At 68.1% G+C, this 55,041-nt stretch carries 57 protein-coding genes (2 of these 57 cut by a window edge); 23 read left to right on the forward strand and 34 right to left on the reverse strand.

Annotated elements, in window-relative coordinates; genetic code table 11:
- The 3 genes in view from AB0J62_RS25940 to AB0J62_RS25950 are tightly spaced (at most 15 nt apart) and all read left to right on the forward strand, a layout consistent with a single transcriptional unit that may run on beyond the window.
- Window positions 1-256 carry the final stretch of a maleylacetate reductase gene (locus AB0J62_RS25940; RefSeq protein ID WP_363876214.1) on the forward strand. 830 nt of this gene lie to the left of the window's left edge, so only the last 256 of its 1,086 coding nucleotides appear in the window; its start codon lies beyond the left edge, outside the window; its stop codon occupies window positions 254-256.
- 15 nt (window positions 257-271) lie between these two features.
- Window positions 272-1,117 carry an intradiol ring-cleavage dioxygenase gene (locus AB0J62_RS25945; RefSeq protein ID WP_363876217.1) on the forward strand — a complete coding sequence of 282 codons (846 nt, stop codon included), beginning with the start codon at window positions 272-274 and terminating at the stop codon, window positions 1,115-1,117.
- Window positions 1,114-2,847: an FAD-dependent monooxygenase gene (locus AB0J62_RS25950; protein WP_363876220.1), complete on the forward strand. Its 1,734-nt coding sequence runs from the start codon at window positions 1,114-1,116 to the stop codon at window positions 2,845-2,847. The genes AB0J62_RS25945 and AB0J62_RS25950 overlap by 4 nt, the downstream gene beginning before the upstream one ends.
- A 27-nt stretch (window positions 2,848-2,874) precedes the next feature.
- Here the strand turns inward: AB0J62_RS25950 and AB0J62_RS25955 are convergent, their stop codons facing one another.
- From AB0J62_RS25955 to AB0J62_RS25965, 3 genes are all read right to left on the reverse strand, one after another.
- Window positions 2,875-3,060: a hypothetical protein gene (locus tag AB0J62_RS25955; protein WP_130442589.1), complete on the reverse strand. Its 186-nt coding sequence runs from the start codon at window positions 3,058-3,060 to the stop codon at window positions 2,875-2,877.
- A 138-nt stretch (window positions 3,061-3,198) separates the two neighbouring features.
- Window positions 3,199-4,356: an alpha-amylase family protein gene (locus AB0J62_RS25960; RefSeq protein WP_363876225.1), complete on the reverse strand. Its 1,158-nt coding sequence runs from the start codon at window positions 4,354-4,356 to the stop codon at window positions 3,199-3,201.
- On the reverse strand, window positions 4,346-5,350 hold the full coding sequence (locus AB0J62_RS25965) for an FUSC family protein (protein WP_363876228.1): 1,005 nt from the start codon (window positions 5,348-5,350) through the stop codon (window positions 4,346-4,348). The genes AB0J62_RS25960 and AB0J62_RS25965 overlap by 11 nt, the downstream gene beginning before the upstream one ends.
- Before the next feature lie 49 nt (window positions 5,351-5,399).
- Between AB0J62_RS25965 and AB0J62_RS25970 the strand changes: the two genes are divergently transcribed.
- Entirely contained in the window at window positions 5,400-5,822 is a 423-nt protein-coding gene (locus AB0J62_RS25970; RefSeq protein ID WP_363876231.1) for a MarR family transcriptional regulator, read from the forward strand.
- On the opposite strand, the gene AB0J62_RS25975 is transcribed toward AB0J62_RS25970, so the two are convergent.
- The gene (locus AB0J62_RS25975; protein ID WP_363877018.1) at window positions 5,804-6,430 is read right to left on the reverse strand and encodes a TrmH family RNA methyltransferase; all 627 of its coding nucleotides are present in this window, start codon (window positions 6,428-6,430) and stop codon (window positions 5,804-5,806) included. The two genes, AB0J62_RS25970 and AB0J62_RS25975, sit on opposite strands and share 19 nt — an antisense overlap.
- Window positions 6,431-6,490: 60 nt before the next feature.
- On the opposite strand from AB0J62_RS25975, the gene AB0J62_RS25980 reads away from it, so the two are divergent.
- Window positions 6,491-7,192, forward strand: coding sequence for a DedA family protein (locus AB0J62_RS25980; protein ID WP_363876234.1), 702 nt, complete (start codon window positions 6,491-6,493; stop codon window positions 7,190-7,192).
- 15 nt (window positions 7,193-7,207) lie between these two features.
- On the opposite strand, the gene AB0J62_RS25985 is transcribed toward AB0J62_RS25980, so the two are convergent.
- The 5 genes from AB0J62_RS25985 to AB0J62_RS26005 form a co-directional block, all read right to left on the reverse strand.
- Complete coding sequence (locus AB0J62_RS25985) at window positions 7,208-7,618, reverse strand: hypothetical protein (RefSeq protein WP_363876237.1); 411 nt, start codon at window positions 7,616-7,618, stop codon at window positions 7,208-7,210.
- Window positions 7,619-7,711: 93 nt separating this feature from the next.
- Complete coding sequence (locus AB0J62_RS25990; RefSeq protein WP_363876240.1) at window positions 7,712-10,693, reverse strand: BTAD domain-containing putative transcriptional regulator; 2,982 nt, start codon at window positions 10,691-10,693, stop codon at window positions 7,712-7,714.
- Window positions 10,694-10,911: 218 nt separating this feature from the next.
- The gene (locus tag AB0J62_RS25995) at window positions 10,912-11,742 is read right to left on the reverse strand and encodes a LemA family protein (protein ID WP_363876243.1); all 831 of its coding nucleotides are present in this window, start codon (window positions 11,740-11,742) and stop codon (window positions 10,912-10,914) included.
- 84 nt (window positions 11,743-11,826) lie between these two features.
- Window positions 11,827-12,372 carry an orotate phosphoribosyltransferase gene (gene pyrE, locus AB0J62_RS26000; protein ID WP_134110441.1) on the reverse strand — a complete coding sequence of 182 codons (546 nt, stop codon included), beginning with the start codon at window positions 12,370-12,372 and terminating at the stop codon, window positions 11,827-11,829.
- 28 nt (window positions 12,373-12,400) lie between these two features.
- Entirely contained in the window at window positions 12,401-13,042 is a 642-nt protein-coding gene (locus tag AB0J62_RS26005; RefSeq protein ID WP_363876247.1) for a class E sortase, read from the reverse strand.
- Between the two features lie 84 nt (window positions 13,043-13,126).
- On the opposite strand from AB0J62_RS26005, the gene tdh reads away from it, so the two are divergent.
- Both tdh and AB0J62_RS26015 read left to right on the forward strand, forming a co-directional pair.
- Window positions 13,127-14,176, forward strand: a complete 1,050-nt coding sequence (gene tdh, locus AB0J62_RS26010) for an L-threonine 3-dehydrogenase (protein ID WP_363876250.1) — start codon at window positions 13,127-13,129, stop codon at window positions 14,174-14,176.
- On the forward strand, window positions 14,176-15,360 hold the full coding sequence (locus AB0J62_RS26015) for a glycine C-acetyltransferase (RefSeq protein ID WP_363876253.1): 1,185 nt from the start codon (window positions 14,176-14,178) through the stop codon (window positions 15,358-15,360). The genes tdh and AB0J62_RS26015 overlap by 1 nt, the downstream gene beginning before the upstream one ends.
- Here the strand turns inward: AB0J62_RS26015 and AB0J62_RS26020 are convergent.
- Entirely contained in the window at window positions 15,329-16,198 is an 870-nt protein-coding gene (locus tag AB0J62_RS26020; RefSeq protein WP_363876256.1) for a hypothetical protein, read from the reverse strand. The genes AB0J62_RS26015 and AB0J62_RS26020 overlap by 32 nt on opposite strands.
- Window positions 16,199-16,352: 154 nt before the next feature.
- On the opposite strand from AB0J62_RS26020, the gene AB0J62_RS26025 reads away from it, so the two are divergent.
- Window positions 16,353-17,438: a winged helix DNA-binding domain-containing protein gene (locus AB0J62_RS26025; protein WP_363876259.1), complete on the forward strand. Its 1,086-nt coding sequence runs from the start codon at window positions 16,353-16,355 to the stop codon at window positions 17,436-17,438.
- A gap of 62 nt (window positions 17,439-17,500) precedes the next feature.
- Window positions 17,501-18,325, forward strand: a complete 825-nt coding sequence (locus AB0J62_RS26030; RefSeq protein WP_363876262.1) for an aldo/keto reductase — start codon at window positions 17,501-17,503, stop codon at window positions 18,323-18,325.
- Window positions 18,326-18,332: 7 nt separating this feature from the next.
- Here the strand turns inward: AB0J62_RS26030 and AB0J62_RS26035 are convergent, their stop codons facing one another.
- On the reverse strand, window positions 18,333-19,223 hold the full coding sequence (locus tag AB0J62_RS26035; protein ID WP_363876265.1) for a LysR substrate-binding domain-containing protein: 891 nt from the start codon (window positions 19,221-19,223) through the stop codon (window positions 18,333-18,335).
- Window positions 19,224-19,321: 98 nt separating this feature from the next.
- On the opposite strand from AB0J62_RS26035, the gene AB0J62_RS26040 reads away from it, so the two are divergent.
- Entirely contained in the window at window positions 19,322-19,573 is a 252-nt protein-coding gene (locus tag AB0J62_RS26040; RefSeq protein WP_363876268.1) for a hypothetical protein, read from the forward strand.
- Window positions 19,530-20,429 carry a LysR family transcriptional regulator gene (locus AB0J62_RS26045; protein WP_363876271.1) on the forward strand — a complete coding sequence of 300 codons (900 nt, stop codon included), beginning with the start codon at window positions 19,530-19,532 and terminating at the stop codon, window positions 20,427-20,429. Before AB0J62_RS26040 ends, AB0J62_RS26045 begins: the two co-directional genes overlap by 44 nt.
- A 9-nt stretch (window positions 20,430-20,438) precedes the next feature.
- On the opposite strand, the gene AB0J62_RS26050 is transcribed toward AB0J62_RS26045, so the two are convergent.
- Window positions 20,439-22,667 (reverse strand): N,N-dimethylformamidase beta subunit family domain-containing protein, encoded by a 2,229-nt coding sequence (locus AB0J62_RS26050; RefSeq protein ID WP_363876275.1) that lies wholly within the window; start codon window positions 22,665-22,667, stop codon window positions 20,439-20,441.
- 202 nt (window positions 22,668-22,869) lie between these two features.
- Window positions 22,870-23,541, reverse strand: coding sequence for an NAD(P)-binding oxidoreductase (locus AB0J62_RS26055; RefSeq protein WP_363876278.1), 672 nt, complete (start codon window positions 23,539-23,541; stop codon window positions 22,870-22,872).
- A gap of 81 nt (window positions 23,542-23,622) precedes the next feature.
- Between AB0J62_RS26055 and AB0J62_RS26060 the strand changes: the two genes are divergently transcribed.
- Window positions 23,623-24,267, forward strand: coding sequence for a TetR/AcrR family transcriptional regulator (locus AB0J62_RS26060; protein WP_363876281.1), 645 nt, complete (start codon window positions 23,623-23,625; stop codon window positions 24,265-24,267).
- Here the strand turns inward: AB0J62_RS26060 and AB0J62_RS26065 are convergent.
- Window positions 24,218-24,985 carry an SDR family oxidoreductase gene (locus AB0J62_RS26065; protein ID WP_363876284.1) on the reverse strand — a complete coding sequence of 256 codons (768 nt, stop codon included), beginning with the start codon at window positions 24,983-24,985 and terminating at the stop codon, window positions 24,218-24,220. The genes AB0J62_RS26060 and AB0J62_RS26065 overlap by 50 nt on opposite strands.
- 66 nt (window positions 24,986-25,051) lie before the next feature.
- On the opposite strand from AB0J62_RS26065, the gene AB0J62_RS26070 reads away from it, so the two are divergent.
- The 4 genes from AB0J62_RS26070 to AB0J62_RS26085 all read left to right on the forward strand — a co-directional run bounded on the left by AB0J62_RS26070 (window position 25,052) and on the right by AB0J62_RS26085 (window position 28,935).
- A complete protein-coding gene (locus AB0J62_RS26070; protein WP_363876287.1) occupies window positions 25,052-25,693 on the forward strand; it encodes a pyrimidine 5'-nucleotidase in 642 nt (213 codons plus the stop codon).
- A 94-nt stretch (window positions 25,694-25,787) separates the two neighbouring features.
- A complete protein-coding gene (locus AB0J62_RS26075; RefSeq protein ID WP_363876290.1) occupies window positions 25,788-26,486 on the forward strand; it encodes an FCD domain-containing protein in 699 nt (232 codons plus the stop codon).
- Window positions 26,483-26,911 (forward strand): GNAT family N-acetyltransferase, encoded by a 429-nt coding sequence (locus tag AB0J62_RS26080; RefSeq protein WP_363876293.1) that lies wholly within the window; start codon window positions 26,483-26,485, stop codon window positions 26,909-26,911. Before AB0J62_RS26075 ends, AB0J62_RS26080 begins: the two co-directional genes overlap by 4 nt.
- A 71-nt stretch (window positions 26,912-26,982) precedes the next feature.
- Window positions 26,983-28,935, forward strand: coding sequence for a glycosyl hydrolase family 28-related protein (locus AB0J62_RS26085; protein WP_363876296.1), 1,953 nt, complete (start codon window positions 26,983-26,985; stop codon window positions 28,933-28,935).
- A gap of 14 nt (window positions 28,936-28,949) precedes the next feature.
- Here the strand turns inward: AB0J62_RS26085 and AB0J62_RS26090 are convergent, their stop codons facing one another.
- Window positions 28,950-30,506 carry an MFS transporter gene (locus tag AB0J62_RS26090; protein ID WP_363876299.1) on the reverse strand — a complete coding sequence of 519 codons (1,557 nt, stop codon included), beginning with the start codon at window positions 30,504-30,506 and terminating at the stop codon, window positions 28,950-28,952.
- Between the two features lie 112 nt (window positions 30,507-30,618).
- On the opposite strand from AB0J62_RS26090, the gene AB0J62_RS26095 reads away from it, so the two are divergent.
- Together AB0J62_RS26095 and AB0J62_RS26100 are read left to right on the forward strand one after the other, a co-directional pair.
- On the forward strand, window positions 30,619-31,050 hold the full coding sequence (locus AB0J62_RS26095) for a MarR family transcriptional regulator (protein WP_363876302.1): 432 nt from the start codon (window positions 30,619-30,621) through the stop codon (window positions 31,048-31,050).
- A 30-nt stretch (window positions 31,051-31,080) separates the two neighbouring features.
- Entirely contained in the window at window positions 31,081-32,232 is a 1,152-nt protein-coding gene (locus tag AB0J62_RS26100; RefSeq protein ID WP_363876305.1) for a pyridoxal phosphate-dependent aminotransferase, read from the forward strand.
- Between the two features lie 122 nt (window positions 32,233-32,354).
- Here the strand turns inward: AB0J62_RS26100 and AB0J62_RS26105 are convergent, their stop codons facing one another.
- From AB0J62_RS26105 to AB0J62_RS26115, 3 genes are all read right to left on the reverse strand, one after another.
- Window positions 32,355-32,954: a hypothetical protein gene (locus tag AB0J62_RS26105; RefSeq protein WP_363876308.1), complete on the reverse strand. Its 600-nt coding sequence runs from the start codon at window positions 32,952-32,954 to the stop codon at window positions 32,355-32,357.
- An 88-nt stretch (window positions 32,955-33,042) separates the two neighbouring features.
- Window positions 33,043-33,393, reverse strand: a complete 351-nt coding sequence (locus AB0J62_RS26110; RefSeq protein WP_363876311.1) for an ArsC/Spx/MgsR family protein — start codon at window positions 33,391-33,393, stop codon at window positions 33,043-33,045.
- Window positions 33,393-33,857, reverse strand: coding sequence for a hypothetical protein (locus AB0J62_RS26115; RefSeq protein WP_363876314.1), 465 nt, complete (start codon window positions 33,855-33,857; stop codon window positions 33,393-33,395). The genes AB0J62_RS26110 and AB0J62_RS26115 overlap by 1 nt, the downstream gene beginning before the upstream one ends.
- A 45-nt stretch (window positions 33,858-33,902) precedes the next feature.
- Here AB0J62_RS26115 and AB0J62_RS26120 point away from each other — a divergent pair, with 45 nt between their 5' ends.
- Window positions 33,903-34,169 (forward strand): GNAT family N-acetyltransferase, encoded by a 267-nt coding sequence (locus AB0J62_RS26120; protein ID WP_363876317.1) that lies wholly within the window; start codon window positions 33,903-33,905, stop codon window positions 34,167-34,169.
- On the opposite strand, the gene AB0J62_RS26125 is transcribed toward AB0J62_RS26120, so the two are convergent.
- Window positions 34,145-34,741: a hypothetical protein gene (locus AB0J62_RS26125; protein WP_363876320.1), complete on the reverse strand. Its 597-nt coding sequence runs from the start codon at window positions 34,739-34,741 to the stop codon at window positions 34,145-34,147. The genes AB0J62_RS26120 and AB0J62_RS26125 overlap by 25 nt on opposite strands.
- A 65-nt stretch (window positions 34,742-34,806) precedes the next feature.
- Here AB0J62_RS26125 and AB0J62_RS26130 point away from each other — a divergent pair, with 65 nt between their 5' ends.
- Window positions 34,807-35,364: a dihydrofolate reductase family protein gene (locus tag AB0J62_RS26130; RefSeq protein ID WP_363876323.1), complete on the forward strand. Its 558-nt coding sequence runs from the start codon at window positions 34,807-34,809 to the stop codon at window positions 35,362-35,364.
- A 44-nt stretch (window positions 35,365-35,408) separates the two neighbouring features.
- On the opposite strand, the gene clpB is transcribed toward AB0J62_RS26130, so the two are convergent.
- The 6 genes from clpB to dnaK form a co-directional block, all read right to left on the reverse strand.
- Entirely contained in the window at window positions 35,409-37,985 is a 2,577-nt protein-coding gene (clpB, locus tag AB0J62_RS26135; protein WP_363876326.1) for an ATP-dependent chaperone ClpB, read from the reverse strand.
- Window positions 37,986-38,179: 194 nt separating this feature from the next.
- Window positions 38,180-38,716 (reverse strand): GNAT family N-acetyltransferase, encoded by a 537-nt coding sequence (locus AB0J62_RS26140; RefSeq protein WP_363876329.1) that lies wholly within the window; start codon window positions 38,714-38,716, stop codon window positions 38,180-38,182.
- Window positions 38,717-39,004: 288 nt separating this feature from the next.
- Window positions 39,005-39,460 carry a helix-turn-helix transcriptional regulator gene (locus tag AB0J62_RS26145; RefSeq protein ID WP_134110498.1) on the reverse strand — a complete coding sequence of 152 codons (456 nt, stop codon included), beginning with the start codon at window positions 39,458-39,460 and terminating at the stop codon, window positions 39,005-39,007.
- Window positions 39,460-40,632, reverse strand: a complete 1,173-nt coding sequence (gene dnaJ / locus AB0J62_RS26150) for a molecular chaperone DnaJ (protein WP_363876333.1) — start codon at window positions 40,630-40,632, stop codon at window positions 39,460-39,462. The genes AB0J62_RS26145 and dnaJ overlap by 1 nt, the downstream gene beginning before the upstream one ends.
- Window positions 40,633-40,659: 27 nt before the next feature.
- Entirely contained in the window at window positions 40,660-41,367 is a 708-nt protein-coding gene (gene grpE / locus AB0J62_RS26155; protein WP_134110503.1) for a nucleotide exchange factor GrpE, read from the reverse strand.
- On the reverse strand, window positions 41,364-43,223 hold the full coding sequence (gene dnaK, locus AB0J62_RS26160; protein WP_363876337.1) for a molecular chaperone DnaK: 1,860 nt from the start codon (window positions 43,221-43,223) through the stop codon (window positions 41,364-41,366). The genes grpE and dnaK overlap by 4 nt, the downstream gene beginning before the upstream one ends.
- A gap of 230 nt (window positions 43,224-43,453) precedes the next feature.
- Here dnaK and AB0J62_RS26165 point away from each other — a divergent pair, with 230 nt between their 5' ends.
- The 3 genes from AB0J62_RS26165 (at window position 43,454) to AB0J62_RS26175 (ending at window position 45,008) form a co-directional block, all read left to right on the forward strand.
- A complete protein-coding gene (locus tag AB0J62_RS26165; RefSeq protein ID WP_363876340.1) occupies window positions 43,454-43,924 on the forward strand; it encodes a GNAT family N-acetyltransferase in 471 nt (156 codons plus the stop codon).
- 209 nt (window positions 43,925-44,133) lie between these two features.
- Window positions 44,134-44,739: a type IV toxin-antitoxin system AbiEi family antitoxin domain-containing protein gene (locus AB0J62_RS26170; protein ID WP_363876343.1), complete on the forward strand. Its 606-nt coding sequence runs from the start codon at window positions 44,134-44,136 to the stop codon at window positions 44,737-44,739.
- Between the two features lie 29 nt (window positions 44,740-44,768).
- Entirely contained in the window at window positions 44,769-45,008 is a 240-nt protein-coding gene (locus tag AB0J62_RS26175; RefSeq protein WP_363876346.1) for a DUF559 domain-containing protein, read from the forward strand.
- A gap of 60 nt (window positions 45,009-45,068) precedes the next feature.
- On the opposite strand, the gene hutI is transcribed toward AB0J62_RS26175, so the two are convergent.
- The 9 genes from hutI to hutH form a co-directional block, all read right to left on the reverse strand.
- A complete protein-coding gene (gene hutI, locus AB0J62_RS26180) occupies window positions 45,069-46,232 on the reverse strand; it encodes an imidazolonepropionase (RefSeq protein WP_363876349.1) in 1,164 nt (387 codons plus the stop codon).
- Window positions 46,229-47,539: a formimidoylglutamate deiminase gene (locus tag AB0J62_RS26185; RefSeq protein WP_363876352.1), complete on the reverse strand. Its 1,311-nt coding sequence runs from the start codon at window positions 47,537-47,539 to the stop codon at window positions 46,229-46,231. Before AB0J62_RS26185 ends, hutI begins: the two co-directional genes overlap by 4 nt.
- Window positions 47,536-48,747 carry an allantoate amidohydrolase gene (locus AB0J62_RS26190; protein WP_363876355.1) on the reverse strand — a complete coding sequence of 404 codons (1,212 nt, stop codon included), beginning with the start codon at window positions 48,745-48,747 and terminating at the stop codon, window positions 47,536-47,538. The genes AB0J62_RS26185 and AB0J62_RS26190 overlap by 4 nt, the downstream gene beginning before the upstream one ends.
- The gene (locus AB0J62_RS26195) at window positions 48,744-49,667 is read right to left on the reverse strand and encodes an ABC transporter substrate-binding protein (protein ID WP_134110519.1); all 924 of its coding nucleotides are present in this window, start codon (window positions 49,665-49,667) and stop codon (window positions 48,744-48,746) included. The genes AB0J62_RS26190 and AB0J62_RS26195 overlap by 4 nt, the downstream gene beginning before the upstream one ends.
- Before the next feature lie 79 nt (window positions 49,668-49,746).
- Window positions 49,747-50,397 (reverse strand): ABC transporter permease, encoded by a 651-nt coding sequence (locus AB0J62_RS26200; protein WP_130442682.1) that lies wholly within the window; start codon window positions 50,395-50,397, stop codon window positions 49,747-49,749.
- Window position 50,398: 1 nt separating this feature from the next.
- Window positions 50,399-51,055 carry an ABC transporter permease gene (locus AB0J62_RS26205; RefSeq protein ID WP_363876361.1) on the reverse strand — a complete coding sequence of 219 codons (657 nt, stop codon included), beginning with the start codon at window positions 51,053-51,055 and terminating at the stop codon, window positions 50,399-50,401.
- A gap of 115 nt (window positions 51,056-51,170) precedes the next feature.
- A complete protein-coding gene (locus AB0J62_RS26210; RefSeq protein WP_363876364.1) occupies window positions 51,171-52,169 on the reverse strand; it encodes an ABC transporter ATP-binding protein in 999 nt (332 codons plus the stop codon).
- Window positions 52,170-52,303: 134 nt separating this feature from the next.
- Window positions 52,304-53,959, reverse strand: a complete 1,656-nt coding sequence (gene hutU / locus AB0J62_RS26215) for a urocanate hydratase (protein ID WP_363876367.1) — start codon at window positions 53,957-53,959, stop codon at window positions 52,304-52,306.
- Window positions 53,960-53,975: 16 nt separating this feature from the next.
- Window positions 53,976-55,041 carry the 3' portion of a histidine ammonia-lyase gene (hutH, locus tag AB0J62_RS26220; protein WP_363876370.1) on the reverse strand. Its footprint extends 476 nt past the window's final position, so only the last 1,066 of its 1,542 coding nucleotides appear in the window; its start codon lies beyond the right edge, outside the window — the gene reads right to left on this strand; it ends in the stop codon at window positions 53,976-53,978.

Raw genomic sequence — 55,041 nt, forward strand, 5'->3', positions numbered from 1 at the left:
CCGCGTCAACGCACCCGCAGTACCCCACTCAAAAGCACGACTGGAAGCTGCACTCGGCACCGCAGACCTGGCCGAGGGACTGTTCGACCTGTTCACGGCGGCGGACGTCCCGACCAGCCTGAAGGACCTAGGGCTGGCCGAGGACGAGGCGAGACAAGCAGCGAAGGCGTTCAAGCCCACTGACAACCCGATCCCCGTGACCGAGGACCTGGTGCGCGAGATCCTCACTCGCGCCTGGGCCGGTACGCGACCTTGACGAGCGAGGAGACCGATGGATCTGCAAGGCGATGACCTGACCGAGGCGGTGGTGGCCAGCTTCGACGGCAGCGCGAGCGACCGCTACAGGGACGTGATGAGCGCCCTCGTACGCCACTTGCACGCGTTCGCGCGGGAGGTGGAGCTGACCGAGGACGAGTACTTCACGGCGATCGACTTCCTCACCCGGACCGGTCAGATCTCCACCGGCACGCGGCAGGAGTTCGTGCTGCTGGCCGACGTACTCGGGCTGTCGATGCTCACTGTCGGACTCGGCAACCGCAAGCCACCGGAGGCCACGCAGTCCACCGTGTTCGGCCCGTTCTTCGTCGAGGGATCGCCCGAGGCACAACTCGGCGACGACATCGCGAACGGTGCCCCGGGACAGCCGTGCCTGGTGAGCGGCAAGGTCCTCAACACCAAGGGCGAGCCGATCGCCGGCGCGCTCGTCGAGACCTGGCAGGCCGATGAGGACGGGTTCTACGACGTACAGAAGAATCTCGACGGGCCGCAGAACCGGGCTCATCTCACGACCGATGCCGAAGGCAACTACCGGTTCTGGGCGGTGAAGCCGGTCGCCTACCCGATCCCGGACGACGGACCGGTCGGCGAACTGCTCCGGGCCGGCGGTCGCGGTCCGATGCGACCCGCGCACATCCATTTCATGGTTACCGCACCGGGATACGCACGCCTGATCACCCATGTCTTCGCGGCCGGCGACGAGTACCTCGACACGGACGCGGTCTTTGGAGTCAAGCAGTCCCTGATCGCCGGTTTCACCGAACATCAGGACGACGGCAAGACCTACTACTCCGTCGAGTACGACCTGGTGCTCGCGACTACCGAGGAGACGCAGCAGTGATCACGACAGACGTCCTCATCGTCGGCAGCGGCCCGGCCGGCGGCGCCGCCTCACTCTTCCTGTCCACGTACGGCGTCGACAACATCGTCCTGACCCGGTACGGCTGGACGGCGAACACACCCCGCGCGCACATCACAAACCAGCGCACGATCGAGCTCATGCGCGACATGGGCATCGAAGACCAGATCAACGAGAGCGGCACCGCCCACGACCTGATGGGGCAGACGGCGTTCTGCACCAGCCTCGCAGGCGAGGAGATCGGCCGGATCCGCACGTGGGGCACGCATCCGCGCCGGCTCGCCGACTACACCGAGGCGAGCCCGTGCCTGCCGTGCGATCTCCCGCAGACGCTGTTCGAGCCGATCCTCGTCAGCACGGCGGCCAGCCGCGGCGCACAGCTCCGCTTCAACACCGAGTACCTGTCGCTCGAGCAGGACGACGACGGAGTCACCGCGACGGTTCGCGATCGGCTCAGCGACACGACGTACCAGATCCGGGCGAAGTATCTGATCGGCGCCGACGGCGGGCGCAGCAAGGTTGCCCAGGACATCGATCTGCCGATGGCCGGCGCGATGGATATCGAGGGTTCGATGAACATCGTCTTCGAGGCCGACCTCAGCCGGTACGTCGCCCATCGCCCGAGCGTCCTGTACTGGGTCCTCCAGCCCGGCGCGCAGATCGGCGGCATCGGCGCCGGCCTGGTCCGCATGGTCCGCCCGTGGAACGAATGGCTGATCGTCTGGGGCTACGACATCTCCCAGCCCGCGCCGGTGGTCGACGAGGCGATGGCGACCGAGATCGTCCACAACCTGGTCGGCGACGACACCATCGACGTGAAGCTGAAGGGTACGTCGGTGTGGAGCGTCAATCACATGTACGCCGAGAAGGCTTCCAAGGGGCGCGTGTTCTGTATGGGTGACGCGATCCACCGGCACCCGCCGAGCAACGGTCTCGGCTCGAACACCTCGATCCAGGACGCGTACAACCTCGCGTGGAAGCTCGCACTGGTCGTGAAGGGCCAGGCCTCCCCCGACCTGCTGAAGACCTACGACGACGAGCGGGCACCGATCGCGAAGCAGATCGTTGACCGCGCCAACAAGAGCCGCAACCAGTTCGGGCAGATCTTCCGCGCCCTCGGGATGACCCCGGACGCGCCGGCCGGCCGGACGATCGAGTCGCGCAAGGACGACACACCCGAAGGCGCCGCGCAGCGCGAGGAACTGCGGCAAGCGATCGAGCTCAAGGACTACGAGTTCAACGCGCACGGTGTCGAGCTCGGCCAGCGCTACAAGTCGTCCGCCGTGCTCGACGACGGCACGCCCGAGCCGCCGTACGAGCGGGATCAGGAGCTGTACTACCACCCGACGACCTGGCCGGGCGCACGGGTCCCGCACTGCTGGCTGACCCGCGGTTCGGAGACCGTCAGCACGCTGGACGTGGTCGGCAAGGGCCGGTTCACGTTGCTCACCGGCATCGGCGGCGACGCGTGGGTGAAGGCGGCTCAGTCCGTGTCCGAGCACCTCGGCGTACCGATCGAGCCGTACGTGATCGGGCCCGGTCGTGAGCTGGACGACCTGTACGGCGACTGGGCGCGGGTGCGCGAGATCCCGGACGAGGGCTGCCTCCTCGTCCGTCCGGACGCACACATCGCCTACCGTTCGTTCGCACAGCCCGACGACCCGACGGATGCGCTACGGCAGGCCGTCAGCGCGCTGCTAGGCCGCGTCTGACGGCTTCTAGGGCGCGCCTGCCAGCTCCTACGCCGCGGACGACGCTTCGGAGCGGAGGATCTGGTCGAGGATCGCCGAGATCTCCGCGGTCTCGGCGTCCAGCAGGGTGATCAGCGCGACCCGGGACGTCTCCGTGCGCGCCTCCAGAGCCGCCGCGCTCAAGGCGCGCACGGTCCCCAACTCGTGTATCAGTTCGTCCCACAGAGCGTTCATCAACAAACCCCCATGATTCCCGTCGCAAACCCAGTACGACGTGCTTGATGCACGCCGAGCCCCCCGAGTTGGGGCTGACTTTGTGTCGAGAAGGCCTCACTTCTGTCAGCAGGTACAACGCGGCACCCCGGGCGCACGTTACGGATGTGTCAAGAATTTCCAGCTGTGCGGCGGAACGACGACCGCACCCTCCAGCGGGAACTCCGCGTCGGAGTCCGACACGTTGAGCAGGAGCAGCACCGATTCGTCGTCATGCTGGGCCCGCAACGCGATCGTCTGGTTGGTCACGTGCTCGACCTTCGTCCGAGCACGCGTGAGCCACGAGTGCCGTCGCCGCAGACCGATCAGCTCCTGGTGGAGGCGGTACGTCGGCCAGCCGTACGACGCCAACTCATCGGGCGTGTCCGGGAAAGCAGGGCGAATCGCATCGTCACCACCGACGCGGTCCTCCTTCAGCCCGCGGAACGCCTGCTCATCACCGGAGTAGATGCTCGGTACGCCGCCAACCGTGAACAGGATTGCGAGCGCATGACCGAGATGCCGCTCGTCCTCGAGACGGGTCGCGAGCCGTGTCACGTCGTGATTGCCGACGAATGTCTGCGGGACGAACGTGTCGAGCAGCGCGTTGTGCCGGCCCAACGCGTACGAGAGCTCGAAGAAGTTGCCGTCGTTCAGTGAGCTCCAGATCGCCTTCCACAGTTCGTACTGCGTGACCGAGTCGAGCCCGCTCTTCTCGACGTACTCGGCGTAGTCCCCGTGGATCACCTCGCCGAAGTACCAGGCATCGCGGTCTCGTGGCAGCACGGCTCGCCAGAACTCGGGCGGCACGGCGTACGCCGCGTCGAGGCGCCACGCGTTCACGCCGCGGTCGAGCCAATAACGAAGTACGTCGCCGACGTACTCCCCGACGGCAGGGTTGCTGTGGTCCAGGGCGACCAGGTGCTCGTGGCCCTCGAAGGTGGCGCCGTCGCTGCGGAACCACTCCGGGTGGACGAAGGAGCGGGCCACGTGGTTGAAGACACCGTCGAGGGCGATCCGCAGACCGCGATCATGCGCCTTGGCGACCAAGCGGTCGAAGTCGGCATCGTCACCGAGGCGAGGGTCGATGCGGAAGTGATCGATGGTGTCATAGCCGTGCGTCTCGGACGCGAAGATCGGACCGAGCAGGAGTCCGTTGCAGCCAAGCTCGATGGCATAGTCCAGCCAGTTCTCCAAGTGCGCCAGACGCGCGCCGGTGCGATCGGCCGTGAAACCGAGCGGGTAGATCTGCCACCAGATCGCGTGGTCAGCCCACATGTCTTCTCCTCAACAGCACAGTAGGAACGATCGCGATCAGGCAGCCGATCACGGTGTCGACAAGCCGGTACCCGACGGTCGAGAACTCCGGCGTACGGCCGAGGTCCATCAGCAGGACGACGAGCGGGGTCATGACGGTGGCATAAGCAGCGTAGTTGCGTTCCTTCAGCAACGGCCGCAATCCGGCCAGGACACTGACGACCGCCACGATCACCCATGGCGGTGGCACCCACAGGATGAGCCCGCCACCGAGCAGCACGCCGGCACAGGTCCCAGCGCAGCGTTGTGTTGCCCGAAGCAACGACCCGCCACGGCGACGTACGACGATCACCACAGCGAGTGCGATCCAGTACCCCTTGTCCTGGTGCCACAGCTGGCCTATCACTTCCGCAACAGCAAGCGCAGGAACCAACTGCACGGCGTACCGCCAGCCATCGAACTGCCGCACCTTCCCCCGCCACCGCCGCCACAACTGCCGGTACGTCGGCCGCGCGGCTTCCGGCTCGCTTGACGAGAACGCGAACCCCAGCACGATCGCCCACGCCACCCCGAGCGCGAACCAGCGAGCCACCTCCCACGGATCCGCCGCGCCCAATCCGGTCGCCATCACGAGAAACGTGACGAACCGCGCCGTCGCGTCCGCCATCCACCGGCTGAAGCCACCCACAACAGCAGCCACCGCCGCCAGCCCGACCACGCCGGCCGCACCACCCCATCCCCGCCCACCCAGCCAAACCCCCACCAGCGCGCCGACCGTCACAACCGCCCCAAGGCCACTTTGTGCACCGGCCAACCACAAGAACCGCCCGCGAACGGTTGGTGGGCGCCCAAGGTGCGGCATGGCCAGGGCGCCGAGCGCCGCGAAGGAGGCGTGGGCGAGGTGGTTGGTGGTGACGCCGTAGGTGATCGGAACAGCCATCGCGAGAGCCGCGGTAACCAACTGGGCCGGGACGACAGGCGTGTCCCGCGACCAGCGGATGAGGTGGACGCTCATAGTAAGCTGAGCTTAGCATTATTAAGCGTCACCACTGAGAGGATAGTAAGTGGAAGCTTATGAGACCGCAGTGGCGCTGAGGCGGACCAGCACTCGGCTGGCGCTGCGGCTGCGGGCTGAGCGGACCGGTGACGGGCTCGGGAGTACGGGCGTTGCCGTGCTGGGGCAGCTGCATCGGCGGGGAGCGTTGACGGCGAGCGAGATCGCGGCGGCCGAGCGGGTGCAGCCGCAGTCGTTGACGCGGGTGCTCGCGAGTCTCGAGGAGCAGGACCTCATCAAGCGGGAGCAGGACGCCCAGGACCGCCGGCGGCACACGATCGAACTGACCGACGACGGGCGGCAACTGCTCCGCGAACATATGAAGAGCTCCGACGACTGGCTGGCCGAAGCCATCGAAACCCGGCTCAACCCGACCGAGCGGGCGGTACTTCAGCTGGCAGCCGGGATCCTCGATCAGCTGCTCGACGGCTGACCGAAAGTGTGGCGGCGGATCCACGCGTGCATGGCGATCGCGGCGGCAGCGCTGGCGTTGATGCTCCGGGTCGAGCCGAATTGCGCGATCGAGAGGACGGCGGTGCAGATCGCGTGGGCATCGTCGGTCAGCCCGGGGCCCTCTTGACCGAAGAGCAGGACGCATTCGCGCGGTAGGTCGTAGGTCTCCAGCGGGACCGAGCCGGGCAGGTTGTCGATGCCGATGACTGGCAGTGCGTGCGCGGCGGCGTAGCCGGCCAGGTCGGCGAGCGTCGGCTGATGGCGGACGTGTTGGTAGCGGTCGGTGACCATCGCGCCGCGGCGGTTCCATTTCCGGTTGCCGACGATGTGCACCTCGGCCGCGAGGAAAGCGTTCGCTGTCCGCACGACCGAGCCGATGTTCAGGTCGTGCTGCCAGTTCTCGATCGCGACGTGGAACGGGTTCCGCTGCCGGTCCAGGTCTTCGACGATCGCCTCGAGCTTCCAGTACCGGTACTTGTCGACCACGTTGCGTCGATCACCCTCGGCGAGCAGCTCCGGGTCCAGCCGCGGGTCGTCCGGCCAATCACCCACCCACGGGCCGACGCCGACCTCGCTCGGCCCGACCATGTCCGCTCCCCGGAGGTCGCTGCTCAGCTCATGCACAGGTCGGGACGCTACCCTGTCCGCGTGCTTCCTCTTGTCGCGATGCTGATGCCGAACTGGATGGACCCGGAGTACCTCCTGAACTGGATGGGTAACTGGGCCCTCTGGGGCACGCTGATTGTGGTGTTCATCGAGTGCGGGGTGTTGTTCCCGATCCTGCCCGGTGACTCACTGCTGTTCGCGGTCGGCCTGTTCATCGCGCGCGGCACGATCGACGTGCCGCTGTGGCTGGCCTGCGTGCTGCTGACCGCGTCGGCATTCCTCGGCAACGTGTCCGGCTACTACATCGGCCGGTTCCTGGGGACGTCGCTGTTCCGCAATCCGAACGCCCGGTTCCTGAAACCGAAATACATCGAGCAGACGCACGACTTCTTCGAGCGGTACGGCCCGCGCGCGCTGGTGATGGCCCGCTTCGTGCCGATCGTCCGCACGTTCATCACGATCGTCGCCGGCGCCGGCCGGATGGACCCCCGCAAGTTCTTCCTCTGGACCGGAGTCGGCGCGCTGATCTGGGCACCCGGCATCACATTGCTCGGCCACGCACTCGGCAACGTCCGGTTCATCCACGACCACCTCGAGTCAGCCCTGATCCTGCTGGTGCTGGTCTCACTGATCCCTATGGTCGTCGAGTACTTCCTCGCCAAGCGCCGCAACCGCAACAACAACTCCGACGGCCCGGGCGCCGCGAAGCACGCCGCGCCGAAGCACGCCGTACCCAACGACTGAACGAACGACTGAACGTCAGTGCCCGAAGGGGAAGTGCGGGTCGGACCAGACGAAGTCGGTGCTGAGTAGCGACAGGTCGGCGACTTCGACCGGGCCGAGCAGCAGGGGCCCGAGCACCTGACCGGAGCCGAGTGAGCAGGCCACCCGGATCCGGTCTGCCGCCTGGTACCAGACCAGCGCCCCCCGTGGCGCCGCCCCTTCATGGAGCAGGTCGTGGTGGTTGAGCCAACCGACCGCATCGGCCGCATCGTGCCAACCGCTGTCGTGCGCATAGCCGAACGCCATCCGCTGGAACTTCAGCGGCCAGTCCTTCCAGGCCGCCGATCCGAGACGTTCCAGCTGCCAGTTCAGCGCCGCCTCGTTGTCCCGCGGGTTTGCCACCCGCGGGACGTTCGGGCGCTCCACGGCTACCTCCCCCCAGGCCATAGGTTCTCTCCCCCGATTCCCCCGAAAACCTCGGCCTGTGCCGTGGCATGGTCAGATCCTGTCCGACCGCGATACAGCCGCCGTACATTCGGCTCAGCCGGCCGCAACCCCTGTTTCAGACGCTGAGAGCAGCCGGCGACAGGCAGTTGCCGCGGCGTCGTTGCCCGCCTGCTGCCACACGCGCGCGGCGCGCTCGAGGGTACGGCGGGCGTTGTCGAGGCTGCCCGTGGACAGGTACAGCTCGCCGAGGTGCTGCGCCGCCTGGCCCTCGACACTGCGATCGCCCAGCCGGTGGCCGATGTCGATCGCGTCCAGCAGCGTCTTCCGCGCCGCGGCAACCTCACCGCGCTCCATCAACGCCTGTCCGAGGAGCGCCCGGGTGTACGCCGCACAGTGGTCGTCGCCCATCCCGTCGAAGATCGCCAGCGCCTTGCGCAGCTGCCGTACCGCCTCCTCATGCCGCCCTTGAGTGACGCGGAGCGCTGCAATGCGGCGTCGTACCTTGGCCTCCCGATGCGCGTCGGCCCGGCGTACCGCGATCAGGAACGCCTGCGCCAGAAGGCTCCTCGCGACATCGAGGTCGCCGCGGACCAGGTACACGTTCGCCGCCGCGGTGCGGGCCAGGGCCTCGGCGTTCCCGTTGCCGTCCTCGACGAACGCCTCGATCGCCTTCTCGTACTGCGCCAGGCCCTCGTCGCGCTGCCCGCGTTCGCGCAGCCACGTGCCGAGTCCGACGGCCACCACGCCCTCGCCGAGCCGGTCGCCCACCTCGGCGAACGCCTCCGCGGCCGCGTCGAAGTGCCGCCGCGCGTTGTCCCAGTCGTCCTGGTACACGGCGAGCTGCCCGAGGTTGCGGTGCATGATCGCCTCGCCGTGCCGGTCGCCGCACTCGATCGCACTGAGGAGACCCTGCTGGTGCGAGCTGTTCCAGTCGTCGAACCCGGCCCGTAGGTCCAGGTACGGCCCCCAGGCGGCCGCGATCCGCCACGCGTGGTCGTGCAACCCGTTCTGCGCCGCTGCCCGGATCGCCGGCACGAACGTACTGCGTTCGCTGTCCAGCCACGCGATCGCGTCCGCCTCGGTGAACGGTGACGGGTCCGGCGCCGTCAACGGCCCGGTGTGCTCGAGAACGCCGAAGTACTCGAACGACAAGGCGTCGTTCGCGCGGCGGATCTTGTTCAGGATCGCTTCGACCACAGTCTCGACGTCGCGGACCGCCTGCGCCTTCTGCTCGTCGTCACCGACGCCGAGCGCGTGCAGCCGCAGCAGGTCGTGGACGCGATAACGCGCCGTACCGCGGTGGTCCACCGAGCTGATCCGGACCAGATTGACCTCGATCAGCCGGTCCAGACTCCGCCGTACGGCGGCCGGCGACGCGACCGCCTCCAACGCACGGGCGGAGAAGACCCCGACCGCGAAGTGGCCGATCAGCCTGTACAGCCGGGCCTCTTCCGGACTGAGAGCGCCGTAGCTCAGGTCCGCACTGGTCCGTACGGCGAGCTCGCCGATGCTCAGCTCGTCCAGCCGCGACGTCTCGTCCCGCAACCGTCGCGCCAGCTCCCGCGCGCTCAGATCGGGCCGCTGCGCCAGTCGGCTGCCGACGATCCGGATCGCGAGCGGCAGGTTCGCGCACGCGGTCAAGATCTCCTCGGCTTCCGGCGACGACGCGTCGATCCGCCCGGACCCGGCCACCGACGACAGCAGTACTGCGGCCTCGCGGTCGTCGAACGTGTCGAGCGGGATGCTGTCTGCCCCGGCCAGATCCATCAGCCGGTTGCGACTCGTCACTACTACTGCCGACGCACCGGTACCGGGCATCAGCGGCGTGATCTGACCGGCCGCGGCGACGTCGTCGAGGATGATCAGCACCCGGCGGCTTGCCAGCTCGGACCGCAGCATCGCGGACCGGCGCTCCGGATCGGTCGGGATCGCGAAGTCCGGCAGGTTGAGGCTGAGCAGCAGATCGGTGAGTGCGGCGGCCGGATCGCGGGGCTGTGTCGCGCCGTGCATGTCCAGGTAGATCTGCCCGTCAGGGAAGTACTCCCGGACCAGATGGCCGAGCCGAACGGCCAGTGAGGTCTTCCCAGTCCCCGGTGCGCCCGAGATGACTGCGATCGGCGGCCGCACCGGGTCACGACCACAGACCAGATCCCGGAGCTGCTCCAGATGACTCTGCCGGCCACTGAAGTCAGGCAGGTCGAGCGGGAGCTGGCTCGGCGGCCGGACCGGGTCGGTCAGCTCAGGCGCGGCCATCGGTCCGGGCTGTGCAGCCGGCCCGGGACGGTCCGCAGTACGGTCCGCGGGGATGCCCGGGTTGGGCCAGTTGGCCGAGCGGCCGTTCACCGCGCGTGCACCGGCGGCCTCCAGCTCCGGACCGGGCTTGATGTCGAGCTCCTCGGCGAGCGTCTGCACCGCCTTCTGGTACGCCGCGCGCGCCTCACCGACCCGGCCGGCCGCGACGAGCGCGTCGACCAGGCGCCGCCAGAGCTGCTCGTCGTACGGATCGTCCGTGAGACGGGCACTGAGCAGCACAGCCGCCCCGCTCGCGTCGCCGTACTCGAGCCGCAGGTCCAAGAGGTTGTCGACGAGGCCGCGGTGCTGCGCCTCCAGGCGGGCGATCGAGCCCTCCCACGCCGCGGGCATCGGCAGATCGTCTAGCGGACGGCCGCGCCAGAGCGAGTACGCACGGGACAGGACCTGCATGGCCTGCCGGCCGTCACCGGCGTCTCGCAGGTGGCCGCCCTCGGCCAGCAGCGACTCGAACAGGCTCGCATCGAGCTCGTCGACGCCCACCTCGATGCTGTAGCCCGCAGCCGAGGTGTCGATCGGCGCGGGCAGCCCGGCGTCTTGCAGCACGCCACGCAGGGCGCGGACATACGTCCGGATGTTCGCAGTGGCCGAGCGCGGCGGACTGCTCTCCCAGAGCGCGTCAGCAATCAGATCGGTCGAGACGAACCGGTTCGGGTGCAGGAGCAGGGTCGCCAGCAGTTGACGCGGTTTGGCGGCCTTCAGCGGCTGGCCCTGGACGTGAACGAGGCGCAGAGGTCCGAGGATCCCGTACCTCAGACTGTCCACTCGTCCGACCTCTCCACTCTTGAATCGGCCTATCGTGTCATCCGGTCGCACCCTGCGGAAGCCCGATGTACGCCGGATGTATCTCGCTGCGGCACTGTTGACACAGGTACCGGGGGGAGGGCAGGCCCGGGCGTGGCGACTTGACCGCCGTCACACCGGGTCTGGCACTGGGAGAGAGAGTCCGGGGTCGGGGGTCCTGGGCTACGGGGAACCGGTGCCTACTGGCCACCGGTGAATGGCGGCTGACCGTCCTGCGGAGCGGGGGAACCCGCAGACGGCCCGCCCACCGGTGGCTCTCCCTGTCCCTGGCCCTGGCCCTGGTACGGCGGCTGGGCCGGCGGCTGCTGGTATCCGCCCGGGATCGGCTGCGGCGGCGACTGGTAGTTGCCCTGGTCACCCGGCATCTGCGGGTGGATCTGCCCCGACGACGGCGCGCCCGGCTGCATCTGCGGCGGCGCCTGCTCGCCCGCGACCGACCCGATCGTGCCGAACGAGACCTGCGGTACGGCGCGGACCTGCTCGTCCTTGACCTCGAAGTACCCGGCCTTCTCGAACTTGAAGCCGCCCGCGATCAGGTTCGACGGGAACGCCTCGATCCGGGTGTTGTAGTCGCCGACGTTCGCGTTGTAGAAGCGGCGGCCGGCGGCGATCCGGTCCTCGGTGTCGGTCAGCTCGCGCTGGAGACCGAGGAAGTTCTGGTTCGACTGCAGCTGCGGGTAGGCCTCGACCGAGATCATCATCTGACGCAGTGCGCCGGACAGCTGACCCTCCGCCGCGGCCCGCTGCTCCGGGGTCGCGCCCTGCACGTTCACCGCCTGGGTACGCAGCCGGGCGACCTCCTCGAACACGTGCCGCTCGTGCGCGGCGTATGCCCGGACGGTCTCGACCAGGTTCGGGATCAGGTCGTAGCGGCGGTGCAGCTCGACGTCGATCTGCCGCCAGGATTCCTGGATCAGGTTCCGTTGCTTGACGAACCGGTTGTACGACGTGATCAGCATGATCGCCAGAATGACGAGCACCGCGACGATCACGATGATGACCCAAACCATGGCAAGCTCCCGAGTGTTGGCAGTGCTGCCTGCGACTCTACGGGTAGCCGGGTCCGCCAGGTGGTTACTGCACGCGGGGATGCATCAGCTCAGACCCAGGTCCTCGAGTCCGAACACGGACCGGTACTCCAGGCCCTCCGCCTCGACCCGCTCCTGGGCGCCGGTCGACCGATCCACGATCACCGCGACCGCGACGACCTCGGCACCTGCCTCGCGCAACGCCTCGACCGCGGTCAGCACCGATCCGCCGGTCGTCGAGGTGTCCTCGACGGCGAGCACCCGCCGGCCCTTCACGTCCGGCCCTTCGATCCGTCGCTGCAGACCGTGCGTCTTCTCTGCCTTCCGTACGACGAACGCGTCGAGCGTCCTACCCTGCTGAGCAGCGGCGTGCAGCATCGACATCGCCACCGGGTCGGCGCCGAGCGTGAGGCCGCCGACAGCGTCGTACTCCAGGTCCTTGGTCAACTCGAGCATCGCCGGGCCGATCAGCGGCGCCGCGGCCGCGTCCAGAGTGATCCGCCGCAGGTCGACGTAGTAGTCGGCTTCCTTCCCCGACGCCAACGTCACGCGCCCATGCACGATCGCCTTGCTTTTGACCTGCTCCAGCAGTCCGTCCCGGTCGTAGCTCATGGGCCTTGAGCTTAGAACACGCGTGAACTCACGACTTCTTCTGCACCTTGACCAGGTGGCCGAAGGCAACTGAGCGGTCCGGGGAGTGGAAGAGGTCCTGGCAGGTGGTGAGGGTGATGATCGAGGTGGTCGGGGCGTCGCGTTTGCCGGGGACCGGGTCGAGGACCCAGATGTCGGTCGGTTTGACGGTCAGGTCGCGGGGCGAGCCGTCGAGTTCGTAGGTGTAGACGGCGTCCTGCGTTTCGACGACGACCTGGTCGCCCTTCTGGAGTTCTAGCAGCTTGCGGAACGGCGAACCGTGCGTGACGCGATGCCCCGCGATCGCGAAGTTGCCGGGCTGGCCCGGCAGCTGGGTGTGTGGATAGTGCCCGATCCCGCGCGCCAGGTCGTCCGCGTCGACACCCTCGACGACCGGCTTCTCCCAGTCGGCGCCGAACCGCGGGATCCGCAACAGCACAAACGCCTTCCCGGTCGACGGCGATGCGGTCGACGGCTTCACGGTCTTCCCAGCCGCGGGCGCCTTCCACTGGTTGCGCAGCGAATCCTCGGCCTTGCCCATCTGATGGTTCGAGCTGATACCGGTCCCGAAGTACTGCCACCCCACCCACCCGAGCAGCCCGACCCCCGCGACGAGGAACACGATCCCGAGTCCCCTGACTACTCCCCGCATGCAGACAAGTATGCAGTTCGGCTGCAAAGGCTGTGTACGACGTGTCGATGGACGGCGATGGTTGCCCGGGACGACGATGTGGGCATGAAGGCGCTCGTGAAGGCTGAGGCCAAGCCCGGTCTGTGGTTGCAGGATGTTCCGGAGCCGAAGATCGAGGCCGACGAGGTCCTGATCAAGGTCCTCCGCACGGGCTTGTGCGGCACCGATCTGCACATCCAGAACTGGGACCCGTGGGCGCAGAAGAACGTGCCGGTGCCGATGGTCACCGGGCACGAATTCTGCGGTGAGGTGGTCGAGATCGGCGTCGGTGTCCGCGATGTCGCGGTCGGCGACCTGGTCAGCGGCGAAGGTCACCTGGTCTGCGGCCGCTGCCGCAACTGCCGGGCCGGCCGGCGCCACCTCTGCATCAAGACGCGCGGGCTGGGCGTCCACGTGCCGGGCGCGTTCGCGGAGTACGTCGCTCTGCCGGCGACGAACGCGTGGGTGCACAAGGATCCGGTCGACCTCGATGTCGCCGCGATCTTCGACCCGTTCGGCAACGCCGTACACACGGCCCTGTCGTTCCCGCTGGTCGGCGAGGACGTGCTGATCACCGGCGCGGGCCCGATCGGCGTCATGGCCGCCGCGGTCGCGCTGCACGCCGGCGCACGGAACGTGGTGATCACCGACCTCTCGGAGTACCGCCTCGACCTCGCGCGGAAGATCGGCGTCACCCGCGCGGTGAACGTCGGCGAGGAGACGATCGCGCAGGCGCAGCAGAGCCTCGGGATGCGCGAGGGATTCGACGTCGGGATGGAGATGTCCGGTCAGCCGGCCGCACTGCGCGACATGCTCGCGAACATGACGCACGGCGGGAAGGTCGCGATGCTCGGCCTGCCGTCGGACGAGATCGCGATCGACTGGGGCACGGTCGTGCTCAACATGCTGACGATCAAGGGCATCTACGGCCGGGAGATGTTCGAGACCTGGTACTCGATGTCGGTAATGCTCGAGCGGGGGCTGGACCTGACGCCGGTGATCACCCACCGGTTCGGGTACGGCGACTTCGAGCGCGCCTTCGACGTGGCGCGCGCAGGGCAGTGCGGCAAGGTGATCATGGACTGGACGGCTGAATCTCTGGAGGAGAAGCACTGATGTTCGGACGGATGCGGGACGACCTGACGGCGACCATCGGCGAGATCCGGGACGCCGGGCTGTACAAGTCCGAGCGAGTGATCACCTCACCGCAGCAGTCGCTGATCTCGGTTGCGTCAGGCAACGAAGTACTGAACTTCTGTGCGAACAACTACCTCGGGCTGTCCGACCACCCGGAGGTTGTCGCAGCGGCCAAGGAGGCCCTCGACCGATGGGGTTTCGGGCTCTCCTCGGTGCGCTTCATCTGCGGCACCCAACAGATCCACAAGGATCTGGAAGGTGCCCTGAGCAAGTTCCTCGGCACTGAGGACACCATCCTGTACAGCTCCTGCTTCGACGCGAACGGCGGACTCTTCGAGACCCTGCTAGGCGCCGAGGACGCGATCATCTCCGACGAGCTCAACCACGCCAGCATCATCGATGGCGTCCGGCTCTCGAAGGCCAAGCGCTACCGGTACAAGAACCGCGACATGGCCGATCTCGAGGCCCAGCTCAAGGATGCCGCCGACGCGCGGTACCGGCTGATCGCGACCGACGGCGTGTTCTCGATGGACGGGTACGTCGCCCCGCTCGACGAGATCTGCGACCTGGCGGAGCGGTACGACGCGCTCGTGATGGTCGACGACTCGCACGCGGTCGGCTTCGTCGGCCCGGACGGCGCCGGGACGCCGTCGTTGTTCGGCGTGAAGGACCGGGTCGACATCGTCACCGGCACGCTGGGCAAGGCCCTCGGCGGCGCGTCCGGCGGTTACGTCTCCGCCCGCCGCGAGATCGTCGAGCTCCTCCGGCAGCGCTCCCGCCCCTACCTGTTCTCGAACTCCCTCGCACCGTCGGTCACCGCCGCTTCTCTGAAGGCCTTGGAACTCATCGGCACCTCCAGCGCCCTGCGCGACAAACTGGCCGCCAACACCCAACTCTTCCGGACCAAGATGACCGAGGCGGGATTCGACGTCCTCCCTGGAGACCACCCGATCTCTCCCGTCATGATCGGCGACGCCGCCGAAGCCGGCCGGCTGGCCGACAAGCTCCTCGACCTCGGCGTCTACGTCATCGGCTTCTCCTACCCGGTCGTCCCGCAGGGCAAGGCCCGCATCCGGGTCCAACTCTCGGCGGCGCACTCCACCGCGGACGTCGAACGCGCCATCGCCGCCTTCATCGAGGCCCGGGCGGCCCTGGCGGGGTAGCCGCCTCCGGGCGCGGCTGTCCGAGGGCTTGTTCGAGCCGCGCGGCGACCGCGTCCAGGTCCGGTGGCATCGTGATCGGCGTGGCGGAGGCCAGCAGGTTCTCGATGTCGCCGCGGGCTGCCCGGACGGCGTCCCGAAGGGTGCGGGCCCGGGTGCCGGCGGCTTGATCGGGCGCCGACTGTTCGAGTGCGGTGAGCTTGTCCTCGGCCGTCACGACCCGGCTGGACTCGACGTTCCACGCGCCGGCGGCTTGGGCCGTCGAAGGCTGCCGGCGGAGCTCGGGGACAAGCACGCGGGCGAACCACGCCACCTCTGCCTCACCGGACGCGAGGTCGTCGCGCCAGGCCTGACGACGCCGCGACCTGACTATCAGCGGAATCCCCACCGCGAGCGCAACCGCGATCATCCCCAGCACCCACCACAGCCAGGTAGGCCCCCCGCCTGTCTCGGCCGAGGTGGGCTGTGTCGAGGAGGTGGTCGCCGCCGACGGCACGGCCGACGCTGTCCGGGTCGCCGTCGTGGTCTCGGTCTGCGTGGCCTTCCTCGTCTCTGTGGCCCTGGTCGTCTCGGTCTCGGTGGCCCTGCTCGTCTCTGTCTTCGTCGCCCTGGTGGTCTCCGTCTCCGTCTGCGTCTTGGTCGTTCTGGAAGTCTCCGGCTCGGTTGGCGCGGACGTCGTTGCAGCCGGTTTCTCCGGGCGTTCGGGCGTACGAGTCGCACTCGGGAGTGTTGCGGTCACCGAGGCCGGCGTACGCGTCGACGAGCCGGACGGCCGTTCGCCGGACCCGCCACAGGACACGAGCAGGAACGCCGCCAGCACCAGACCAACCGCTCGCGTCATCAGTGGCCACCCATCCCCTCCGGCTCGGTGGTGCGCGGCTTCCGCTTTCATGACGAAGATCCCACCTCCGGCGCAGGGCCCGACTCATCCCGGCGGGGCGATATGCGGACGGCCCACTGTCCGACTTGTCGGTCCACACAGGCAGGATGTGGACATGTCGGTTCTGAGCGCGAAGGCGATCAATCGGGCGACGTTGGCGCGGCAGGTGTTGCTCGAGCGGGACAGTGTGCCCGCGGCGGATGTGATCGGGCAGTTGGTGGGGATGCAGGGGCAGGAGCCCAAGCATCCGTACGTCGGGTTGTGGTCGCGGATCACCGGGTTCGAGGAAGCTGAGCTGGATCGGGCAGTCAATGACCGCACAGTCGTCCGGGCGACGATGTTTCGGGGCACGCTGCATCTCGTGACAGCGGCCGACTTCCTGCGGTTTCGGTCCACGGTGAGTCCAGTGCTAGAGGCTGGGTTGAAGGTGCTGGGCGATCGTGGCGCGGGCCTGGAGCCGGACAAGGTCGTCGCGGCGGCGGAGAAGTTGCTGGCGAAGGAACCGTTGACCTTCACCGAGGTGCGGGACGCGTTGCAGAAGCAGTTCCCGGAAGTGAACGAGCGGGCGCTCGGGTTCTGCACGCGGATGCTCGTGCCGCTGGTGATGTATCCGGCGGACGTGCGGTGGTCCTGGACGGCGAACTCGCGGTTCACGCCGGCCGAGGAGTGGATCGGGAAGAAGCTGCACAAACGCGCCGAGCCTCTCGAACTGGTGACGCGCTACCTCCGAGCCTTCGGACCGGCAACGCCCGCGGACTTCCAGACCTGGTCCGGATTGCAGAAGGCCAAGTCGTTGTTCGACGAGCTCGATCTGGAGACGTTCACCGACGAGGCCGGCAAGACGTTGTACGACGTACCGGACGGACCGCGTCCCGATGAGGACACCCCGGCGCCGGTGCGGTTCCTGCCAGAGTTCGACAACGTGCTGCTCTCGCACGCGAAACGGGAGCGGATCATCGCCGACGAGCACAAGCCGCGCGTCTTCACGAAGAACCTTCGCGTCAAGGCGACGTACCTCGTCGACGGGCTGGTCGCCGGGCTCTGGACGGCCGAGAAGAAGCGTGGTGTGGCAACTCTCACGCTCACGCCGTTCGGCAAGCTGCTGAAGAAGACGCAGGCCGAGTTGGAGCGTGAGGGCGGCGCACTGATCCGTTTTCTGGAGCCGGATGCCAAGACCCATGAAGTGGTTACTGCCGGTTAATGAGGTTGTTGTCACACGTCGGATGACTGGGCCAGAAACCCTTTGCCGGGTGGAATGGGCAGATGAGCACAGTCCCCTCCATCACTCTGGACAACGGCGTCGAGATCCCGCAGCTGGGCCTGGGGGTCTGGCAGGTCGAGGACGAGATCGTCGCCGACGTGGTGACCACGGCGTTCGAGACCGGCTACCGGCACATCGACACCGCCGCGGCGTACCGCAACGAAGCCGGTGTCGGGCGTGCCATCGCCGCGTCCGGCCTGCCCCGTGACGAACTGTTCATCACCACCAAGCTGCAGAACAGCGACCAGGGCTACGACTCCACGCTGGCCGCGTTCGACAAGAGCATCGACCAGCTCGGTCTCGAGTACGTCGACCTGTACCTGATCCACTGGCAGTGCCTGAAGAAGGACAAGTACGTCGACACCTGGAAGGCGTTCGAGCAGCTGTACGCCGACAAGCGGATCCGCGCGATCGGCGTCTCGAACTTCCACGAGCCCGCGCTACGACGGATCTTCGAGGAGACCACGATCCGCCCCGCGGTGAACCAGATCGAGCTGCACCCGGCGCTGCCGCAGGACGGGCTGCGCGCGTTCAACGCCGAGAACGACATCATCACCGAGGCGTGGAGCCCGCTGGCGTCCGGCGAGCTGATCGACAACGCGGCGCTGAAGACGATCGGCGCGAAGTACGGCAAGTCGGCGGCCCAGGTGATGATCCGCTGGCACCTGCAGCTCGGCAATGTGGTGATCCCGAAGTCCAGGACCGCAGCCCGGATCAAGGAGAACTTCGAGGTCTTCGACTTCCGCCTCGACAACGACGACATGGCAACGATCGCCGACCTCGAAACCGGCGTCCGCACCGGCGGCGACCCGGACGTCTTCGGCTAGACACCCCCTAAATCAGCTCGAGGAAGCGTTCCAGCACCGGCGAACGGTTGTCCGGTGACCAGGCTACGGACAGTGGCCACGGCGGCAGGTCGTCGGACAACTCGCGGTAGACCACGGCGTCCGGGTTGGTCGGTGGGGTCGGGCTGATCAGTAGGGAGACCCCGAGACCGGCCGCGACCAGCGCAACGATCGTCTGGACGTCGGCGGCCTGCTGGATTCGCGGGGTGAATCCGGCCGCCCGGCAGAACCCGATGATTGTGTCGTGCACGACGGGCCCACTCGGCCGCGAGTAGAACACGAACGGCTCGTCCGCGAGCTCCGCGAGCCGCAGCCGCTTCCGCCGAGCCAACCGATGCCGTGCCGGCAGCACCGCCACCAGCGAATCCTCGGCGACCACCCGGGACGCAAGTCCCGGCGACAACCGCACCGCCGCCGTCGCGTCGGCCGGCGCCGTCGGCCGCAGCAGCCCGACGTCGATGCGCCCGTCCCGCAGGGCCTCGGTCTGCCGAAGTGTCGTCCACGACTCCAGATCGAGCACAACCTCGGGATACGCCCGTCGGAACGCGCCGAGGATCCGGGGCAGCGGCTCGAAGGTTGCCGACTGCACGAATCGCAGCCGCAGCGTCCCGAGCTCACCGCGTTGCGTCCGCTGCGCCGCGCGGACCGCTTCTTCCGACCGGCGCAGCAGGTCCCTGGCCTCGGCCAGGAACGTCGCCCCGGCAGCCGTCAGCACGAACCGCCGCTTCACCCGGGCGAACAACTCCACGCCCAGATCGCGTTCCAGCGCCGCGATCTGCCGGCTGAGCGACGGCTGGGTCAGATGCAGCCGCGTCGCCGCACGCCCGACGTTCATCTCCTCGGCCACCACCACGAACGACCTGAGCTGCCGTAGTTCCATGACCCAATCATGCATCAGGAACATCAACTCCGCGCAGAAGTTTCATTGGACGTATCAATGCCGCGGTTCCTAGGGTCGAAGTGTCGAAAGGAACCGCCATGCAGTACATCCCGTTCTCGATGATCAAGTCGATCCACGAGCAGACCCACTCCGCCATGCCGGGCGCCCCGCTCCGGCCATATGTCCCGAAACGCCACCCGATCCGCGACGCCGTACGGCGCTGGCGGGAACGCCGTACGCCGGCTCCGCGGCCCGTCGAACTGACCCTGATCGCATCTCCGGCGGCCCCATGCGAAGCTGAGGTCCGTGATCGAGGTACGACGCCTACGGGTGTTGCGCGCGCTGGCTGACCACGGGACCGTGACCGCGGCGGCCGAGGTGCTGCATCTGACGCCCTCGGCCGTCTCGCAACAGCTGGCAGCCCTGGAGTCCGAGGTCGGCCAGGAACTGCTCGAACGCCGCGGCCGCCGGGTCGCGATCACCTCGGCCGGCCGCCTGCTCCTCGAACACACCGACACCATCCTCACCGAGGTCGAACGCGCCGAGGACGCGATGCGCCTGCACGCGAACGGCGCCAACGGAGAGGTCCGCATCGTCGCCTTCGCCACCGCGATCACGCTGCTCGTCGCACCGGCCCTCCCCCGGTTGCGGGAGACGACTCCCGGCCTCGATCTCGTCGTACGCGATGCCGAGGGCCACGAAGGCATCACCCACCTGCTCGACGGCGACGCCGACCTCGCGATCGCCGTCGAGCACCGCGGTTCACCCCGCCCCGACGACCGCCGCCTGGTCCGGATCCCCTTGTACGCCGAGCCTTTCGTCGCCGTCCTACCGCCGACGCACCCGGCCGCGGATCAGGACCGCATCGAGCTCGCGATGCTCGCGAACGACGACTGGGTGATGACCGCGCCGGGCAACCCGATCCGCGACGTCGTCGTCCTCGCCTGCGAGCAGGCCGGCTTCCAGCCGCGGATCGTCCACCAGTCCGACGACTTCCGTGCCGTCGCCGCCCTCGTCGCGGCAGGCGGCGGGGTCTCGCTCGTCCCGCGCCTCGCCGTACCGGAGCCGACGCTCGCACTGATCCGCCCGCTCCCCGACCCGGTGCCGACCCGCCGCGTGTACGCCGCCGTCCGCGCGAGCCGCGCCGACCACCCGCTCATCACCGCCACCCTCGACATCCTGACCGAGGTCGCCGAGAAGCTCTGACCACCTGTCTCAACGGTCGAGTGCGAGTCGCTGCTGAGGCACGGCCGCCCGCAGCTCGGCGGTGGCCGCGACGGTGGCGGGACCGGCCGGTGTCCGGATCGTCCCGCGGCCGACCCAGTTGGTGATGTTGGTGACCATGGTGGTCACCGCCCGCCGCGAGGCGACCGACGGCGTGGGGATTCGCAGGTTCGACGGGCAGCGGCGGAGCAGGAAACAGCTGTAGGTGAAGGTAGAGCCGTTGAACACCCGGGCACCTGACGGCGCGATGAAGACCGTCGCGTGCATCGGTGCCGACTTGCCGTCCAGCCGGCAGATAGCGCGGCCGCTCGCGGCGATGCCCAGCCCTGGATGCTTGTACAAACCCGGCCAGACATAGTCGACCTCGCCAGCCAGGAAGCCCGGCAGGACGGTTCCGGCCGCGACCCCCTGGAACAGCCAACCACGCCCGGTGGTGAGGCTGTTGCCGGCAACGCCGCACACGTACTCCGCACCGAGCAACGGCTGGGACGCGTAGGCATCACCGAGATAACGCCAGAGCGTCGAACTCCCGCCGGCGGTGTACCGATCGATGTCCCAGGCCCTTCGCGTGCTGTCCGTGAACGTGATCCGCCGGTACGCCGCGTTGGCGCCGAAGTTGCCCACGTTCACACCACGCTTGATCGCCTGACTGAGGGAAGCCCGCATCCGCAGCGAGTAGTACTCGTCATGCCCCGGCAGGAAGATCGTCCCGGCCCGTGCCACCAGTTGACCGCCGAACTGATCCAGGTCGTTGTCGGTCCAGTAGGTGACGTCGAATCCGCTGGCCTCCGCCCAGAACACGAGCCCGTACTCCAACCCCAGGAACTCACCGGACCCCTGGCCCTCCGCGTACGGACGGTTGAAGGTCAGCCGGCCAGAGCCTGTCGTAGCACTGCTGTAGAAGCTCCGGCCGCCGTACCAGTTGTACGCCTGCCACGTGGTGGTCGCCTGCTGGATGAGCAGCGCGTGCTTTCTTCCCGTGTCGTCGCGAACTGTCAACGGCACGTAGGACGCGTACCCTCCACCGCTGACCCGGATGAGATAGGTGCCGGGCACCCAGGCCGCAGTCACCGGAATGGTCAGCGTCTTGGTCCAGTTCGCCGCGGACGCCATCCGCAGCGGATGGCCGTTGGCGGTGCCACCGACGGTCGGTGCCGGCTGAACGACGGTCGGTACGCCGTCACGACGCCAGATCTCCCGCGCACCGAGACCCTGGTAATACCCCATCCGGTAAGCCACGACGCTGACCGGTCTGCCGGACGTGACCTTGAGGTCGACGGTGCTTCCGCACGTCGCGGAGACCTTGGTCAGGTAGGCCGCCAGCGGGCCGTTCAGGGATACCGGGATGACCCAGGCGGCGGTGCCCGCCTTGGCGTTCTCCACGGACGTCGCCGGCCAGACGGACGGGCAGCCCGCCGGCCTCACGGGGAACGAGCCGGCTGCGATCGTGGGCATCGGTGCGGGCGGCGCGATGAGCGCCAGGCTTCCCGTACCCGCCATCATCTGGGCACCGGTCGAGGCCGTGGCTGTCATCCCCAGCCTCATGACGCCGCCGTATTTGGACAGGACGACTCCGTAGATCGGAATCGCCAGTCGTGCGCCGGCGCCGACGGTGCGCCGGGAGCGCGGTCTCCAGGTCGCGTAGCCGCTGGAGATCGACAGCGTTCCGTTGATGCTCGTCAGCGCTCCTGACGCGCCGGTCGGCAGCTTCATCCGGACCGAGCTCAGGATGCCCGTCCGGCCCACAGTGCCGGCATAGGTGAGCGTTGTCTTCTGACCGGGGATCGGCTTGGTCGCATTGATGCGGACATTGGCCGGGCGGGTGAACGTTGCGCTGCCCGCGGACAGTACGTTTCCCGCGGTAGTCGTCGCCCTGAAACTCAGTGTCCACGGCCCACCGCTCGGCAGCAGCACGCCGTAGAACGGAATCGAGAAGCGGGCACCGACGGCAATGCCCAGGGTCTTGGTCGGTCGCCACTGCAGCACGCCCGGCGAGATCGTGCGGACCGTGGCGTTGGCCGAGGTGATCCGCCCACCTGAACCCTTCGGGATCGTGACCACGATGTAGCGCAGGGTTCCCGCTCGGGTCGCCGTGGCTCGGTAGCTCAAGGTCGTCGTGCCGTTCGATGCCACCGTCCCCGAGATCGCGACATCGGCCACGACCGCCATTGCCGGTCCGGCGGCGACCGTCATTGTTGCCGAGGCCAGCAGAACAGCCATGACGACTGACGTCGTCCTCCGCAGACGCAGGACACCGGTGACGTGCATGGTTCCTCCCCCCGCCGCAGCGGAGGCGTGAACGCCCCGTCGGTCATCCTCCGCCTGCACTCGCTCCGCCCACCCCTGACCGGTCCGCAAGTGCTCGGCTGATTCTCAGCATCACACAAGCTCAGCGATAGCTCCAGTGGCTGAAAGACCTTGTTTAGTTGGCAATGACAACGGTCTTTCGAAAGACTGCGGCGTTGTCGATCGCGCCGAGCAGGTACGCCGCGACGTCGGCTCGCGTCATCGAGAATCCGCCGCGCACGGTCCCTTCGGTGTTGCTGCGGACCGTCCCCTTCGCGGCGCCGTTGGTCAATCGCGCCGGACAGACGATGGTCCAATCCAGCTCGCTGGCACCGACGACGGCCTCCATCCGGCGAGCGTCAGCGAACGACTCCCGCAGGACCCGCTGCAGGATCGGCTTCACGACGTACTTCGTGATCGGGTCGTCGCCTGTGCTGTGAATGCCCGCCACACTCACCGCGAGGAACCGTCGTACCTCGCTTTCGCCCATCGCTTGCAGGATGCTCTGCGCGCCGTCGGTGAGGACCGTGCTGGAACCTGACGGGCGAGGACCGAGTGCGGAGAGCACGGCGTCGTGTCCTTCCAGGACCGGCGCGATCGCCTGCGGGTTCATCACGTCAGCGGTCACCACATCAACCAGTCCGCCGGTGACGCCGGCCCGCGCGGCGACCAGCCGGAGCTCGGGTAGTGCCACCTGGAGACTCGATCCTTCGCGGACGACCGCGGTGATTGCGTGCCCGGCCGCCACGCCTTGGCGCACCAACTCGGTCCCGATCCGGCCCGACGCTCCGAACACCACCAGCTTCATCGTCAACCCCTCCAGGTTAGTAAACACTCACTCACCATGGTTAGTGAACACTCACCAACCTGTCAAGATAGGCTGCCGCCCATGGGGACGAGAGACGACATCCTGGACGCGGCCGCGGAGGTGCTGCGGACGCAAGGATTCGCCCGGGCCACGACCAAGTCGATCGCCCAGGTCTCCGGGTACTCCGAAGCCGCGCTCTACAAGCATTTCGCGGACAAGGCCGCGATCCTGCTCGCCGTGATGCACGAGCGGATGCCCACGCTCCCCGGTTCACTCAAGGAGCTGATCGGCAGCCCGGGTTCGGCGACGGTCCACGCCAACCTGATCCGACTGGCCGGGATCGCCATCGACTTCTACATCGAGGGTTTCCCGATCCTGGTGTCGCTGTTCTCGTCCCAAGACCTTCTCACCGCGCATCGCCGGCGTCTGCAGGAATTGGACGCGGGGCCGCACAAAGCGCAGGAGGGTCTGGTCCGCTACCTGCAGGAAGAGCAGAAGCTCGGCCGCGTCCGTCGTACCGCGGATGTCGGTGCCGCCGCGGCACTCCTGTTCGGGGCGTGCTTCCAGCGCGGCTTCGAGGTCAACTTCTCCGGTGTCACGCCGTCCGTCGAGGAGCGCAACGCCTACGCCGGCGCGCTCGGCAGGACGATCTACGAATCCCTGCGCCCGAACCCGCTCAAGCGCGGCGTCGGCCGTCCAGGCCCACGGTCGAGACCCGCGCGATGAGCGCTCGCGGGATGAAGCGGGTCCCGGCGACGATCAGCTTGTAGCGGCGGCTCGGGATCGAGATCGCCTTGCCGCGCATCAGGTCCTTCCAGGCCTCGTCGACCAGATCGGCCGCGTCCAGCCACATGAACGACGGGATCAGCGACTTGTCCATCCCCATCCGCTCGTGGAACTCAGTGTGCACGAACCCCGGGCACAACGCCATCACGGCGACGCCCTTCGCGTGCAGTTCGAGCGCGAGGCCGGCCGAGAAGTTCGTCACCCAGGCCTTGTGCGCGCTGTACACGTTGCGCTGCAGGAATCCGGCCACCGACGACACGTTGATCACCGCACCGGAACCGCGCTCGATCATCGGCAGGACGGCCGCGTGCGTGAGCCGCAGTACGACGCGAACGAGCAGATCCAGCTGCTTCTCCTCGACGTCGACCGGGTTCGCCCAGAACGGCTTCTTCTGCCCGAAGCCGGCGTTGTTCACCAGCACCTCGATCGGACCGGTGCGGAACCGCTCCTCGACCCGGGCCAGATCGTCGGCGTCGGTCAGGTCGGCGGCCAGCACCTCGCACTCAACCCCGTGCAGCCGGGTGATGTCGGCGGCGACCTCCTTGAGCTTGGCCTCGTCCCGCGACACCAGCACCAGGTCGTAGCCCTCCAGCGCCAGCTTGCCCGCGAACGCACGGCCGATCCCGGTCGCCGGCCCGGTGACAAGCGCAGTCGGCATGTTCTCCGTCCTCCCTCACGGGGCACTGTGTACTACCACCCTCAGTCTGTCACCTACGCTGGTCGAGTGCTGGCGGACATCGACACGTGGGTTCTCGATCTCGACAACACCCTGTATCCCGCCCGCTCCGCGCTGGCCGAGCAGCTCACCCACGGCATCCTGTCGACGATCGCGCAGTACTACGGGACCGACCTCGCCGGCGCCCGCCGCATCCAGGCCGATCTGGTGGCGGAGTACGGCACCTCGCTGCGTGGCGCGATGGTGACCGGGACGATCGACCCGCACGAGTTCCTCGGCTTCGAGCGCCGCATCGACTACTCGGTGATCGGCCCGGATCCCTTGCTGGCGGAGGCGCTCACCTCGCTCCCCGGCCGCCGGTACGTGTACACGAACGGCTCGGCGTACCACGCCGAACAGGCACTCAGGCGCCTCGGCCTGATCGACTGCATCGACGGCGTCTTCGACATCCTCGCCGGCGACCTGATCCCCAAGCCGTACGCCGAGAGCCTGGACGCGTTCCTCAAGCTGTACGGCGTCGATCCGGCCCGCGCCGCGATGTTCGACGATCTCGAGGTGAACCTCGCGCTGCCGCACGAGCGCGGGATGACCACGGTGTGGGTGTCCGAGGGGGCGGCGTACGAGCAGGTGGCCGAACGCCGGTGGCGGACGACCGACCTCCGGACCTTCTTGGGCGCGCTTGACGTCTGATGAATCGCACGTCTGCTGCCGCGCGCCAGGCGGACGATCTTGGGATGTGACCGGAAATGGTCTGAGGACTTACGCTTCGGGGAGGAGGTGACGAATGGCTGCCACGGACAAGGCGCTGGCCGGTCTGCGTCAGATGATCGCGTCGGGCCAGCTCGGGCCGCGGGCGAAATTCCCGCCGGAGCCCGAGCTGTGCGACTACCTGGGGGTGTCCCGCAGTTCGTTGCGCGAGGCGGTGCGGTCGCTGGCCGCGCTCGGTGTGATCGAGTCCCGGCACGGATCTGGCACCTACGTCTCGGCGCTCGACCCGGCCTCGATCATCAGCCGGTTCTCGCTGTCGGTCGAGCTGATCCCGCTCGAGGGCGTGCTCGAACTGCTGGAGGTACGCCGGGTGCTCGAGTCGCATGCCACCGCCGCCGCGGCTGCTCGCCAGGACCCCGACCTAGCCGCCAAGCTGAGCGAGATCCTCGACCGGCTCGAGTCGACCACCGACGCGACCGAGATCCAGTTCCTCGACGCCGCGTTCCACGGCGCGATCTGCTCGGCCGGCGGCAACCCGACGGTCACCGCGCTCACCGACGTGATCCGCGGCCGCGGCGGCCATTACCGGATCTTCGAGCCCGGCGCCGACTTCAACGCGATCAAACTGACGAGCGACCGCGGCCACCGAGCCATCCTGTCCGCGATCGAAACCCGCGACCCGGCGGCCGCCGCCACCGCGGCCTCCGCGCACATCGCGCAGACCGAACTCTGGCTCCGCGCCCTCCGCCCCGAACCCCAGCCCGACCTGCCATGAGCTGGACGCTGCGCCCCGCCGAACCATCCGACCTCGAGGACCTGGTCGAGCTTAGGGCGGTCGTCATGCGCCCGGACCTCGAGCGCCTCGGCCGGTACGACGCGGATCGCGTCCGGCAACGGCTACGCGACGGGTTCTCGCCCGAGCACACCCAGATCATCGAGGTCGGCGGCGAGCTCGCCGGCTCGATCGCCGTGAGGCCGGCTGAGGATCGCCGGTGCCTGGAGCACTTCTACCTGGCCCCACAGCACCAGGGCCGGGGACTCGGTTCCGCAGTACTGCGGACCGTTCTGGATCGCACCGACGGGATCGTCTGGCTGAACGTCCTGCAGGGCAGCCCGGCGCGCAGGCTGTACGAGCGCCATGGCTTCGTCGTGGAGAGTGAGGACCCGGTCGACATCTTCATGGTCCGGAAATTTCTCTGACCTGTCGAGATCTTGCGCGCAGATCGTCGGGTGCATAACCTCCAGACAATTCGTCCGGAGGGGATCCGCCAATGTCCCGTTCACGCTTGCTCACGGTCGCCGGTGCGACCGCACTCCTCGGTGCCGTCCTCGTAGCTCAACCAGCCGCCGCGCACCCGGCGCCGCGGATCACGCGGGCCGGGCTCGATCCTGCCCTGGTCGCCGGCCGCGGCGCCGACGTACCGTTCGTCGAGCAGGAGGCGGAGAACGCCGTCTTCACCGGTGAGAAGATCGGCCCGGGGCGCGACGCGTACACGCTCCCGGCTGAGGCCTCGGGGCGGACCGCCGTACGGCTGCAGCCCAAGCAGTACGTCGAATTCACGCTGACCCACCCGGCGAACGCGCTGACGTTGCGGTACAGCATCCCGGACGCGCCGGGCGGTGGCGGGATCACCGCGCCGCTCGACGTCTCGGTCGACGGGAAGTACAAGCGGACGATGACGCTGACGTCGCAGTACGCCTGGCTCTACGGCATGTATCCGTTCTCCAACGACCCGAACGTCGACCCGATCCCGGGCTGGTGGAAGCCCGAGCCGGACCCTGTCGCCAAGCCCTTCCGGCCGAACCACTTCTACGACGAGCAGCGCGTGATGCTCGACCGCACGTATCCGGCCGGCGCGCGCGTCCGGTTCGCCGTACCTCGGGCGACTGCCGCAGCGTGGACCGTGCTCGACGTCGCCGACTTCGAGCTGGTTCGAGCGCCTCTCAAGCAGCCCGATCGCTCGTTGGACGTCCGGCTGTTCGGTGCGGACCCGACCGGTCGGCACGACGCGGCGTCGGCGATCGAGCGCACGATCGCCGCCGCTCAACGGATCGGCTGGTCGGTGTTCATCCCGGCCGGCACGTTCCAGGTCAATCGGCACATCGTCGTCGACAAGGTGACGATCCGCGGCGCCGGCAACTGGTGGACGATCATCAAGGGCAAGGTCCTTCCGCTGGCCGAGCCCGCGCCGGACAAGTCCGTGCACAGTGCGCCCGGGTTCTACGGCAAGTACGCCGCGGACGGCGGGAGCACCGGCGTACATCTGTCGGACTTCGCGATCGAGAGCGATGTCCGCGAGCGGATCGACACCGATCAGGTGAACGGGATCGGCGGTGCGATCGGCGGCGGTTCGACGATCGAGAACCTGTACCTGCACCACACCAAGGTCGGCATCTGGCTCGACGGGCCGATGGACGGGCTGCTGATCCGCAACAACATCGTCACCGATGCCGTTGCCGACGGCATGAACCTGCATCTTGGCGTGTCCAACGTTCGGGCGACCAACAACTTCGTGCGCAACAGCGGCGACGACGGGCTGGCGATGTGGTCGGAGTCGAACGCGGACGGTCTCGTGAACCACAACAACGTGTACGACCACAACACCGTCCAGACGCCGGTGCTTGCGAATGACATCGCGATCTACGGCGGGCGCGACAACGCGGTGACCGACAACCTGGTCGCGGACCCGATCCGCGAGGGCAGCACGCTGCATGCGGGTTCGCGGTTCAACGCGACGCCGTTCGAGGGCACGCTCACGTTCGCCCGCAACACCACCGTCCGTGGCGGTCCGCGGGATCTGAACTGGGACATCGGCCTCGGCGCGATCTGGCTGTACGCCTTGCAATCGACGATGTCCGGGACGATCGAGATCACCGACAGTTCGTTCCTGGATTCGACGTACAACGCGATGATGTTCGTCGTCGACTGGCCGGTTAAGGACGACTACGCGATCACGAACGTTGCCGTCCGCAACATCAAGGTCGACGGCACCGGGACCAACGTGGTGAACGCCCGGGTCGGCGGCTGGGCGACGTTCGAGAACGTCGACGCGCGCAACGTCGGCGCGCCGTTCGTCAACAACTGCGGGACGTTCCACTTCAACGGGCCGCCGGAGTTCGAGGTCCGCGACCTGGGTGGCAACGACGGCGGCTGGACCGGCGCGATGTGGTGCGAGGACCGCCCCGCCGTCGTACCACCCCCGCCGCCGTCACCCTGGAATTGAGGATCCTCAGCCCATCACAATCGTCCGGCGTCGGCGGGCTGACGCTCGCCGGGCCGGGGAGCCGGCGATTGTGATGGCCTGGGCACCCGGAACGCGAGCACCAGGACGATGGCGCCGACCAGGACGATGCCGGCACCGACCAGGGCCGCGACGTGCATCGCGTGGATGAACGCGTCGTTCGCGGCCTTCACCAACTCCGGGCGGTCGAGCGTTCCCGCCACGTGCCGGGTCGCCTCGGCCGACGTACCGGCGGCATCCGGGAGGCCGACGAGCGACGGCGCGATCCGGTGCTGGTACGTCGAGGAGACGATCGTGCCGAGAATGGCGACCCCGAGCACGCTGCCGACCTGGCGAAGGACGTTGTTGACGGCCGACCCGGCACCCATGCGATCGAGCGGAAGCGTCGCCAGTACTGCGGTCGTGGTCGGGGCGGTGGTCATACCGATGGACAGGCCCACGAGTGCGCCGACGACTCCGACCCACACCAGCGAGGTGTCGACGTCGTAGAGCAGGTTCATCGAGGAGCTCGCAGCCAGCACGAAGACCGCCGTACCCGAGACCTTGGCGACGCCGAACCGGGCCGCCAGCCTCGAACCCAACTGTGAACCGACGATGACACCGCTTGCTGCAGGCAACGACATCAGGCCGGCCGACAGCGCGCTCATCCCGCGGGCGCCCTGCAAGTAGAACGCGAGGTAGAAACTCTGGCCGGTCAGTAGAAGGAACACGACCGCCAAGGTGAAGTTGCCGGCCGCGAACCGGCGGTTGCGGAACAGGCGCGGATCGAAGCTCGGCTCCCGTTCCCGCCACTCGGAGAAGATGAATCCGGCGAGCAGGACGAGGCCGGCCGCGATACTCGCCCACACTTGCCAGCGGTTCCAGCCGCCCTGATGGCCGCCTTCGATCAATCCGTACGAGAGGCCGAGCAGACCGAGGGTCGACAGGCCGAGGCCGAGCGGGTCGAGGCGGCGGCGCTGTGGACTTCGTGGGTTCGGCAGGACGAGTGCGGCGCCGACCAGGCCGAACGCGACGATCGGCAGGTTGATGGTGAAGACCGAACCCCACCAGAAGTGGTCGATCAGCAGGCCGCCGAGCACCGGGCCGACGGCGACGCCGACACCGGCCGACGAGCCCCAGACCGCGATCGCGCCGGCCCGGCGCGCCGGTGGGAACGTCCAGCCGATGATCGCCATCGACGTCGGCATGATCAGCGCGCCGCCGAGGCCCATCGCGGCGCGAGCCAGGACGAGCGCGACCGGTCCGGTGGCCCAGGCGGCCCAGGCCGAGGCGCCGCCGAAGATCAGCAGACCGAGCATGAGGATGGTCCGGTGGCCGTAGCGGTCACCGAGTGCACCGGCCAGAAACAGCGCGGTGGCGAAGAGCAATGAGTAGATGCCGACGGCCCACTGGAGTTGGCCGGGCGTGGCGCCGAGGCCGTCGACGGGGTCGGCCAGGCGTTCGAGAGCGATACCGAGAACGGTCGAGTCGATCCAGATCAGGACAGCCGAGACGACCAGGATGGCGAGGATGCGGCGTTGCCGCCGCTCCGGGATGGGGTCGATGGAGGACACGAAATCTCCTATGATTGTCAGGACCCTGACGAGATCTCGATCATCCTCGATTGACAGGAACCTGTCAATCTCCTTTTCGTGTCCGCTCGCGGACCCGGGCAGAATGGGGAGCATGGACTCCTATGGCGACGACGGCTGCGTGACGTTCCTCGTCCGGCACGCCTGGCTGAGCATGCGCTCCGTGCTCGCCGAGGCGCTCGACGAGCACGGGCTGTCGGTGCAGCAGTACGGGACGCTGCTCTGCGTGCGGAAGGATCCGGGTCTGACCATCGCCGACGTCGGCCGGGTGGTCGGCACCACGCGGCAGTCGGCCAACGAGCTGATCACCGGGATGGAGCGGGCCGGACTGGTCGAGCGCAGGCCGAACCCGAAGGACCGGCGTACCCAGCAGATCCACCTGACCGACGCCGGAGCCCGCCGTCTCGACGAGGCGACCCCGGCGATCCGCAAGGTCGAGGACGAGCTCGAAGCCTCGTTCACCGCGGCCGACCGCTCAGCCGCGCGCGCCTGGCTTGCACACATGGTCACGGCCGTCGAAGGCTAGGGTCCGTCTCGGGGGACGTACCCTCAATGAATGCGCGCACACGCTGAGCGGTTGGACGGGCTGGGTACGACGATCTTCGCCGAGATGTCCGCGCTTGCGGTGGCGACCGGGTCGGTCAACCTCGGCCAGGGCTTCCCGGACCGCGACGGGCCCGACTCGTTGCTCGAGGACGCGATCGCGGCGATCCGCGCGGGCGCGAACCAGTACCCGCCGGCTCGCGGCGTACCGGCGCTGCGGCAGGCGATCGCGGATCATCAGAAGCGGTTCTACGACCTCGCGTACGACCCGGACACGCAGGTCCTGGTCACCACCGGCGCCACCGAGGCGGTCGCGGCGGCACTGCTCGCGTTCGTGGAGCCGGGCGATGAGGTGATCGCCCTCGAGCCGTACTACGACTCGTACGCCGCCGGCATCGCCTTCGCGGGCGGACGTCGCGTGCCGGTGACGCTGCGCGCACCGTCGTACCGGCTGGATCTGGACGAACTGCGGGCGGCGGTCACGCCGCGGACGAAGGTCCTGCTGATCAACTCCCCGCACAACCCGACCGGCACCGTCCTCACCGATCTCGAACTGCAAGGCATCTGCGACATCGCGATCGAGCACGACCTGGTGGTCATCACCGACGAGGTCTACGAACACCTGGTGTACGACGGGCTCCAACACCGACCGCTGGCGTCGTACGACGGCATGGCGGACCGGACCGTGTCGATCAGCAGCGCCGGCAAGACCTTCGCCGTCACCGGCTGGAAGATCGGCTGGGTGACCGGGTCGCCCGAGGTGGTCACCGCTGTCACGACCGCCAAGCAGTTCCTCACCTTCACGTCCGGCGCCCCGTTCCAGCCCGCCGTCGCCAATGCACTTGCCCTAGGCAACGACTACTTCGATGCCCTCCGCGCCGACCTCCAGTCCCGCCGCGACCTCCTCGCCACCGGCCTCGCCGATCTGGACTTCGAGGTCCACCGCCCCGCCGGCACCTACTTCATCACCACCGACATCCGCCCCCTCGGCCACACCGACGGCATCACCTTCTGCCGCATGCTCCCCGAAAAGACCGGCGTAGTAGCCATCCCCCACCAAGTCTTCTACGACAACCCCACCCCCGGCCGCCCCCTGGTCCGCTGGGCCTTCTGCAAACAACCCGAAGTACTCCAAGAGGCCCTCAACCGCCTCCAGAAACTCTGAGCTGGAACACATGTGACAACTGAGGAACTGCGTGACAGAATGTGATCAGCTCACGAGCGCTGCTCGATCGAGAAGTGAGGCTGGGAACCCCTCCGGAGGGTGGGACCCAGCCTTCGCGTTTTCTAGCGCACCTCGACATCGTGCCGGGTGAGAATCTCCTCGATCGCGAGCATCCAGCGAGGCTCTCCCAAGTTGGCAGCCGTCACCGCACCGGCCACCGCATCCGGTAGCCACAGCATCGGTTCCTCTTTAGGCCGAGCAAACCCGACCTTCAGGCTGCTCGGCACCAGGCCCTTGCGGCGGGCACTGTCGACCAGCCGGATGTCACGCCGGTCAGGTGCCGTCGAACGCGATTCCAGCCAGACGTCGCCGACCCCGAACACACCCAGTTCGTGCAGCAGCCGCTCCAAGCAGCACCGCCGAGCGCGTTCTTGCTTCGAGCCGAGCAGCGGCGAACCCACGACCACAACCGCGGCCAGGTCCACCCCCGCGATCAGTGCGGCGATCGCGTCGCGCCGCTTGCCAGACTCGTTCGCCCAATGCAGCCGCCCGCTGCGGCCCACGGTGAGCGCTCGGAGCTGCTCCCGCACGTCTTCGCAGGTGGAGGGATCGGCGACTGTCGCGGCCATCGTGTAGTAACCGCCGATGCCCTCGCGGGTGACCACGATCGACTCGTCTACCCATGCGGACAAGGCGAAGTCGGGGGAAGAGTCGCTGGGCATCCACGGATTGTGCAGCAATCCGCACGCATATACGTGGCGTCATCCACACGTGTCGTGGGGCATTGCGGGGCATTCCGGGGCAGATTGGTTAGGGGAGGAACTTGGCGAGGGATTCGGGGTCTCGGGCTATGGCGGTGGTGTTGTCGTCGGCGGTGATGATGGGGCGTTGGATGAGGATGGGGTGGGTGGTCATGGCCTCGATCCAGGTGGGGCGGTGGGCGGGGTCTCGGAGGACGGTGCGGAGGGGTTCGGCCTCGGGCTCGTTGGGGCGGATGAGGTCCCAGGGCTCCAGGTTGAGGCGGGTGAGGACGGCCTCGAGTTCTTCGGCGGTGGGTGGGTCGTCGAGGTAGCGGCGGACGGTGTAGGGGATGCCGGCCTCGTCGAAGGCTTCGGTGGCTGCTCGGCATTTGGAACAGGCGGGGTTGATCCAGATCTCCACTACGGCCTTCCGAACCAGAGTTTGGTGGGGCGTTGGAGCATCAGGATCAGCAGGGTGAGGTGGATGGCGAAGCCGAGGATGCCGGCGGGTAGGGACATTACGCCGCCGGCGACGCCTAGCGCCGCGACCGCGATCAGCATGTAGCGCGACCAGCGGCGGCGCTTGCGGAGGTACAGCGCCGGGACCAGGTAGATGAACGCGCAGATCATCGCGGCCGCGACCGCCACCGGGGCGTTGTCGCGGGAGCCGGTCAGTACTTCGGAGATCTGGTCGCCGGCCGACGTGAGCGTGAGGATCGCCAGCAGCAGGCACATCACACCCAGCCCGATCGCGATCACCGAGGCGATCGTCACCTGCTTGGGCGGAGTCAGCTGACCGCCGTACGTGTCCGGAGCCGCACCGAACAGACCGCTGTACGGTCCTGGCCGCTCCTCGCCCGGCACGTCGCCGCGCTGCTCACTCATCCGGTCCGCTGTTCCTTCCACGTACCCCCTCCCCGATCCTGCCAGATGACCCAAGGAGCGTCCGGGAACTGGCACTGGCTGACCATCGACACGATGTGGGTCGACGAGGCCAAGCGTGGCCTGGGTCTGGGCACCGCGCTGCTCCGGTCGATCGAGGATGAAGGCCGCCGCCGCGGGTGCCGATGGTCCGACGTCACGACCTTCGATTTCCAGGCGCCCGGCTTCTACCGGAACGCGGGGTACATCGAGTACGGCGTCAAGCACGACTACCCGCCCGGACACACGAACTACTTCTTCTGTAAAGACCTCTGACGCACGGTGATGTCGAGGTGCGGAAAGCGCAGGTACGGCGTGACCTCGGCGTACGGCAGGTCACACAGGAAGTGCACCGTCGTACCCGTGGAGCCGTCGTCCCCGACCGGCTCGAGGTCGGTGACCGGGATGCCGTGTTCGTAGCGTTGGGTCCATGAGCCGTTCGCGCGGCGATTGGTGTGGATCAGCCAGTCGCTGAGTGCGGCGACGACGGACATCCCGCACCGCGGATGGCCGTCGGGGAGCAACGGGGCAGCCGGGTCGTCGAAGAAGCGGAGGTCCTTCGTCGCCATGACCGGCTTCTTCACCACGTTGCCGTGCTCGTCGACGCGCGTGTCGGTCCCGCGACCGTTGTCGGCGATCGAGATCGAACCGTCCTCGTGCAGCGTGACCGTGCACTGCCCGCGCTGCCCCGCGGACTCAGCCTCGTCGTCCGCGTAGGCGAGCACTTCGAGCACCAGATGCAGTACGCCGCCGGGCGCGTACCGCTCGCCGTCGGCGCGAATCGCGTCCAGATGGTCCCGGTCGACCGAGGCCGCCCAGTCATGTGTCGTGTTGATCCAGTGCGTCACTTGCCCATTCTCCCCGATTCCTTTCGGCGCCGTGGCCGGTCTATAGAGCAAAGAAAGGAAGAGATATGCGCAAGCTCATTGCCTCGACGCTGGTGACGCTCGACGGGGTTGTCGAGGATCCCAGTGGCTACAGCGGTACGTCGTTCGGCGGATGGGCGCTGCCGTACTTCGGGGAGGAGTCGGTGCGGCTGTCCATCGAGAAGCTGGCGGGCTGCGACTACTTCCTCTGCGGACGTCGTACCTATGAGATGTTCGCGGCCGCGTGGGGCAATGCCGAGGGACCGTATCCCGATCGGCTGCGGAGCCTGAGGAAGTTGGTTGCCTCCAGCACCCTCAAGGGCGATCTGACCTGGAATGCCGAGCTCCTCGAGGGCGATGCGATCGCCGCCCTGAAGCAGCTGAAGGAGCAGGACGGCGGCGACATCATGATGTACGGCAACCCGACCCTGTTCCGCAGCCTGCTCGAGAACGACCTGGTCGACGAGCTCGACCTCATGCTGCTGCCGGTGCTGCTCGGGACGGGTTCGAAGCTGTTCCTGGACGGAACGCCGCCCACGAAGCTCACCCTCGACAGCCACACCGCGTTGGACAACGGCGTGACGATCCTGAGCTACCGGATCTAACGAACAAAGGGCCCGGTCAGGAAGACCGGGCCCTTGTTGTTCTGTCAGGACACCTCGAGGGCGTCCTTTGCTTCGTTGAGCGTGACCTTGACGGTCTCGCCGTCGCGGATCGAGCCGTTGAGCAGCCCGCGAGCCAGCTCGTCACCGATCGCGGACTGGACCAGCCGGCGCAGCGGACGGGCGCCGTACACCGGGTCGTACCCGGTCATCGCCAGCCACTCCATCGCGCCCTCGTCCACCTCGAGCGTGATCCGCCGGTCGGTCAGCCGCCGCTGCAGCGCGGCGATCTGCAGCGCCACGATCTGCGTCAGCTCCTCGCTGCCGAGCGCGTCGAACAGCACGATCTCGTCCAGCCGGTTGATGAACTCGGGCTTGAACGACTGCCGCACGACCGCCATCACCTGGTCGCGCTTGGCCTTGTCGTCCAGCGACATGTCGGCCAGGTACGCCGAACCCAGGTTGCTGGTGAGGATCAGGATCACGTTGCGGAAGTCGACCGTACGACCCTGGCCGTCGGTCAGCCGACCGTCGTCCAGCACCTGCAGCAGGATGTCGAAGACCTCCGGGTGCGCCTTCTCCACCTCGTCGAGCAGGATCACCGAGTACGGACGCCGCCGTACTGCCTCGGTGAGCTGGCCGCCCTCTTCGTACCCGACGTAGCCGGGCGGGGCGCCGACCAGCCGCGCGACGCTGTGCTTCTCGCCGTACTCCGACATGTCGATCCGGACCATCGCCCGCTCGTCGTCGAACAGGAAGTCCGCCAGCGCCTTCGCGAGCTCGGTCTTACCGACACCGGTCGGGCCCAGGAACAGGAACGAACCAGTCGGCCGGTCCGGGTCGGAGATGCCGGCCCGCGCCCGCCGTACGGCGTCGCTCACGGCCTTGACCGCCTCGCGCTGACCGATCAGCCGACGACCCAGCTCGTCCTCCATCCGGAGCAACTTGCCGGTCTCACCCTCGAGCAGCCGTCCGGTCGGGATCCCGGTCCACATCGCGATCACCTCGGCGATCTCGGTCGGACCGACCTCCTCGTTGACCATGGCCTCGGGGCCTTCGGCGACCTCGTCCTCCTCGGACGCCTTCTCGAGCTCCTTGGTGAGCTCGGGAATCTCGCCGTACAGGATCCGCGCCGCGGTCTCCAGGTCGCCGTCGCGCTGGGCACGCTCGGCCTGGCCGCGCAGCTCGTCGATGCGCTCCTTGACCTCACCGACCCGGTTCAGGCCGGACTTCTCGCGCTCCCAGCGAGCCTCGAGGGCGCGCAGCTCCTCCTCGCGGTCGGCGAGATCGGCACGCAGCCGCTCCAGCCGCTCCTGCGACGACGGATCCGCCTCGCGGGACAGCGCGAGCTCCTCCATCTTCAGCCGGTCGACGGTCCGACGGAGCGAGTCGATCTCGACCGGGGACGAGTCGATCTCCATCCGCAGCCGGGACGCAGCCTCGTCGACCAGGTCGATCGCCTTGTCGGGAAGCTGTCGGCCGGAAATGTAGCGGTGCGACAACGTGGCCGCGGCAACCAGCGCAGAGTCGGAGATGGCGACCTTGTGGTGCGCCTCGTACCGCTCCTTCAGACCGCGCAGGATCGCGATCGAGTCCTCGACCGAGGGCTCGCCGACGAAGACCTGCTGGAACCGGCGCTCCAGCGCCGGGTCCTTCTCGATCCGCGTGCGGTACTCGTCCAGCGTCGTGGCGCCGATCATCCGGAGCTCACCACGCGCCAGCATCGGCTTCAGCATGTTGCCGGCGTCCATCGCGCCCTCGCCGGACGCACCGGCGCCGACGACGGTGTGCAGCTCGTCGATGAACGTGATGATCTGACCGTCGGACTCCTTGATCTCGGTCAGCACGGCCTTCAGCCGCTCCTCGAACTCACCGCGGTACTTCGCACCCGCGACCATCGCGCCGAGGTCCAGGCTGATCAGCCGGCGGCCACGCAGCGACTCGGGCACGTCACCGGCCACGATCCGCTGGGCCAGCCCCTCGACGACGGCGGTCTTACCGACGCCGGGCTCACCGATCAACACAGGGTTGTTCTTCGTACGACGGGACAGCACCTGGACCACGCGCCGGATCTCGGAGTCACGGCCGATCACCGGGTCGAGCTTGCCGTCCTTGGCCCGCTCGGTCAGGTCGACGCCGTACTTCTCCAACGTCTTCGTGGTGCCTTCAGCCTCCGGGGAAGTGATCCGGCGGTTGCCCCGCATCTGGTCGAACGCCTGCAGCAGCGCGTCCGCGGTCACGCCGAGCGCGGTCTTGGCCACACCCTCGACGGTCGCGAGCGCGATCAGCATGTGCTCGGTGGAGACGTACTCGTCCCCGAGCCCGAGGGCCCGCTGCTCTGCCTGGTTCAGCACGTCGCCGGTCTTCGGCGACAGGCTCGGCGCCTGCACGCTGCCACCGCTCGCCTTCGGGAGCCGGCTCAGCTGCGCGGCAGTCCGCTGGCGTACGGCGTCAACGTCGCCGCCGGCTGCCTCGAGCAGGCCGATCGTCGTCCCCTCGGGCTGCGCGAGCAGCGCGGACAGCAGGTGAATCGGTTCCACGGTCGGGTTGCCCGCCGCGGACGTCTGACGGATCGCGACCGACAGGGTTTCCCGGGCCAGCGTCGTCAACCGCTGAACGTCCATCTATTTCCAGCCTTTCCAGCTCAACTAACAGGTCTCACCAGACACAACCTATCTAAACTTGAGTCCATTCCACTCAACTCTAGAAAAATCCAGGGATGAATCAGGGGTGACGCCACCAGGCGCCACCCCTCGATCACAGACGGTGAACAACTGCCGACAGGCGACGCCTACCGGTTGAGCGGGATGCTGCTGCTCTACGTGCTGAACTCGGAGGCGCGCATCCGGTAGACCTGCAGGTTCAGGTCGTAGTACTTGTCGGTCTCGCCGACCCACTGCATGCCGAGGCGTTTCGCGGTCGCGATCGCGCGCTTGTTGTTCGGCCGGGCGACCGCGAACAGTTCGTCGACGTCGCCCTCCTTGAACGCCCAGCTCATCAGCCCGCGGCTGGCCTCGGTCGCGTATCCGTTGCCCCAGGCGCTCGGTCGCAACTGCCAGCCGATCTCCAGATCCTCCTCGTACGGCGGGAGCAGCCGGATCAGCAACGCACCGACGATCTCACCGTCGTCGCGACGCGCGACCGCCCAGCGGCCGGCCGGAACCACGAAGTTCGGCTGAGCCTCGATCCAGGACTGCAGGATCAACCGCATGGTCGCGGCGTCCGGCACCTTGTCGATGGCCGGTGACAGCCAGGGCGCCACGTCGGCGGAGCCAAAGATCTCCAGCGCGGCGTCGGCGTCGTCTTCCTCCCAGTCCCGGATCAGCAGCCGGTCCGTCTCCAGCTTCAGCGTCACCTCGCCAGAGTATGCGGTCCGTGGCCGCAGACAACAGGTTCGGGAGTGACCGGCAGGTGAACGCACGCAAAGCCTCCGGCCGGTCCGGCCGGAGGCTCTGGTGGAAGAGGCCGCAGGGCGGTCCGCTGACGGACCACCCCGCGGGGTCGAAGGGCGCCGGGGGGAATGACGCGCCTTCGACTGTGGAGGCGTCGCGGGGGAACGACGGCCTCCACCGGAGCCGGAGGACTCCGAGGGTGGGTTTCGGAGTACCTCCGGTGGTCAGGTGAAAACCCCCGAGGTGAAGGATCAGCGAGAGCCGAGTTCCAGGGGCTGGGTGCGGATCCAGCGTGTCGTGGTCTGCTGCCGGCCCATGGCGATCACGTCGCCTGCTGGGCCGGCCGAGAAGACCCGGCTGGTGGCGGTACGCCGGGAGGCGCCGACACCGCGTTGAACCTCGGCCAGAAGCTGGTTGACCCGCTGACGCAGGTCCTCCACCTCCGACTGTAGCGCGAGGATGTGGCGAATTCCCGCGAGGTTGATGCCCTCTTCCTGCGACAGGTGCTGCACATAGCGCAGCTTCGCCACGTCGTACGCCGAGTACCGCCGGCCGCGGCCGGACGCCCGGCTCGGCACCACAAGGCCGAGCCGGTCGTACTGGCGCAACGTCTGCGGATGCATGCCGGCCAGCTGGGCCGCCACCGAGATCACGTAGATCGGGGTGCGGTCGTCCCAGGTCGGCACCTGGCTGAACGGGATACCCATCACGAACTCCCGAACAACCCGGCCCGCAGATCAGGGTGATCCGACGCGGAGTTGAACTCCTGCAGCTTTTCCTTCTGCTCGTCGGTCAACTCGTGCGGGACCTGCACCTCGAGCGTGAGGAGCAGATCGCCCTTGGTCCCGTCCCGCCGGACCGATCCCTTGCCGCGGACGCGCAGCTTGCTGCCGTTCGCCGTACCGGCCGGGATCCGGACCGTGACGGGCAGGCCGTCGAGGGTCGGAACCTTGATCTCGGCACCCAGCGCCGCCTCGGTGAAGCTCACCGGGACGTTCAGCGTCAGGTGCTCGCCCTGGCGGCCGAAGATCCGGTGCGGCTTGACGTGCACGGTGACGTAGAGGTCGCCCGCCGGGCCACCTCGCTCGCCGGCTGCACCCTTGCCCTTGAGCCGGATCCGCTGGTTGTCCTGCACGCCCGCGGGGATGCGGACCTGCATGGTCTTGCTCGACTGGCCGCGGCCGGAGCCGTGGCAGGTCTCGCACGGCTGGTCGACGACCAGGCCACGACCCTTGCACTCGGTGCACGGCTCGGTCATCGCGAACACGCCGCCCTGCACCGACGTCTGCATACCCGTGCCTTCGCACTTCAGGCAGACCTTCGGCACGGTGCCGTACTTCGCGCCGGTGCCGTGACAGGTCGGGCAGGGTGCGTCGCTGGTCATCCGGAGCCCGACCGTGACACCGTTCACGGCCTCGGCGAACTCGATCGTCGCCTCGGTCTCGATGTCCTGGCCACGCCGCGGACGGGCCGTCGTCGAGGTGGTCGTGCGCTGGCCACCACCGCCGAACATGCCGCCCAGGATGTCGCCGAGCCCGCCACCGCCGCTGCCGGAGCCGCTGCGGTTGAACAGGTCGCCGACGTCGAAGTTGAACCCGCCGCCGCCCTGACCGCTGCCGGTCGGCATCCGGAAGCCGCCGCTGCCGAACAGCCGGCGCGCCTCGTCGTACTCCTTGCGCTTCTTCGGGTCGCCGACGACGTCGTACGCCTCGGAGACCTCCTTGAACTTCGCCTCCGCTGACGCGTCACCGGCGTTGGAGTCGGGGTGGTACTTGCGCGCCAGCTTGCGGTAGGACTTCTTGATCTCGTCGGCCTCGGCGGTCTTGGAGACGCCGAGAACCTTGTAGAAGTCCTTCTCGAGCCAGTCCTTCGTGCTCATCTGACGCCTCCCCTCCCGTCGTGGTCGTTACTCCGCGGACCTGTCCGCGTCATCATCTGTGCTCTCCGCCGGTCCGTCGGCCTTCGCCGCGTCGGCCGGCAGTTGTTCGGTCGGCTCCGAAACGGCCACCCGGGCCGCCCGCAGAACCCGCTCACCCAGCCGGTAGCCCGGCTGCATGATCATCGTCGCGGTCGGGCCGTCGACCTCGTCGGAGTAGTTGTGCAGCAGGGCCTCGTGGATCCGCGGGTCGAAGGGGTCGCCCTTCTCGCCGAACTTCACCAGGCCGAGCTTCTCGGTGACGCGCTCCAGCGATTCCGCGACCGCCTTGAACGCACCCTCGAGCTCACCCGCCTCACGGGCCCGGCCGACGTCGTCGAGCGTCCCGAGCAGCTCGGTCAGCACCGAGCCGATCACGAGCTCGCGCGACGCCTCCCGGTCCCGGTCGACGCGGCGCTTGTAGTTGACGTACTCGGCCTGCAGTCGCTGCAGGTCCGCCGTACGCTCCGCGAGCGCTTCGGTCAACAGGGCCTCCTGGGCGGACGGACCGACCAGGTCGGACGGGTCCCGGGGCGGCTGTGCGCCCGGAGTGCCCGGCGTACCCGGCTGGGCGCCGGGCGCGGGAGCCGCTGAATCCGCAGGCTCCCGCGCCGCGCCGGTGTCCGGGTCGATCCGGCGCTTGTCCCGGACGACGGGCTCGCCGTCACCGAACTCGCTGCCAGTGGGTCGATCCGTCACTTGTCCTCCGTCTTGTCCTGCGGCCGGTCCTCGTCCACGATCTCGGCGTCGACGACGTCGTCGTCGTTGCTGGTCGAGCTCTCGTCGGAGGTCGTCTCCTCCGAGGACCCGCCGGCGGCCTGGGCGTTCGCGTACATCGCGGCGCCCATCTTCTGGCTGGACTGGGCGAGCTTCTCCGACGCGGCCTTGATCGCCTCGGCGTCCTCACCCTCGAGGGCCTTCTTCAGCTCCGCGACGCCGTCCTTGACCTCGGTCTTGACGTCGTCGGGGACCTTGTCCTCGTTCTCCTGCAGGAACTTCTCGGTCTGGTAGACCAGGCTCTCGGCCTGGTTCCGGCTCTCGACGGCCTCGCGGCGCCGACGGTCCTCCTCGGCGTACTGCTCGGCGTCCCGGACCATCTGGTCGATGTCGGTCTTCGGCAGCGCGGAGCCACCCGTGACCGTCATCCGCTGCTCCTTGCCGGTGGCCAGGTCCTTGGCGTTCACGTGCACGATGCCGTTCGCGTCGATGTCGAAGGTGACCTCGATCTGCGGCACGTTCCGCGGCGCCGGCGGCAGGCCGGTCAGCTCGAAGTTGCCGAGCGACTTGTTGTCGCGGGCCATCTCGCGCTCGCCCTGGTAGACCTGGATCATCACCGACGGCTGGTTGTCCTCGGCCGTGGTGAAGATCTCCGAGCCCTTGGTCGGGATCGTGGTGTTGCGCTCGATGATCTTGGTGAACACGCCGCCCTTGGTCTCGATACCCAGGCTCAGCGGGGTCACGTCGAGCAGCAGGACGTCCTTGACCTCACCCTTCAGCACACCGGCCTGCAGGGAGGCGCCGACCGCGACGACCTCGTCCGGGTTCACGCCCTTGTTCGGGTCCTTGCCACCGGTCAGCTCCTTGACCAGGTCGGCGACCGCGGGCATCCGGGTCGAACCGCCGACCAGGATCACGTGGTCGATCTTGGCCACGTCGATGCCGGCGTCCTTGATGACGGCCTTGAACGGCGCGCGGGCGCGCTCGAGCAGGTCGTTGGTCATCTTCTGGAACTCTGCCCGGGAGAGCTTCTCCTCCAGGTGCAGCGGGCCGGACTCGGTCAGGCTCAGGTACGGCAGGTGGATCGTGGTCTCGGCCGCGGCGGACAGCTCGATCTTGGCCTTCTCGGCGGCCTCGGTGAGGCGCTGCATGGCCATCTTGTCGCCGGACAGGTCGGTGCCGTTCTTGTTCTTGAACTGGGTCACCAGCCACTGGACGATCCGGTTGTCCCAGTCGTCACCACCGAGGTGGTTGTCACCGCTGGTCGCCTTCACCTCGAAGACGCCGTCACCGATCTCCAGCAGCGACACGTCGAACGTGCCACCACCGAGGTCGAAGACCAGGATGGTCTGCTCGGTGCCCTTGTCCAGGCCGTACGCGAGCGCGGCCGCGGTCGGCTCGTTGACGATCCGGTGCACCTTCAGGCCCGCGATCTCGCCGGCCTCCTTGGTCGCCTGGCGCTGCGCGTCGGAGAAGTACGCCGGCACGGTGATGACCGCGTCGGTGACCTGCTCCCCGAGGTACGCCTCGGCGTCCCGCTTCAGCTTCTGCAGCACGAAAGCGCTGATCTGCTGGGGGGTGAACTTCTTGCCGTCGATGTCGACGCTCCAGCTCTCGCCCATGTGACGCTTGACGGAGCGGATCGTGCGGTCGACGTTCGTGGTGGCCTGGCGCTTCGCCACCTCGCCGACCAGGACCTCGCCGTTCTTGGCGAATGCCACCACCGAGGGCGTCGTGCGCGCTCCCTCGGCGTTGGGGATGACGGTGGGCTCGCCACCTTCCAGTACGGCGATGACGGAGTTCGTCGTACCGAGATCGATTCCGACCGCGCGGGCCATGCTTTACCTCCACGAAGTTGAGTGATGCAGACTCAATGTTGCCCGTTCGTCCGCCTCGGTTCAAATCCGTGACGCAACAAACTTGAGTTCACTGGACTCAACATTGCACATGGCCCGGGTCATTCCCAAGGCCGGGTCCGGATTTCGGGGTCCGGGCCAGGGTGCGGCCAGGGAGACCCCTCCCGGGGAAAGGTTTACCGTGCGACCCTGTCCCTGTGAAACTCCGCGCGATGACTCCCGCCGACTACGGCGCGGTGCTCGCGCTGAACAACGCTGCCGCCGGGCTGGTCGATCCCCTCGGCGCCGACCGGCTCGACTGGCTCCGGCTGATCGCCGCCCACGCCGCGATCATCGACCTGGACGGCAAGCCCGCCGGCTTCGTGCTGACCTTCACCCCGGGTTCGGCGTACGACGGGCTCGAGTTCGACTGGTTCACCCAGACGTACGCGAACCGCTTCCTGCTGATCGAGCGGATCGTCGTCGCGACCGAGCACCGCCGGCAGGGCATCGCGTCGCAGGTCTACCGCGCGATCGAACGCGCCGCCAAGCCGTTCGACCGCGCCGTCGCCCGCGTCCGCACCCACCCCCTCGACGACGGCGGCCTCAGGTTCCATGCCGCCCGCGGCTACATCGAGGTAGGCAAACAACTCCTCCCCGACGGCACCCCGGCCCTCCTCCTCACCAAGGAACTGGCCGACTAAAGCCGCCGCCCGTCGCGCACCCGGCGGACCGGCACCTCCTCCCGTTAGCAGCTACGCGGATCTCCCGCACTGACCAACGTCGCCAAGGCTCGCGCCATCACGCTCAGACCTGGCCTGGTCGATCCACCAAGCCGGGTTTGGTCAGTGTGGGAGATGCACCTGTGGATGGATCACGTCACGCGGGCCGGGATTCGGTCACCATGAAGCTCATGGCAGATGTGGTTGACGTCCTCGGCCGGCGGGGAGGAAGCGCGACGTTCGCCGATCTTCGGGCGCTCGTGTCCGCGCGATCCATCCGGAACGCGCTGGATTCGGGTCAGATCCGTCGGGTCGCGAAGGGCGTCTACGCCCTGCCGGATGCACCACCCGCGTTGATCGCGGCTCGCAGCCACGGCGGTGTCGTGTCTCATCTCAGTGCTGCACAGCACTGGGGTCTCGGGGTCGTCAACCGACCGGTGTTGCCACACGTCACCCTGGAGCCGGCTCGTGTTCGACGCCGGACCGGACTCCCGTGCATCTTGCACTGGGCGTCGGTACCCGCACTGGACGACGTCACGACCCCGCTCCGTACGGTGCTCGATTGTCTGCGCACCCTGCCGATGGGGGAGGCACTCGCGGTGGCGGATTCGGCGCTGCGTTCGGGATGCGTCGAGCAGGACGAGCTTCTCGACGCCGCGGCGAAGCTGCGCGGTCCGCATCGTAAACGCATTCTCCGGGCTGCCGCACTCGCCGATGGGCGGTCGGAATCGGTGCTGGAGTCGGCGCTGCGGGCCCTTCTGATCGAGCGGCGAATCGAGGGCTTCGTCCAAAGGTAGTCGTCCAGGACGGCCAGTTCTCGGCACGATTGGACCTGGCGAATCCCGCCTGCCGCCTCGGTCTGGAGGCGGAGGGGTTCGAGCATCATGGCACCCGCCGAGCTCTGGTGAAGGACTGCCGCAGGCACGTCAACCTGGCCATCCGCGGGTGGACGATCCTTCGGTTCACCTGGGAGGACGTGATGTTCGACGGGGATTGGGTCGTTGATGCCGTCGAACGGGCAGGCGGACGCCAGCCACTGACCATGCACGCCTTGCGGGCGGCTTGATCAAGGAGTTGAGCGTGCAGTTGCCGTTTCGGTCGAGGTTGATCAGTGCGGGGCGTCCCCTCAAACCGGCCGGCCGGCGATGAAGGTTTGGGTTATGAGGGGGACGCCGGGGCGGTAGGAGAGGTGTAGGTGGGAGGGGGCGTCGAGGACGGCTAGGTCGGCTCGAGCGCCGGGGGTCAGGTGGCCTCGGTCCGGGCGGCGGAGGGAGGCGGCGCCGCCGGCGGTGGCGGACCAGAGGGCTTCGGCGGGGGTCATGTGCATCTCGCGGACTGCGAGGGCGATGCAGAAGGGCATCGAGGAGGAGTAGCCGGACCCGGGATTGCAGTCGGTGGCCAGGGCTACGGTGACGCCGGCGTCCAAGAGGCGGCGGGCGTTGGGGTACGGCGAGCGAGTGGAGAACTCGATCGCGGGCAGGAGCCCGGCGACTACGCCTGCCGAGGCCAGGGCGTCGATGTCGGCGTCGGTCAGATACGTGCAGTGGTCCGCAGAGGCGGCACCGACCTCGCAGGCCAGTTGTACGCCGGGACCCTCGCCGAGTTGGTTCGCGTGGACCCGGGGCTGGAGGCCGCGGGCGATGCCGGCCCGCAGGATCGTGCGGCCCTGATCTGCGTCGAAGGCGCCGCGCTCGACGAAGACGTCGATCCACTTCGAGTGCTTCGCGGCCGCGTCGAGCATCGGGCCGGTCACGAGCTCCACGTAGCCGGCCGGATCGTCTGCGTACTCCGACGGCACGACATGCGCCCCGAGGTACGTCGTCTCGTCGGTGAACTGGCGCGCGATCTCGAGGTCACGGGCCTCGTCGGCCACCGTGAGCCCGTAGCCGGACTTGATCTCGACCGTGGTGGTGCCCTGCCGGCGCATCTCGGTGACGAGGCGGGACACGTTCGCGGTCAGCTGTTCGTCGGTGGCTTCGCGGGTCGCGGCGACGGTGGTGCGGATGCCGCCGGCGGAGTACGGCGTACCTGTCATCCGGGCGGCGAACTCCTCGGAGCGATCGCCCGCGAAGACCAGGTGCGAGTGCGAGTCGACGAAGCCGGGGATGACGGCTCGGCCGCCGAGATCGAGCGCTCCATCGGCCGCTGGTGCGTCACGGCGCGAGCCGACCCAGGCGACGTTGGCGCCGTCGATGACGAGGGCTGCGTCGTGGAGCTCGCCGAGGAGACCGCCGTGCGTGGGGTCGTTGGTCACCAGCGAGCCGATATTGGTGAGCAGGAGTGAGGTCATCGGATCACCGCCGCGATCGATGTCGTCAGCTGCGCCGGGACGTCCAGGTGCATGTGCTTGCCATCAGCAACCAAATGGTTGCCTGAGACGACTACATCCGAGACGTCGGCGGCAGTGGCGGCGAAGACTGCGGTCTCCGCGCTGCCGCCGGTGCCGGCGGTGCGGACGGTGTCCAGGCGGACGGCTACCAGGTCGGCGCGGGCCCCGACCCGGATCGCGCCCGCGTCTTCGAAGCCGATCGAGCGATGGCCGTCGACGGTGGCCGCCTTGAGGAGTTCGGCGGCGGACCAGTGGCCGCGTTCCTGGGTGGCGAGGCGTTCGTTCAGCTCGACGGCTCGCATCTCCTCGAAGAGGTCGATGATCGCGTGACTGTCGGAGCCGAGCGTCAGCGGCGATCCCGCACCACGCAGTTGCACGGACGGCCCGATGCCGTCGGCGAGGTCGCGTTCGGTGGTCGGGCAGAAGCAGGAGTACGTCGCGGAGCTGCCGAGCAGTCCGACGTCGACATCGGTGAGATGCGTGGCGTGGACCGCACTCGTCCGCCCGCTGAGGAACCCGGCCTCGTCGAGCACCTGCGCCGGCGTCCGTCCGTACGCCTTGAGACAAGCCGCGTTCTCCGCGACCTGCTCGGAGAGATGAATATGGAGCGGTACGTCGGGAAACGCCGACGCGACCGCACCGAGTTGATCCTGCGGCACGCCCCGCACCGAGTGGGCGGCCGCGCCGATCACGACGTCATCGTCACCGCTCAACTGGGCGACCCGGGCAGCCCACGCAGTCGCGTCGCCGTCACTGAAGCGTTGCTGGACCTCGTTGAGTGGCTCGTCGATGCCGCCGGCGACATAGCAGGTGTCGAGGAGCGTGATCCGGATGCCGACGTCACGCGCGGCCGCGATCAGCGCCAGGCCCATCGCGTTCGGGTCGTCGTACCGCCTGCCGCCGGGCGCGTGGTGGAGGTAGTGGAACTCCCCGACCGCGGTGATGCCGGCTAGCAGCATCTCGCCGTACACAGCGCGAGCTAGGTCGTAATACGTGTCCGGGGTGAGCGCGGCGGCGACGGCGTACATCTGCTCGCGCCAGGTCCAGAACGTGCCGCGCTCGGTCTGCGTCCGGCCGCGGAGCGCGCGGTGGAACGCGTGGCTGTGGCAGTTCGCCAGGCCCGGGATGACGAGTCCGTTGAGGACCTGCGCGTCGCCCGGAGCCGCGTCCGGTTCGACCGAGGTGAAGCGGCCGTCCGATGTCGTCACCAGGACGCCGCGCGCGAGGCCGGTCGGGAGGATCGCGGTCTCACACCAGTACGACGTCACTTCGCAAGGTCCTTCAGTACTGCGGCCAATGCCTCCACGCCCGCGAGACAGTCGTCCTGCTCGGCGTACTCGGCGGGGGAATGGGAGATGCCGGTCGGGTTGCGGACGAACAGCATCGCGGTCGGGATGCCGGCGTCCGAGAACACGCCCGCGTCGTGGCCGGCGCCGGTCGGCAGGACCGGGGCGCCGTCGAGTACGCCGACCAGCCGGTCGCGCAGGCCGGTCGGGAAGTTGACGATCGGCGAGACCGATTCCGGGGTGACCTCGAGCGTGGTGCCGTCGCGTTCGGCGCGTTCGGCGGCTTGCCTGGTGATTGCTGCCAGCAACAATTCGAGGGTTGCGGTGTCGGCGGCTCGCGCGTCCAGCCAGGCGGTCACCTGCGACGGTACGGCGTTGGTGCCGTTGGGCTCGACCGATACCCGGCCGAAGGTGGCGCGGGCGCCGGCCAGGCGGGCCTGCTTGTTGGCGGCGAGGGCGGTCATCGCGTAAGTGAGCATCGGGTCGTGGCGGTCTTCCATCAGCGTGGTGCCGGCGTGGTTGGCCTCACCACCGAACGTGAACCTGTACCGCCCGTGCGGCCAGATCGAGCTGGCCACACCCACCGGCGCCGTCAACCCGCGCCCTTGCTCCACGTGCAACTCGACAAACGTCCCCATCCGCCCGATCAGGGGCGAGGGCCCAACTCCCGCCGGATCGATTCCCGACTGCTCCAGAGCAACCGCCAACGGGACGCCGGTCCGGTCCGTCAGAGCCAACGCCTTCTCGGCCGACAACACACCGGCCGCCACCCGAGAGCCCAAACAAGGCATCCCGAACCGGGACCCTTCCTCCTCCACGAACGCGCCCACGCCAATAGGCACGCTGGGCTCAAATCCCTCCGCCCGCAACCGATCAACCGCCGCCAGCGCAGACACCACCCCCAGCGGCCCGTCAAAAGCCCCACCATCAATCACAGAATCCAGATGGCTCCCAGTCACCACCCCCAGGCGGGAAGCCGGCCCTCCGGCCGGCTCCCCGCGCGGTTCCCACCAGGCGATCAGGTTGCCTATGCCGTCGGATTCGACGGGTAGGCCGCGGGTGGCGCACTGGTCAAGGAACCAGTGCGTCGCCTCGCGTTCGGTGGGGGTCCAGCCGCCTCGGGTGTAACCGCCGGTTTCGGGGTTGCGGCCGATGGCGGACTGGTCGGCCCAGAGGGATTCGAAGCTCAAGACAGCGGGTTCTTCGACAGCCAGTCCTTGGCGACCGCGTCCGCGCTCTCCTTGCCGACGTCGATCCGCTTGACCAGGTCGGTCAGCGTATCCGTGGTCAGCTTAGCGTCGACCGCGTTCAGCGTGGCGACGACGTCGTCGGACTTGTGGTCGGTCCGGATCAACGGAACGATGTTGTTCGGCGGCAGGATGTGCTCCGGGTCCTCCAGCTGGACCCAGCCCTTGTCCTTGATGACCGCCTGGGTGGTGAACAGGTCGGTGACCTGGATGGTGTTGTCCTCGAGCGCCTTGATGCTCAGCGGACCACCGGCGTCGAGGGTCTTGTAGTCCTTGAACTCGACGCCGTACTTCTCCTTCATGCCCTTCAGCCCGGCGGTCCGGACCTTGAACTCGGAGCTACCGCCCGCGACCAGGTTCTTGTCCTTCAGGTCGCCGATCGACTTCAGGCTGTACTTGTCCGCTGTCGCCTTGGTCACCACGATGGTGTCCTCGTCGGTCGCCGGCGACATCTCGAGGATCTCCAGACCGGGCGTCAGCGCCTTCTTCAGCGCGTCGTACGCCTTCTGCGGGTCGGTCTCGGTGGAGTTCTTGTCGAAGTACGCCAGCGAGGCGCCGGTGTACTCCGGCACCAGGTCGACGGACCCGTCCTTGATCGCGGCCATGTAGGTCTCGCGGTTGCCGATGTTCGGCTTCTTCTTCACCTCGATGCCCTTGGCGGCCAGCGCCTGGCCGTAGATCTCCGCGATCAACTGGCTCTCGGAGAAGTCGGCGGACCCGACGGTGATGCTGCTCACCTTCGAGGGCGCCGGCGATTTGCCGGCGTTGTCACTGCCGAGCTGGTCGCCCCCACCCCCACAACCAGCCAGGCCGAGCACCGCCACCCCGGCGATCGCAGTACGGATGAGTGTGGATCTCAACACGAGAGCCTCCAGTGTTCTCGTTCAGCCACCGGCCGGTGCCGATGGATGCATCTCAAGTTCAGCAGGTACGACGGACAATTCAGCCGATCTTCAGCCCTTGGGACACGGTAATGCGCCCGATCAGCGCGAAGACCGCGTCCAGCACGATCGCGAGCAGCGCCACCAGCAGGGCGCCGGTGAACATCTGCGGGAAGTCGCGGAGCTTCAGCCCGTCGACCACGTAGCGCCCGAGGCCGCCGAGCGACACCAGCGCGGCGATCGTCGCGGTCGAGACGATCTGCAGGGTGGCGCTGCGGATGCCGGAGATGATCAACGGCAGCCCGATCGGGATCTCCACCTTGGTCAGGATCTCGCGTCCGGTCATCCCCATCCCCCGGGCGGCGTCGATCGTGGCCGGATCGACACCGGACAGACCGGCGTACGTCGAGGCCAGAATCGGCGGGATGCCCAGCGCGACCAGCGCGATCAGCACCGGCAGGAAGCCGATCTGGTTGGTCAGCAGGACCGCGATCATCAGCAGGCCAAGGCTCGGCAGGGCACGCGCCGCGTTGCCGAGGTTGATCGCCAGGAAGGCGCCGCGCCGGGTGTGCCCGATCCGCAATCCGATCGGTAGCGCGATCACCACGGAGAGTCCGAGGGCGGCAAACGTGTACCAGAGGTGCTGCAGGATCCGCGCCCAGATCCCCTCGTTGCCGGACCAGTTGTACGAGTCGGTCAGGTACTGCCACATGTCACGCCACCTCCACCACTGGCGTCGAAACCCGAGCCCAGGGGGTCAGTACCCGCTGCAACGACACCAGGATCAGGTCCGCGACCAGAGCCAGCGCCAGCGAGAGCACGACCCCGACCACGACCGGCGTCAGGAAGTCCTTCTGGAAGCCCAGCGTGAACAGCTCCCCCAGCCCGCCGATCCCGATCACGGCGCCGACGCTCACCATCGAGATGTTCGCGACCGTGACCACGCGCAGCCCGGTGAAGATGACCGGTACGGCGATGGGCAGGTCGACCGCGATCAGCCGGTGCAGCGACCCGTACCCGACGGCGATCGCAGATTGCCGTACGTCGGGTGGCACGGAGCGCAGTCCGTCGATCACGTTCCGGATCAGCAGCGAGACCGTATAGATGGTCAGCGCGATGATGATGTTGATCGTCGACAGCACCTTGGTGCCGAGGAGCGCCGGGATCACGATGAACAAAGCGATCGACGGCAGCGAATACAGCAGGCCGCCGAACGCGATCAGCGGGTTCGCCAGCCAGGAGTAGCGCGTGGCGACGTACCCCAACGGCACCGAGATGATCAGCCCGAGGATCACGGGAATGATCGCCAGGTAGATGTGCTCGCGCAGCTGTTCCCAGATCAGTCCCAGGTTGTCACCGATCCAGGTCATCGGGCCTCCCGGTCTGGACTGAGGAGCGTAAGGAGCGAAGCGACTGAAGCGACGAGGGAAGACCGGGAGTTACAGCCCGATGTCCCGCCGCGCCGGAGGCGTGGCATCAGTACAGTCATGATCGCAACGCCTGTGCGACGGTCGACTGGTCGATGACGCCGATGGCCCTGCCTTCGTCGTCCACGCAGATGCCGCAGCCGGTCGGCGACGTCAGCACCGAGTCCAGTGCCGCGCGCAGCGAATCGCCGCGCTTGAAGACTGCGCCGAGCGGCAGCAGGTCGCCGGAGCCGTTCTTCCAGCCGACCGGTACGCCGTCCTTCAACGCGAGCTCGTCCGGCACCGGCCGCACCGGCAACTCTTCAGGATGCACGAACGTCAGCGCACGGTAACCGCGATCCTGGCCGACGAAGCCGCGGACGAAGTCGTCGGCCGGCTCACCGAGCAGCTCGGCCGGCGGCGCGAACTGGGCCAGCTTCCCGCCGACCTGCAGTACTGCGACGTTGTCGCCGAGCTTGATCGCCTCGTCGATGTCGTGGGTGACGAACACGATCGTCTTGCCGATATCGCGCTGCAGCCGGAGCAGCTCCTCCTGCAGCTGGTGCCGGACGATCGGGTCGACCGCGCTGAACGGCTCATCCATCAGCATGACCGCCGGATCGGCCGCCAGCGCCCGGGCGACGCCGACTCGTTGCTGCTGGCCACCGGACAGCTGGGCCGGATACCGCTCGGCGAGCTTGACGTCGAGGCCGACGCGTTCGAGCAGCTCCATCGCCGTACCGTGGGCCTTGCGCTTGTCCCAGCCGAGCAGCTTCGGGACGGTCGCGACGTTGTCCACAACGGTCTTGTGCGGGAACAGGCCGGCGTTCTGGATCACGTACCCGATGCCCCGGCGCAGCGTGACCGGGTCCTGGGAGTTGATGTCCACACCGTCGATCGAGATCTTCCCGCTGGTCCGCTCGATGGTGCGGTTGATCATCCGCAGCGACGTGGTCTTGCCGCACCCGGACGGCCCGACGAACACCGTGATCTGGTTGCTCGGGATCCGCAGGGACAGCTTGTCGACGGCGACGGTGCCGTCCGGGTACTGCTTGGTGACGTCCTCGAACTCGATCATGGCGCCCCTTCGCGCTCGTCGTCGGTCGCGGATGCGACCCTAGCGGAACGACAGACCGAATCCACGCGATCGCGCGGTTTCTCGTCTTTTGAAATGTGCACCGTAGCAGTACAGATTGCCACGGTCGCCCACAGTCAGCCTTCCCGCATCGGGATCCGCACACCCCGCTGGTCGGCGACCTCGACAGCCTTCTCGTAGCCGGCGTCGACGTGACGGATCACGCCCATCGCCGGGTCGTTCGTGAGGACCCGTTCCAGCTTCTGCCGGGCCAGGTCGGTGCCGTCGGCAACAGACACCTGGCCGGCGTGGATGGACCGGCCGATACCGACGCCGCCGCCGTGGTGGATCGACACCCAGGAAGCACCGCTGGCCACGTTCACCATCGCGTTCAGCAACGGCCAGTCCGCGATCGCGTCCGAACCGTCGAGCATGCCTTCGGTCTCCCGGTACGGCGACGCCACGCTGCCGGTGTCCAGGTGATCGCGACCGATCACGATCGGGGCCTCGAGCTCGCCGGAGGCAACCATCTCGTTGAACCGCACACCGGCCTTGTCCCGCTCGCCCTGTCCGAGCCAGCAGATCCGGGCCGGCAGACCCTGGAACGCCACCCGCTCGCCCGCCAGCTTGATCCAGCGCGTCAGGTGCTCGTTGTCCGGGAACAGGTCGAGGATCGCCTGGTCGGTCTTCGCGATGTCGGCAGGATTGCCGGACAGCGCGGCCCACCGGAACGGGCCCTTTCCTTCACAGAACAACGGCCGGATGTACGCCGGTACGAAGCCGGGGAACTCGAACGCCCGGGAGTATCCGGCCTTCCGGGCCTCGTCCCGGATCGAGTTGCCGTAGTCGAACACCTCGGCGCCCGCGTCCTGGAAGCCGACCATCGCGGCGACGTGCCGCGCCATCGAAGCCTGCGCGCGCTCGGTGAACCCGGCCGGGTCCTTCTCACGAGCGGCCGCCCAGTCGTCGAACTCGACGCCGACCGGCAGGTACATCAGCGGGTCGTGCGCCGACGTCTGGTCGGTGACGATATCGATCGGCGCGCCGAGCTCCAGCAGCTCCGGCACGATCACCGCGGCGTTGCCGAGGACGCCGATCGACAGCGGCCGGCGGGCCTTCTTGGCCTCCTCCGCCAACCGCAGCGCGTCGTCCAGGTCCTTCGCCCGTACGTCGAGATAGCGGTGCTCGATCCGGCGGTCGATCCGCGACGAGTCGACGTCGATACAGATCGCGACGCCGTCGTTCATCGTGACGGCCAGCGGCTGCGCGCCACCCATGCCGCCGAGGCCCGCTGTCAGCGTGATCGTCCCGGCCAGCGTGCCGCCGAAGCGCTTCTCGGCCACCGCGCCGAACGTTTCGTACGTGCCTTGCAGGATGCCCTGGGTGCCGATGTAGATCCACGACCCGGCCGTCATCTGGCCGTACATCGTGAGGCCCATCGCCTCCAGCTTGCGGAACTCCTCCCAGGTGGCCCAGTCGCCGACCAGGTTCGAGTTCGCGATCAGCACGCGCGGGGCCCACTCGTGCGTCTGCATCACGCCGACCGGCCGGCCGGACTGAACGAGCATCGTCTCGTCGTCCTTGAGCGTGGTCAGCGTGCGGACCATCGCGTCGAACGAGTTCCAGTCGCGGGCAGCCTTGCCGGAACCCCCGTAGACGACAAGCTCGTCGGGGTGCTCGGCAACCTCGGGGTCGAGGTTGTTCTGCAGCATCCGCAGCGCGGCTTCCTGCTGCCAGCCGCGGGCGGTGAGAGTGGTGCCGCGGGGTGCGCGCACAGGACGGGGTCCGGACATGGGTGATCCAGCCTTTCTAGAGGAGCGGACCGGTGACGGTCTCGGTGGCTTCGATGTAGGTGCCGTTGGCAACGAGTTGGACGGAGTGCTCGAGCTCGGGCGCCAGGTGGCGGTCCGTGCCTGGGCCCTCGACATGCTCACGCAGTACGGCCTTGGCGGCGGCGGTGGCCGGAGCGGGGGTCAGCGGCGCGCGCAGGTCGAGCGCCCGAGCGGCGGTGAGGATCTCGATCGCCAGCACCCGCTGCAGGCCGTCGACCGCCTTGCGCAGCTTTCGTGCGGCGGACCAGCCCATCGAGACGTGATCCTCCTGCATCGCGCTACTCGGGATCGAGTCGACGCTGGCGGGTACGGCGAGACGCTTGAGCTCGGACACGATCGCGGCCTGGGTGTACTGCGCGATCATGTGCCCACTGTCCACACCGGGGTCGTCGGCGAGGAACGCGTTCAGCCCGTGGTTGCGCGCCACGTCGAGGAAACGGTCGGTACGCCGTTCGCTGATCGAGGCCAGGTCCGCGACCGCGATGGCGAGGAAGTCGAGCACGTACCCGACCGGGGCGCCGTGGAAGTTCCCGTTGGACTCGACGCGGCCGTCTTTCAGTACGACGGGGTTGTCGATCGCGGCGGCGAGCTCGCGATCGGCAACCGACGCCGCGTGCGCTGCCGTGTCACGGGCGGCGCCGTGGACCTGCGGAGAGCACCTGAGCGAGTACGCATCCTGGACGCGGTTGCAGTCCGGACCGCGATGGCTCGCGACGATCGCGCTGTCCCTGAGGATCGCGCGGAGGTTGGCAGCAGCCGCAGCCTGGCCGGGATGCGGGCGCAGAGCCTGCAGGTCCTCGGCGAACACGCGGTCGGTGCCGAGCTGGGCCTCGACGCTCATCGCGGCGGCGAGGTCGGCGGTCTTGAAGAGCCGGTCGAGGTCGGCGAGCGCGAGGACCAGCATGCCGAGCATGCCGTCGGTCCCGTTGATCAGCGCCAGGCCTTCCTTCTCCGCGAGCACGATCGGCGTGAGGCCGTTCTGCCGCAGGGCTTCGCCGGCCTCGAGAAGGTTGCCCGCGGCATCGCGGACCTTGCCTTCGCCG

Source organism: Kribbella sp. NPDC049584 (assembly GCF_040675555.1).
In the GTDB taxonomy this organism is placed as follows: Bacteria; Actinomycetota; Actinomycetes; order Propionibacteriales; family Kribbellaceae; genus Kribbella.

What these genes read in the sequence shown, in the direction of transcription:
- AB0J62_RS25945 (WP_363876217.1), top strand. Translation starts at nt 272, where the DNA reads ATGGATCTGCAAGGCGATGACCTGACCGAGGCGGTGGTGGCCAGCTTC.
- AB0J62_RS25955 (WP_130442589.1), bottom strand. Translation starts at nt 3,060, where the DNA reads ATGAACGCTCTGTGGGACGAACTGATACACGAGTTGGGGACCGTGCGC.
- AB0J62_RS25960 (WP_363876225.1), bottom strand. Translation starts at nt 4,356, where the DNA reads ATGTGGGCTGACCACGCGATCTGGTGGCAGATCTACCCGCTCGGTTTC.
- AB0J62_RS25965 (WP_363876228.1), bottom strand. Translation starts at nt 5,350, where the DNA reads ATGAGCGTCCACCTCATCCGCTGGTCGCGGGACACGCCTGTCGTCCCG.
- AB0J62_RS25975 (WP_363877018.1), bottom strand. Translation starts at nt 6,430, where the DNA reads ATGGTCGGGCCGAGCGAGGTCGGCGTCGGCCCGTGGGTGGGTGATTGG.
- AB0J62_RS25985 (WP_363876237.1), bottom strand. Translation starts at nt 7,618, where the DNA reads ATGGCCTGGGGGGAGGTAGCCGTGGAGCGCCCGAACGTCCCGCGGGTG.
- AB0J62_RS25995 (WP_363876243.1), bottom strand. Translation starts at nt 11,742, where the DNA reads ATGGTTTGGGTCATCATCGTGATCGTCGCGGTGCTCGTCATTCTGGCG.
- pyrE (WP_134110441.1), bottom strand. Translation starts at nt 12,372, where the DNA reads ATGAGCTACGACCGGGACGGACTGCTGGAGCAGGTCAAAAGCAAGGCG.
- AB0J62_RS26005 (WP_363876247.1), bottom strand. Translation starts at nt 13,042, where the DNA reads ATGCGGGGAGTAGTCAGGGGACTCGGGATCGTGTTCCTCGTCGCGGGG.
- tdh (WP_363876250.1), top strand. Translation starts at nt 13,127, where the DNA reads ATGAAGGCGCTCGTGAAGGCTGAGGCCAAGCCCGGTCTGTGGTTGCAG.
- AB0J62_RS26015 (WP_363876253.1), top strand. Translation starts at nt 14,176, where the DNA reads ATGTTCGGACGGATGCGGGACGACCTGACGGCGACCATCGGCGAGATC.
- AB0J62_RS26020 (WP_363876256.1), bottom strand. Translation starts at nt 16,198, where the DNA reads ATGACGCGAGCGGTTGGTCTGGTGCTGGCGGCGTTCCTGCTCGTGTCC.
- AB0J62_RS26025 (WP_363876259.1), top strand. Translation starts at nt 16,353, where the DNA reads ATGTCGGTTCTGAGCGCGAAGGCGATCAATCGGGCGACGTTGGCGCGG.
- AB0J62_RS26030 (WP_363876262.1), top strand. Translation starts at nt 17,501, where the DNA reads ATGAGCACAGTCCCCTCCATCACTCTGGACAACGGCGTCGAGATCCCG.
- AB0J62_RS26035 (WP_363876265.1), bottom strand. Translation starts at nt 19,223, where the DNA reads ATGGAACTACGGCAGCTCAGGTCGTTCGTGGTGGTGGCCGAGGAGATG.
- AB0J62_RS26040 (WP_363876268.1), top strand. Translation starts at nt 19,322, where the DNA reads ATGCAGTACATCCCGTTCTCGATGATCAAGTCGATCCACGAGCAGACC.
- AB0J62_RS26050 (WP_363876275.1), bottom strand. Translation starts at nt 22,667, where the DNA reads ATGGCTGTTCTGCTGGCCTCGGCAACAATGACGGTCGCCGCCGGACCG.
- AB0J62_RS26055 (WP_363876278.1), bottom strand. Translation starts at nt 23,541, where the DNA reads ATGAAGCTGGTGGTGTTCGGAGCGTCGGGCCGGATCGGGACCGAGTTG.
- AB0J62_RS26060 (WP_363876281.1), top strand. Translation starts at nt 23,623, where the DNA reads ATGGGGACGAGAGACGACATCCTGGACGCGGCCGCGGAGGTGCTGCGG.
- AB0J62_RS26065 (WP_363876284.1), bottom strand. Translation starts at nt 24,985, where the DNA reads ATGCCGACTGCGCTTGTCACCGGGCCGGCGACCGGGATCGGCCGTGCG.
- AB0J62_RS26075 (WP_363876290.1), top strand. Translation starts at nt 25,788, where the DNA reads ATGGCTGCCACGGACAAGGCGCTGGCCGGTCTGCGTCAGATGATCGCG.
- AB0J62_RS26080 (WP_363876293.1), top strand. Translation starts at nt 26,483, where the DNA reads ATGAGCTGGACGCTGCGCCCCGCCGAACCATCCGACCTCGAGGACCTG.
- AB0J62_RS26085 (WP_363876296.1), top strand. Translation starts at nt 26,983, where the DNA reads ATGTCCCGTTCACGCTTGCTCACGGTCGCCGGTGCGACCGCACTCCTC.
- AB0J62_RS26095 (WP_363876302.1), top strand. Translation starts at nt 30,619, where the DNA reads ATGGACTCCTATGGCGACGACGGCTGCGTGACGTTCCTCGTCCGGCAC.
- AB0J62_RS26100 (WP_363876305.1), top strand. Translation starts at nt 31,081, where the DNA reads ATGCGCGCACACGCTGAGCGGTTGGACGGGCTGGGTACGACGATCTTC.
- AB0J62_RS26105 (WP_363876308.1), bottom strand. Translation starts at nt 32,954, where the DNA reads ATGCCCAGCGACTCTTCCCCCGACTTCGCCTTGTCCGCATGGGTAGAC.
- AB0J62_RS26115 (WP_363876314.1), bottom strand. Translation starts at nt 33,857, where the DNA reads ATGAGTGAGCAGCGCGGCGACGTGCCGGGCGAGGAGCGGCCAGGACCG.
- AB0J62_RS26120 (WP_363876317.1), top strand. Translation starts at nt 33,903, where the DNA reads ATGACCCAAGGAGCGTCCGGGAACTGGCACTGGCTGACCATCGACACG.
- AB0J62_RS26130 (WP_363876323.1), top strand. Translation starts at nt 34,807, where the DNA reads ATGCGCAAGCTCATTGCCTCGACGCTGGTGACGCTCGACGGGGTTGTC.
- clpB (WP_363876326.1), bottom strand. Translation starts at nt 37,985, where the DNA reads ATGGACGTTCAGCGGTTGACGACGCTGGCCCGGGAAACCCTGTCGGTC.
- AB0J62_RS26145 (WP_134110498.1), bottom strand. Translation starts at nt 39,460, where the DNA reads ATGGGTATCCCGTTCAGCCAGGTGCCGACCTGGGACGACCGCACCCCG.
- dnaJ (WP_363876333.1), bottom strand. Translation starts at nt 40,632, where the DNA reads ATGAGCACGAAGGACTGGCTCGAGAAGGACTTCTACAAGGTTCTCGGC.
- dnaK (WP_363876337.1), bottom strand. Translation starts at nt 43,223, where the DNA reads ATGGCCCGCGCGGTCGGAATCGATCTCGGTACGACGAACTCCGTCATC.
- AB0J62_RS26165 (WP_363876340.1), top strand. Translation starts at nt 43,454, where the DNA reads ATGACTCCCGCCGACTACGGCGCGGTGCTCGCGCTGAACAACGCTGCC.
- AB0J62_RS26170 (WP_363876343.1), top strand. Translation starts at nt 44,134, where the DNA reads ATGGCAGATGTGGTTGACGTCCTCGGCCGGCGGGGAGGAAGCGCGACG.
- hutI (WP_363876349.1), bottom strand. Translation starts at nt 46,232, where the DNA reads ATGACCTCACTCCTGCTCACCAATATCGGCTCGCTGGTGACCAACGAC.
- AB0J62_RS26200 (WP_130442682.1), bottom strand. Translation starts at nt 50,397, where the DNA reads ATGTGGCAGTACCTGACCGACTCGTACAACTGGTCCGGCAACGAGGGG.
- AB0J62_RS26205 (WP_363876361.1), bottom strand. Translation starts at nt 51,055, where the DNA reads ATGACCTGGATCGGTGACAACCTGGGACTGATCTGGGAACAGCTGCGC.
- AB0J62_RS26210 (WP_363876364.1), bottom strand. Translation starts at nt 52,169, where the DNA reads ATGATCGAGTTCGAGGACGTCACCAAGCAGTACCCGGACGGCACCGTC.
- hutU (WP_363876367.1), bottom strand. Translation starts at nt 53,959, where the DNA reads ATGTCCGGACCCCGTCCTGTGCGCGCACCCCGCGGCACCACTCTCACC.